53 protein-coding genes and 1 riboswitch (2 of these 54 cut by a window edge) are annotated in these 55,980 nt (G+C 66.8%); of the genes, 24 read left to right on the plus strand and 29 right to left on the minus strand.

What is annotated here, in order from left to right:
* A protein-coding gene (locus P0086_RS18390) for a urocanate hydratase (RefSeq protein WP_275788168.1) crosses the window boundary here: on the plus strand, window positions 1–27 show its 3' end. Its footprint begins 1,635 nt before the window's first position; 27 of the gene's 1,662 nt are visible here — the last part of the coding sequence; its start codon lies beyond the left edge, outside the window; its stop codon occupies window positions 25–27.
* Between the two features lie 45 nt (window positions 28–72).
* Here P0086_RS18390 and P0086_RS18395 read toward each other — a convergent pair whose 3' ends face one another.
* The gene (locus P0086_RS18395) at window positions 73–1,548 is read right to left on the minus strand and encodes a DUF1254 domain-containing protein (protein WP_275788170.1); all 1,476 of its coding nucleotides are present in this window, start codon (window positions 1,546–1,548) and stop codon (window positions 73–75) included.
* A gap of 212 nt (window positions 1,549–1,760) precedes the next feature.
* Here P0086_RS18395 and P0086_RS18400 point away from each other — a divergent pair, with 212 nt between their 5' ends.
* The 3 genes from P0086_RS18400 to P0086_RS18410 all read left to right on the plus strand — a co-directional run bounded on the left by P0086_RS18400 (window position 1,761) and on the right by P0086_RS18410 (window position 4,897).
* Window positions 1,761–2,471, plus strand: coding sequence for an LssY C-terminal domain-containing protein (locus tag P0086_RS18400; RefSeq protein WP_148179417.1), 711 nt, complete (start codon window positions 1,761–1,763; stop codon window positions 2,469–2,471).
* Window positions 2,472–2,756: 285 nt separating this feature from the next.
* Window positions 2,757–4,151, plus strand: a complete 1,395-nt coding sequence (locus tag P0086_RS18405; protein WP_275788317.1) for a selenium-binding family protein — start codon at window positions 2,757–2,759, stop codon at window positions 4,149–4,151.
* Window positions 4,152–4,267: 116 nt separating this feature from the next.
* Window positions 4,268–4,897, plus strand: a complete 630-nt coding sequence (locus tag P0086_RS18410; protein WP_275788172.1) for a hypothetical protein — start codon at window positions 4,268–4,270, stop codon at window positions 4,895–4,897.
* A gap of 284 nt (window positions 4,898–5,181) precedes the next feature.
* Here the strand turns inward: P0086_RS18410 and P0086_RS18415 are convergent, their stop codons facing one another.
* The 5 genes from P0086_RS18415 to P0086_RS18435 form a co-directional block, all read right to left on the minus strand.
* Window positions 5,182–5,943 (minus strand): SDR family oxidoreductase, encoded by a 762-nt coding sequence (locus tag P0086_RS18415; RefSeq protein ID WP_275788174.1) that lies wholly within the window; start codon window positions 5,941–5,943, stop codon window positions 5,182–5,184.
* 82 nt (window positions 5,944–6,025) lie between these two features.
* Window positions 6,026–6,844 carry an ABC transporter permease gene (locus P0086_RS18420; protein ID WP_275788176.1) on the minus strand — a complete coding sequence of 273 codons (819 nt, stop codon included), beginning with the start codon at window positions 6,842–6,844 and terminating at the stop codon, window positions 6,026–6,028.
* Entirely contained in the window at window positions 6,844–7,710 is an 867-nt protein-coding gene (locus P0086_RS18425) for an ABC transporter permease (protein ID WP_275788178.1), read from the minus strand. Before P0086_RS18425 ends, P0086_RS18420 begins: the two co-directional genes overlap by 1 nt.
* Before the next feature lie 476 nt (window positions 7,711–8,186).
* A complete protein-coding gene (locus tag P0086_RS18430) occupies window positions 8,187–9,350 on the minus strand; it encodes a spermidine/putrescine ABC transporter substrate-binding protein (RefSeq protein WP_148655230.1) in 1,164 nt (387 codons plus the stop codon).
* Between the two features lie 55 nt (window positions 9,351–9,405).
* Window positions 9,406–10,491, minus strand: coding sequence for an ABC transporter ATP-binding protein (locus tag P0086_RS18435; RefSeq protein WP_275788181.1), 1,086 nt, complete (start codon window positions 10,489–10,491; stop codon window positions 9,406–9,408).
* Between the two features lie 201 nt (window positions 10,492–10,692).
* Between P0086_RS18435 and P0086_RS18440 the strand changes: the two genes are divergently transcribed.
* Window positions 10,693–11,493 carry a LuxR C-terminal-related transcriptional regulator gene (locus P0086_RS18440; protein ID WP_112612037.1) on the plus strand — a complete coding sequence of 267 codons (801 nt, stop codon included), beginning with the start codon at window positions 10,693–10,695 and terminating at the stop codon, window positions 11,491–11,493.
* 179 nt (window positions 11,494–11,672) lie between these two features.
* Here the strand turns inward: P0086_RS18440 and P0086_RS18445 are convergent, their stop codons facing one another.
* From P0086_RS18445 to P0086_RS18470, 6 genes are all read right to left on the minus strand, one after another.
* Window positions 11,673–12,149 (minus strand): 6,7-dimethyl-8-ribityllumazine synthase, encoded by a 477-nt coding sequence (locus P0086_RS18445; protein WP_112597018.1) that lies wholly within the window; start codon window positions 12,147–12,149, stop codon window positions 11,673–11,675.
* Between the two features lie 92 nt (window positions 12,150–12,241).
* A riboswitch (FMN riboswitch) is annotated at window positions 12,242–12,417 on the minus strand.
* 101 nt (window positions 12,418–12,518) lie between these two features.
* On the minus strand, window positions 12,519–13,580 hold the full coding sequence (locus P0086_RS18450) for an ABC transporter ATP-binding protein (protein ID WP_112612039.1): 1,062 nt from the start codon (window positions 13,578–13,580) through the stop codon (window positions 12,519–12,521).
* 13 nt (window positions 13,581–13,593) lie between these two features.
* Window positions 13,594–14,382 carry an ABC transporter permease gene (locus tag P0086_RS18455; protein ID WP_112612040.1) on the minus strand — a complete coding sequence of 263 codons (789 nt, stop codon included), beginning with the start codon at window positions 14,380–14,382 and terminating at the stop codon, window positions 13,594–13,596.
* On the minus strand, window positions 14,379–15,248 hold the full coding sequence (locus P0086_RS18460; protein ID WP_112597014.1) for an ABC transporter permease subunit: 870 nt from the start codon (window positions 15,246–15,248) through the stop codon (window positions 14,379–14,381). Before P0086_RS18460 ends, P0086_RS18455 begins: the two co-directional genes overlap by 4 nt.
* A gap of 129 nt (window positions 15,249–15,377) precedes the next feature.
* Window positions 15,378–16,484 (minus strand): ABC transporter substrate-binding protein, encoded by a 1,107-nt coding sequence (locus tag P0086_RS18465; protein ID WP_148179424.1) that lies wholly within the window; start codon window positions 16,482–16,484, stop codon window positions 15,378–15,380.
* A gap of 123 nt (window positions 16,485–16,607) precedes the next feature.
* A complete protein-coding gene (locus tag P0086_RS18470; RefSeq protein WP_112597010.1) occupies window positions 16,608–17,486 on the minus strand; it encodes a MurR/RpiR family transcriptional regulator in 879 nt (292 codons plus the stop codon).
* A 172-nt stretch (window positions 17,487–17,658) separates the two neighbouring features.
* Between P0086_RS18470 and P0086_RS18475 the strand changes: the two genes are divergently transcribed.
* The 9 genes from P0086_RS18475 (at window position 17,659) to P0086_RS18515 (ending at window position 28,114) form a co-directional block, all read left to right on the plus strand.
* Complete coding sequence (locus P0086_RS18475; protein ID WP_275788188.1) at window positions 17,659–18,426, plus strand: N-formylglutamate amidohydrolase; 768 nt, start codon at window positions 17,659–17,661, stop codon at window positions 18,424–18,426.
* 144 nt (window positions 18,427–18,570) lie between these two features.
* Window positions 18,571–20,085 (plus strand): amino acid permease, encoded by a 1,515-nt coding sequence (locus tag P0086_RS18480; protein WP_112597006.1) that lies wholly within the window; start codon window positions 18,571–18,573, stop codon window positions 20,083–20,085.
* 68 nt (window positions 20,086–20,153) lie between these two features.
* On the plus strand, window positions 20,154–21,524 hold the full coding sequence (locus P0086_RS18485; protein ID WP_112597004.1) for a glutamine synthetase family protein: 1,371 nt from the start codon (window positions 20,154–20,156) through the stop codon (window positions 21,522–21,524).
* 36 nt (window positions 21,525–21,560) lie between these two features.
* Entirely contained in the window at window positions 21,561–21,773 is a 213-nt protein-coding gene (locus P0086_RS18490) for a type II toxin-antitoxin system VapC family toxin (protein ID WP_275788192.1), read from the plus strand.
* A 32-nt stretch (window positions 21,774–21,805) separates the two neighbouring features.
* Window positions 21,806–23,194, plus strand: coding sequence for an aldehyde dehydrogenase family protein (locus tag P0086_RS18495; RefSeq protein WP_112612882.1), 1,389 nt, complete (start codon window positions 21,806–21,808; stop codon window positions 23,192–23,194).
* Window positions 23,191–24,336 (plus strand): iron-containing alcohol dehydrogenase, encoded by a 1,146-nt coding sequence (locus P0086_RS18500; RefSeq protein ID WP_275788195.1) that lies wholly within the window; start codon window positions 23,191–23,193, stop codon window positions 24,334–24,336. The genes P0086_RS18495 and P0086_RS18500 overlap by 4 nt, the downstream gene beginning before the upstream one ends.
* A 245-nt stretch (window positions 24,337–24,581) precedes the next feature.
* Window positions 24,582–25,358: a ParA family protein gene (locus tag P0086_RS18505; protein ID WP_162702371.1), complete on the plus strand. Its 777-nt coding sequence runs from the start codon at window positions 24,582–24,584 to the stop codon at window positions 25,356–25,358.
* Window positions 25,359–25,536: 178 nt separating this feature from the next.
* Window positions 25,537–26,256, plus strand: coding sequence for a ParA family protein (locus P0086_RS18510; protein WP_112600145.1), 720 nt, complete (start codon window positions 25,537–25,539; stop codon window positions 26,254–26,256).
* A gap of 334 nt (window positions 26,257–26,590) precedes the next feature.
* The gene (locus tag P0086_RS18515) at window positions 26,591–28,114 is read left to right on the plus strand and encodes a globin-coupled sensor protein (RefSeq protein WP_275788198.1); all 1,524 of its coding nucleotides are present in this window, start codon (window positions 26,591–26,593) and stop codon (window positions 28,112–28,114) included.
* Between the two features lie 8 nt (window positions 28,115–28,122).
* Here P0086_RS18515 and P0086_RS18520 read toward each other — a convergent pair whose 3' ends face one another.
* Window positions 28,123–29,547, minus strand: a complete 1,425-nt coding sequence (locus P0086_RS18520) for an MFS transporter (RefSeq protein ID WP_275788200.1) — start codon at window positions 29,545–29,547, stop codon at window positions 28,123–28,125.
* 68 nt (window positions 29,548–29,615) lie between these two features.
* Between P0086_RS18520 and P0086_RS18525 the strand changes: the two genes are divergently transcribed.
* Window positions 29,616–30,068 carry a helix-turn-helix domain-containing protein gene (locus P0086_RS18525; RefSeq protein ID WP_275788203.1) on the plus strand — a complete coding sequence of 151 codons (453 nt, stop codon included), beginning with the start codon at window positions 29,616–29,618 and terminating at the stop codon, window positions 30,066–30,068.
* Window positions 30,069–30,167: 99 nt separating this feature from the next.
* Here the strand turns inward: P0086_RS18525 and P0086_RS18530 are convergent, their stop codons facing one another.
* The gene (locus P0086_RS18530; RefSeq protein ID WP_275788206.1) at window positions 30,168–31,604 is read right to left on the minus strand and encodes a L,D-transpeptidase; all 1,437 of its coding nucleotides are present in this window, start codon (window positions 31,602–31,604) and stop codon (window positions 30,168–30,170) included.
* Between the two features lie 313 nt (window positions 31,605–31,917).
* On the opposite strand from P0086_RS18530, the gene P0086_RS18535 reads away from it, so the two are divergent.
* From P0086_RS18535 to P0086_RS18545, 3 genes are all read left to right on the plus strand, one after another.
* A complete protein-coding gene (locus P0086_RS18535; protein WP_275788209.1) occupies window positions 31,918–32,772 on the plus strand; it encodes a DUF4432 family protein in 855 nt (284 codons plus the stop codon).
* An 80-nt stretch (window positions 32,773–32,852) separates the two neighbouring features.
* Window positions 32,853–33,191, plus strand: a complete 339-nt coding sequence (locus P0086_RS18540; RefSeq protein ID WP_148190173.1) for a TIGR01244 family sulfur transferase — start codon at window positions 32,853–32,855, stop codon at window positions 33,189–33,191.
* 9 nt (window positions 33,192–33,200) lie between these two features.
* Window positions 33,201–33,560, plus strand: a complete 360-nt coding sequence (locus tag P0086_RS18545) for a hypothetical protein (RefSeq protein ID WP_275788214.1) — start codon at window positions 33,201–33,203, stop codon at window positions 33,558–33,560.
* 24 nt (window positions 33,561–33,584) lie between these two features.
* Here P0086_RS18545 and P0086_RS18550 read toward each other — a convergent pair whose 3' ends face one another.
* The 4 genes from P0086_RS18550 to P0086_RS18565 all read right to left on the minus strand — a co-directional run bounded on the left by P0086_RS18550 (window position 33,585) and on the right by P0086_RS18565 (window position 38,536).
* A complete protein-coding gene (locus P0086_RS18550) occupies window positions 33,585–35,270 on the minus strand; it encodes a thiamine pyrophosphate-binding protein (protein ID WP_275788217.1) in 1,686 nt (561 codons plus the stop codon).
* Window positions 35,267–36,463, minus strand: coding sequence for a CaiB/BaiF CoA-transferase family protein (locus P0086_RS18555; RefSeq protein WP_112600153.1), 1,197 nt, complete (start codon window positions 36,461–36,463; stop codon window positions 35,267–35,269). The genes P0086_RS18550 and P0086_RS18555 overlap by 4 nt, the downstream gene beginning before the upstream one ends.
* 169 nt (window positions 36,464–36,632) lie before the next feature.
* Window positions 36,633–37,586, minus strand: a complete 954-nt coding sequence (locus P0086_RS18560) for a DMT family transporter (RefSeq protein WP_275788220.1) — start codon at window positions 37,584–37,586, stop codon at window positions 36,633–36,635.
* The gene (locus tag P0086_RS18565; protein ID WP_275788320.1) at window positions 37,583–38,536 is read right to left on the minus strand and encodes an alpha/beta hydrolase; all 954 of its coding nucleotides are present in this window, start codon (window positions 38,534–38,536) and stop codon (window positions 37,583–37,585) included. The genes P0086_RS18560 and P0086_RS18565 overlap by 4 nt, the downstream gene beginning before the upstream one ends.
* 193 nt (window positions 38,537–38,729) lie before the next feature.
* On the opposite strand from P0086_RS18565, the gene P0086_RS18570 reads away from it, so the two are divergent.
* The 5 genes from P0086_RS18570 to metF all read left to right on the plus strand — a co-directional run bounded on the left by P0086_RS18570 (window position 38,730) and on the right by metF (window position 43,544).
* Window positions 38,730–39,140, plus strand: a complete 411-nt coding sequence (locus tag P0086_RS18570; RefSeq protein ID WP_275788223.1) for a hypothetical protein — start codon at window positions 38,730–38,732, stop codon at window positions 39,138–39,140.
* Window positions 39,140–39,484 (plus strand): hypothetical protein, encoded by a 345-nt coding sequence (locus tag P0086_RS18575; protein ID WP_275788226.1) that lies wholly within the window; start codon window positions 39,140–39,142, stop codon window positions 39,482–39,484. The genes P0086_RS18570 and P0086_RS18575 overlap by 1 nt, the downstream gene beginning before the upstream one ends.
* A gap of 289 nt (window positions 39,485–39,773) precedes the next feature.
* Window positions 39,774–41,423, plus strand: a complete 1,650-nt coding sequence (gene ettA, locus P0086_RS18580) for an energy-dependent translational throttle protein EttA (protein WP_112600156.1) — start codon at window positions 39,774–39,776, stop codon at window positions 41,421–41,423.
* 188 nt (window positions 41,424–41,611) lie between these two features.
* The gene (locus P0086_RS18585; protein ID WP_112600169.1) at window positions 41,612–42,625 is read left to right on the plus strand and encodes a metalloregulator ArsR/SmtB family transcription factor; all 1,014 of its coding nucleotides are present in this window, start codon (window positions 41,612–41,614) and stop codon (window positions 42,623–42,625) included.
* Window position 42,626: 1 nt separating this feature from the next.
* Window positions 42,627–43,544: a methylenetetrahydrofolate reductase [NAD(P)H] gene (gene metF / locus P0086_RS18590; RefSeq protein WP_275788232.1), complete on the plus strand. Its 918-nt coding sequence runs from the start codon at window positions 42,627–42,629 to the stop codon at window positions 43,542–43,544.
* Between the two features lie 135 nt (window positions 43,545–43,679).
* On the opposite strand, the gene P0086_RS18595 is transcribed toward metF, so the two are convergent.
* The 7 genes from P0086_RS18595 to P0086_RS18625 form a co-directional block, all read right to left on the minus strand.
* On the minus strand, window positions 43,680–43,856 hold the full coding sequence (locus tag P0086_RS18595) for a hypothetical protein (protein ID WP_275788235.1): 177 nt from the start codon (window positions 43,854–43,856) through the stop codon (window positions 43,680–43,682).
* A 212-nt stretch (window positions 43,857–44,068) separates the two neighbouring features.
* Window positions 44,069–45,004, minus strand: coding sequence for a DMT family transporter (locus P0086_RS18600; protein WP_148179437.1), 936 nt, complete (start codon window positions 45,002–45,004; stop codon window positions 44,069–44,071).
* Window positions 45,005–45,370: 366 nt separating this feature from the next.
* The gene (locus P0086_RS18605; RefSeq protein ID WP_275788239.1) at window positions 45,371–46,633 is read right to left on the minus strand and encodes a lytic murein transglycosylase; all 1,263 of its coding nucleotides are present in this window, start codon (window positions 46,631–46,633) and stop codon (window positions 45,371–45,373) included.
* A 146-nt stretch (window positions 46,634–46,779) separates the two neighbouring features.
* On the minus strand, window positions 46,780–47,556 hold the full coding sequence (locus P0086_RS18610; RefSeq protein WP_275788242.1) for a GH25 family lysozyme: 777 nt from the start codon (window positions 47,554–47,556) through the stop codon (window positions 46,780–46,782).
* A gap of 159 nt (window positions 47,557–47,715) precedes the next feature.
* Window positions 47,716–48,372: an outer membrane protein gene (locus P0086_RS18615; protein ID WP_275788245.1), complete on the minus strand. Its 657-nt coding sequence runs from the start codon at window positions 48,370–48,372 to the stop codon at window positions 47,716–47,718.
* Between the two features lie 136 nt (window positions 48,373–48,508).
* Window positions 48,509–49,189 (minus strand): class I SAM-dependent methyltransferase, encoded by a 681-nt coding sequence (locus P0086_RS18620; protein ID WP_275788248.1) that lies wholly within the window; start codon window positions 49,187–49,189, stop codon window positions 48,509–48,511.
* Window positions 49,189–50,436, minus strand: a complete 1,248-nt coding sequence (locus P0086_RS18625) for a DUF3419 family protein (RefSeq protein WP_275788250.1) — start codon at window positions 50,434–50,436, stop codon at window positions 49,189–49,191. Before P0086_RS18625 ends, P0086_RS18620 begins: the two co-directional genes overlap by 1 nt.
* A gap of 208 nt (window positions 50,437–50,644) precedes the next feature.
* Between P0086_RS18625 and P0086_RS18630 the strand changes: the two genes are divergently transcribed.
* Window positions 50,645–52,027: a serine hydrolase gene (locus P0086_RS18630; RefSeq protein ID WP_275788252.1), complete on the plus strand. Its 1,383-nt coding sequence runs from the start codon at window positions 50,645–50,647 to the stop codon at window positions 52,025–52,027.
* Window positions 52,028–52,084: 57 nt separating this feature from the next.
* Here P0086_RS18630 and P0086_RS18635 read toward each other — a convergent pair whose 3' ends face one another.
* From P0086_RS18635 to P0086_RS18650, 4 genes are all read right to left on the minus strand, one after another.
* The gene (locus P0086_RS18635; protein ID WP_275788255.1) at window positions 52,085–53,020 is read right to left on the minus strand and encodes a lytic transglycosylase domain-containing protein; all 936 of its coding nucleotides are present in this window, start codon (window positions 53,018–53,020) and stop codon (window positions 52,085–52,087) included.
* 135 nt (window positions 53,021–53,155) lie between these two features.
* On the minus strand, window positions 53,156–53,791 hold the full coding sequence (locus P0086_RS18640; protein WP_112600166.1) for a LysE family translocator: 636 nt from the start codon (window positions 53,789–53,791) through the stop codon (window positions 53,156–53,158).
* A gap of 95 nt (window positions 53,792–53,886) precedes the next feature.
* Entirely contained in the window at window positions 53,887–55,101 is a 1,215-nt protein-coding gene (locus P0086_RS18645; protein ID WP_275788257.1) for a pyrophosphate--fructose-6-phosphate 1-phosphotransferase, read from the minus strand.
* Between the two features lie 165 nt (window positions 55,102–55,266).
* Window positions 55,267–55,980, minus strand: partial view of a DMT family transporter gene (locus tag P0086_RS18650; RefSeq protein ID WP_275788260.1) — the 3' portion only. It continues 156 nt past the right edge of the window; only the last 714 of its 870 coding nucleotides appear in the window; its start codon lies off the right edge, out of view; its stop codon occupies window positions 55,267–55,269.

Consider the following 55,980-nt stretch of genomic DNA (forward strand, 5'->3'; position numbering starts at 1 on the left):
GGGATCGGGCATGTGCCGGTGGGGTGAGCCCGGCAGGCTGTCGGCGCTCCGACACCCGGAGCTCGGGGACCGTCAGGGCACTTTCACCAAGTCGTCCGGCTTCCACGTCTGATCGTAGAACTCCGCACCTGTGCCGTACAGGCGCACGGTTGCGAGAAAATTGCGATCCGGAACGGTCTGGATGAAATTCGACCTGTCCACGTTGTCCGGCAGGTTCGGGCCGAAATAGAGGTCAATGGAGCCGTCCTCGTTCGTCGTCACCTTGTTGAAGCCATTGATGGACGGCAGCAATTGTTCCGTCTCCGGCATTGTCCCGTCGGTGATGTTATAGGCCGTCACGGCCCAGAAGAGCGCGGCGGGCGGGTTCGGGGGCAGGTGCAGCTTATAGCGTTTCGAGCCATCCAGGAATTCGCCGTCGCTGTCGCGCACCGTGAAGGGGTATTTGGAGCCGGCGCCGATCGTGTGCATGACCATGGCCGGTGCCGATGAATAGGCGATCTGGAAGAACGAGGCCCGCTGCAGGATGTCCAGATAGGTGGCCTGGTTCCACTCGGCGGTCCCGCCTGCCCACGTGTTCTCGTACTGGCGATCCTTGTAGTAGAGGTTGCGTTTGTCGGGGCGGCCGAGCTGGCGCGCTGCCATGATCATCTTCGGCGCGGTCGTGACCGCCTTGTGCAGAAGCTCTTTCTGCGTCTCGGTCGGTTCGAAGGGCTGGTTCTTGACGATGCCCACGGCGGCGAGCATCCCGCGCGTCACCGGATCGATCGCGGCGACGGGCTCGTAGTCCACATAGGCCTTCAGCTTGGTCCAATAGGTGCTGTCGGTCGGGTACATCATGTTGATGCGCTTGCCGCTGGCATTTGGGAAATCCATCGGCTTCGCATCCTTTTCGGGCGTCCAGAGCGGGTAGACCCGCGTCTGTTCGGCATTGGCGACCGCGGGCGCCGGATCGGGCCCGTTCGCGCCCTGCGTCATGATGGTGCGGAAGAACAGGAAGACGTTGTTGGTTGCCGACCTGAATGCGAAATAGCCGCCGGGGACCTCGCCGTCATAGTCGGGGGGCAGGAGCAGATAGAGACCGCCGCGGGCGCGATCCGGGCCGACCGCGCCAACGTCGGTGATCGTACGCTGCTGGAAATCGGTGAACATGCCGATGACGTTCGGCGGAGCGGCGACAACGAGCGGACCATCCTTCTTGAGGTCCAGATAGCTCATCGAATAGATCACATCGGCGTTCGGCGTGGGCACCCATGTGCGGCTGTCCATCCGGTCCTTCCAGATCGGAAGAACGTTGTAGCCGCTCCCGAACGCCGACTCCGATCCGTCACGCATGCCGATGGTGTTCAGGATGGGGATCGTCAGGATGTAGGACTGGACTGCACTCTGATAGAAAAGCTCATCGCGCAGCGCTTCAGCCTCGTCCTTCGGAAGCCATTTTCCATTGTCGATCTGCTCGACGAGCGGCGGGGCTTTCGCATCCTGGGCCTTGGTCGGGTTTTGAAGGAGGGCGCCCGCCGCCAACACGGAGGCGACCAGTGCAACATTCATGTGCCATTTCGCCATCGTCGGTCCCCCGGGAAATGCTGCTGCGCAAGTACCTAGGGGAGACTTGGAGAAAGTCACGTGCCGGCGCACGTCAAACTCCATTCATTTCCCGGGTTGCGGCGCTGTGCTAATCTCCACGGCCGCCTCATGCCCGCAGGGCGCACGGCGGTTGCCGCCCCTTCCGGTGCGCGGCGCGGGAGAGGGGGGCGGGGACGATGGTCCGGAGGAAATCGCATCTGGCGGTCGGCAGCATCACCGTGCTGCTCGGGCTCTATCTGTTCGTCGCCTATTTCGTGCTGCCGGAGATCTGGATCTTCCGCGATGCGAAGGAGGTCGGCAGTCTCGACAGCATGGTCACCGTCACACCCGACGACATTCCGGGCGATCCGATCAATGTCGGGCTGGTCGGCACGAAGGAAGAGGTGGTCCGCGCCTTCGCCGCCGCCCATTGGGACCCGGCCGACAGGATCACGCTGCGGTCCTCGATCGACATCGGCCTTTCCGTCGTGCTCGACCGGCCGGACCTCGACGCGCCGGTGAGCACGCTTCTGTTCGAGGGCCGCAAGCAGGATCTCGCCTTCGAAAAGCCGGTGGGGCACAGCGCCGACCAGCGCAACCACGTCCGCTTCTGGCAGACGGAGAAGACCGGCGAGGACGGGCGGCCGCTGTGGCTCGGATCGGCGAGCTTCGATCGTGGCGTCGGGCTCAGCCACGACACCGGTCAGATCACCCACCACATCGGCCCGGACGTCGATGCCGAGCGCAACCTCGTGATCGGCGACCTGCAGACCGCCGGGCAATTGACCTCCACCTACGAGATCGAAGGCGTCGGCGCGACCGAGGACGGCCGCAACGGCGGCGGGGATCGGTACTTCACCGACGGCAAGGCGGTCGTGGGCGTGCTGGTTGAGCCCGAGGGACAATAGGCGCCGTCACTGGCATCGCCCAGGGAGGGGCGGATCTCTCTTGCATCCGCCGGCGGCCAGGTGGCCAGATGGGGGCTGCACAAGGCGCGTCTTATCTGACAGAATTGCGCGCATGGGGAGGATAGCCCGGCCGGCCCCGCGTGCCCGCCGGCTGAACGCCGTCTCGCAGTCCCGTTGCAAGTGATCGATCCTGCCCCGCCCGCGGCGCCGAGACGGCCCCGGCATGCAACGTGCGAGCATCTGAAGTCGTCCAGCAACGCAGGAGCACTTCACATGGCAACTCATATGGGAACCTGGAAACCCGACCCGAGCTTCTATCCGTCGCCGCGCATGGCGATGAAGGCCGAACCGGAGACGCTGGCCTATGTCGCCGCCTTCGATCCGGCGCGCAAGGTGCCGGACCATCTCGCCGTCGTCGACGTCGATCCGAAATCCTCCACCTACGGGCAGATCGTGCACACACTCTCGATGCCGAACGTCGGGGACGAACTGCATCATTTCGGCTGGAACGCCTGCTCCTCGTGCCTGTGTCCGAATGCGCCGCATCCCCATGCCGAGCGGCGCTATCTGGTCGTGCCCGGCCTGAAATCCTCGCGCATCCACATCGTCGACACGAAACCGGACGCCCGGCGGCCGACGATCGCCAAGGTGGTGGAGCCGGCCGAGGTCGCCGAGCGGGCGGGCTATACCCGGCCGCACACCGTCCATTGCGGGCCGGAGGGGATCTATGTGGCAGCGCTCGGCAACGCCGAGGGCAAGGCGCCGGGCGGGGTGTTCCTGATGGACCACGAGACCTTCGACGTCCGCGGCCGCTGGGAGATGGACCGCGGGCCGCAGCAGCTCTCCTACGACGTCTGGTGGCATCTCGGCCACGACACGCTGGTGACCAGCGAATGGGGCACGCCCGATACCTTCGAGAACGGGCTCGTGCCGGAGATCCTGCTGGGGGCGAAATACGGCCGCCGCCTGCATTTCTGGGACCTGCACAAGCGCAAGCACCTGCAGACGATCGATTTCGGCGACAAGTACCAGCTCGTCTTCGAGCTCCGCCCCGCCCATGACCCGACGAAGGCCTACGGCTTCGTCAACACGGTGCTCTGCCTGGAGGACCTGTCCTCGGCGATCTGGGTCTGGCACCGCGACGGCGACAAATGGGCGGTGACGAAGGTGATCGACATCCCGGCCGAGCCCGCCGATCCGGACACGTTGCCGCCGATGCTGAAGGGTTTCGGGGCGGTGCCGCCGCTCGTCACCGACATCGACCTCTCCATGGACGACCGTTTCCTCTACGTCTCCTGCTGGGGGACCGGCGACCTCCTGCAGTTCGACGTCTCCGACCCGTTCAAGCCGAAGCAGACGGGGAAGGTGCGGATCGGCGGGATCGTCGCGCGCGCCAGCCATCCGGGGGCTAAGAACGGTACGCTCAACGGCGGGCCGCAGATGGTGGAGATCAGCCGCGACGGCAGGCGGGTCTATTTCACCAATTCGCTCTACGGGGTGATCGACGAGCAGTTCTACCCGGAAGGCATCGATGGCTGGATGGTGAAGCTCGATGCGAAACCTGACGGCGGGATCGCCTTCGACGAAAAATTCTTCGTCGAATGGCCGAAGTCGCACCGGCCGCACCAGGTCCGCCTGCAGGGCGGCGACTGCTCGTCGGATTCCTACTGCTATCCGTGAGCGGGCTGCGGCGACCGGCGGCGGCGCATCGCGCCGGTGCCGCTGCCCCTGAAGGGCGACGGGGTACCGACGAAGGAAGCCGATCCGGCGCCGGCTGATGAACCGACGAGGCGAACATGGACACGTTCTGGCCATGGCTGATGCTTGCCGGGCTCGGCGCCTTCCACGGGCTGAACCCGGCGATGGGCTGGCTGTTCGCCGTCGCGCTCGGCGTGCATCGCGGCAGCGGGGCGGCGGTGGCCAAGGCGGTGCCGGCGATCGCGATCGGGCATGCGGCCTCTGTCGCGGCGGTGGCCGGCGTACTGGTGACGGCCGGGCTGATGGTCGATCAGGGCCGGCTGCGGACGGCGACGGGGATGTTGCTGGTCGGCTGGGCGCTCTTGCACCTCCTCTACGGGCACAGGCGGCGCGTCCGCATCGGCATGACGACCGGGCTTGCCGGGCTGGCGGTGTGGTCGTTCCTGATGGCAACGGCACATGGCGCTGGTCTGATGGTGCTGCCGGCGCTGATGCCGCTCTGCGTTGCGAGCGGACCGCTCGCCGGCCTCGATGCCGGCGGCTCGGCGGCAACCGCGCTCGCCGCCGTCGGCGTGCATACGGCCGCGATGCTGGCGGCTACGGCCACCGCCGCCTTCGCCGTCTACCGCTTCGTCGGGCTCGGTATCCTGCGCAGCGGCTGGGTCAATGTCGATCTGGTGTGGACGCTGGTGCTGGTGGGGACGGGGGTGATGCTGATCGTGGGGTAGGATCCATTGCGCGGGATGGGGAAGGGCAATAGCAGATTGCCAGGCCCTGCGCCTGCCGGGCAGTTGGACGGCGGGTACCGCTGTCGAATGTCTCCGTCACCCCGGACTTGATCCGGGGTCCAGCGGCGTCGCGTCCGCGACGCGGAAAATGCTTTATCGCGCAAGGACTTGCGCGTGCTGGATGCCGGATCAAGTCCGGCATGACGGGGTAGGGGCGTTCCGGACGTCAAACTCAGCTCGCGGTTCGTCTTCTGTCTCGGCGTGCGGAGCGTAGGTGCCGCCCCTCACACCACCGTCTCGCCGCCGTCCACCACCAGCGCCTGGCCGGTCATGTAGCTGGAGCGGTCGGAGACGAGGAAGAGGATCGGTTCGGCGATTTCCGAGACGTCGGCCCAGCGGCCCATCGGCACCTTGTCGCGCACATAGGCCTCGATCGCCGCGCGGCCGCCCATCTGGCCGATGAAGGGGGCGTTGAAGGGGGTATCGACCCAGCCGGGGCAGAGCGCGTTGACGCGGATGCCGAAGCGGGCGTAGTCGCCGGCCATCTGCTTCGTCATCGCGATGACGGCGTGCTTGGTGGTCGTGTAGGCGATCATCTCGCGATCGTAGAGGATGCCGGACGACGAGGACGTGTTGAGGATCACGCCCTTACCCTGCCGTTTCATCGCCGGCACGACAAGGCGGGCGGCGATGAAATGGGCGCGCACGTTCAGGCCCCAGGAGCGGTCGAAGCCCTCGATCGAGACTTGCTCGAGGTCGCCTTCCACCTGCGCGCCGGCGTGGTTGTGGAGGATGTCGATGCGGCCGAGGCGGGCGAGGACACCCGCGACCATCGCCGCGACGGCCGCGTCGTCGGTGACGTCGAGCACGGCGGTCTCGGCGCGGCCGCCGGCAGAGGCGATGCGGGCCACGGTTTCCGCAGCCCCCGCCGCATCGCGGTCGACGACGACGACCATCGCCCCCTCGCGCGCCATGATCTCGGCGCCGGCGCGGCCGATGCCGGAGCCGCCACCGGTGACGATGGCGACCTGGTCCTTCAGGATCATCTGTTTCACTCCCCAGTGACTGCACTTTGAAACGATGCATGTCTTCGTCCCGAAACCGGTGACCGCTTCCGGGAGGCATGCACTAGTCGGTGCCTTTCGTTTTCCTCTCGCGCATCAGCACCCGTGCGGCGAGAATGAGGACGAGCGAGGCGACCAGCACCATGGTCGCGATCGCGTTGATCTCCGGCGTCACGCCGCGCCGGATCGAGGCGAAGACGTAGATCGGCAGCGTCGTCTTCGAGCCGGCGACGAAGAAGGCGACGATGAAATCGTCGAAGGAGAAGGTGAAGGCGAGCAGGAAGCCGGCCAGCACCGACGGCAGGATCTGCGGCAGCACGATCTGGTGGAAGGTGGTCCAGGGCGTGGCGTAGAGATCGGCGGAGGCCTCGATGATGTCGCGGCCGAGGCTTGCGATCCTGGCCTTCACGATCATCGTCACCAGCGCCATGGTGAAGAGGCCGTGGGCAGCGATGATCGAGCCGTAGCCGAGGCCGAACTGCGGCGGCTGCTCGCCCGGCCAGAGGCTCGCGATCGCCGGGTTGATCGCGCCGAAGACGGCGACGAGGGCGACGAGGGTGGCAATGCCGATGACGACGCCGGGAACGACGATCGCCGCCGCCATCAGGCCGTCGAAGACCGCGCGGGCGCGCGGGCCGAGCCGCTGCATGCCGAGTGCGGCCATGGTGCCGAAGACGGCGGCGAGGACGGCGCTGGTGAACGCGATGATCAGGCTGTTCTGCAGGGCGGTGACCAGGAAGGTGTTTCCGAGCGCACGGCCGTACCACTGCAGCGAGAAGCCGGTGAACTCGCTGGCGCTGCGGCCGGCGTTGAAGGAGAACAGCACCACCAGCGCGATCGGCGCGTAGAGGAAGAGGTAGACGGCGGTCATCAGGGCGCGCATCACACGAGATCCACCTGTCTGGAGCCGGAAATCTTCCAGGCGATCCGCATCGCCACCATCAGCACGACGACGACGACGAGCACCAGCGTGACGGCGATCGCCGAGCCGAACGGCCAGTTGCGCGACTGCAGGAACAGGTCGACCAGCGCATTGCCGATGAAGAACACCTTGCCGCCGCCGAGAAGCTGCGGGATCAGGTATTCGCCGAGCAGCAGGATGGTGACGAGCGCCACCCCGGTCATCACACCGGGCAGCGACAGCGGCAGGGTCACGGAGAAGAAGGTCGAGACCGGCTTCGCGCCGAGGTCGGCGGAGGCCTCCAGCAGGCGGCGATCGAGCTTTTCCAGGCTGACATAGATCGGCATGATCATCAGCGGCAGGTAGCCGTAGACGATGCCGAGCAGCACGGCGCCGGGCGTGTTCAGCATGCGCACGTCCTCGATGCCGATCATCGAGAGCAGGTTGGGGATGCCGCGCGAGCCGAGGATGTACATCCAGGCATAGGTGCGCACGAGCAGGCTGGTCCAGAAGGGGACGACCACGAGCGAGACCAGCATCAGCCGGTAGCGCGGGTCGGCCTTCACCGCCAGATAGTAGGCGGCCGGATAGGCGACCAGCAGGCAGACGAAGGCGCCGACGGGGGCGAGGATGAGCGTGTTCCAGTAGGCGGCGGCGCGGGCGGGCAGGTTGGCATACTGGGCGAGCGTGAAGGCCGGCTGGTAGCCGCCGGCCGGCGCCCGCTCGCCGATGGAGAACACCACCATGGCGACGAAGGGCAGGACGAGGAAGACGAACAGCCACAGGCCCGACGGCGCCAGGAGCGCGGTCGTGACCAGGGTGCGTTTCGTTTTCGGTGCCAGGGGCATCAGGGGTATCCGGGTTCGATAGGTGCCGCCCGTTGGGGGCGGCGGGGCGATGACACGGGCGGGGGCATCCGCCGGTGCGGTTCTTGTCGTGGCGGCGGGTTCCGCGCCCGGTGCGATCGGCACCGGTGGCCTGCGTTCGCATGCAGCGACCGCCGGCAGCATCGAAGGGGGCTGAACTGCCCCTCATCCGGCTGCCGCCACCTTCTCCCCGCAAGCGGGGAGAAGGGACAAGCCGCGCCGTCCTGCCTTGCTTCAGACGATCCGCTCGCAGGCAGTGCGGCATCGCTTGCTGCCGCCTCCGCCCGCGTGGGTGCGGGAGCGTTGCAAGCGTTCGCCGGAGCAGCAGGGCGAGGCTGCGGCAGGAGCAGGGCGGGCGCGGCGATCGTCCTTCGCCCCGCCTGCGGGGAGAAGGTGCCGGCAGGCGGATGAGGGGCCGGCCGGCATTGCGGCCGCCAAGCCGCGCCGCAGTCTGCCCCTTACGCCGACTTGAACCGCGCCATCAGCTCCGCGCGCGCCGGGTCGGTGAGCGTCACGGCGGCGCCGAATTCCAGCGGCGTCAGCGAAGCCTCGTCCGGATAGACGATCTTGTTCGACGTGATCTCCGGCGGCAGGAGCGCCAGGACGCGGCTGTCGGTGGTCGGCGCGCCGTTGGCGATGTGCTCCTTCACCGCGACCGCCGGATCCATCAGGAAGTTCAGGAGCGCATAGCCGGCCGGCTTATTGGCCGCGCTCTTCGGGATCGCGTAGAAGTCCGACCAGATCTCGCCGCCGTCCTTGCCGAGCACGAAGTGGATCTCCGGCATGTCGCGGTTGAGCTGGGCGCCGTCGTTGGTCCAGCACATGGTCATCCAGGCGTCGGTGGCGCGCATCGAGGGCTGGTAGTCGCTGTTGATGGCGTAGAGGTGCGGCTTGACCTTGATCAGCAGTTCCTCGGCCTTGGCGAGTTCCTCCGGCTTGATCGAATTGAAGGAATAGCCGAGCGCCACCAGTGCGTTGCCGATGGTGGTCAGCTGGTAGTCGTGCACCATGGCGCGGCCGTCGGCCTCACCCATGGCGACGTCGAAGAAGTCCTTCCAGCTGGTGATCGGCGACTTGATCTTGTCGGCGTTGAAGGCGATGCCGGTCGTGCCCCAGTTCTTCGGCAGCGCATAGACGGTGCCGTCGACCGTTCCTTCCGCGGTGAAGCGGGTGTTCTGGGTCTTCGGGTCGAAGTTCGGCACCTTTGCGAGATCGAGCGGGTCGATCAGGCCGAGCTTGGCATAGGTGGAGATCGTGTAGTTGGTCGGCACGAACAGGTCCCAGCCGGTGCCGCCGGCCTGGAGCTTGGCCAGCATCTCCTCGTTGGAGCCGAAGACGTTGACCTCGACGGCGACGCCGGTCTTTTCGGTGAAGGCCTCGAAGGTCGCCGGGTCGTGGTAGTTCGGCCAGGTGGCGAGCGACATGGTCGAGCCGAGGTCCTGGGCGTAGGCGGGCGAACCGAAGACGCCGGGCTGGCGGCCGCCGACCACGGCTGCGGCGAGGCCGAGGCCGGTGACGCCCAGGAAGTGCCTGCGGGTGACCGAACCGCGCTTGACGCGCATCAGCTCGTCCATCAGGCGACTGGCCGTGATCGGGGCATTCTGTCTGTACCATTTCGTCATGACGCTGTTCCCTTCTTCAATTGATGACGCGCCTGTTCCCCTCAGGCTGGTTCATTCACGCCGGAAAGATGTGCGCTTCGCCGGGATCGAAGTTCATCGCGACCGTCTCGCCCGGCTCGACGAGGTCGCTCTCTGCAGTGCCGTGCCGCTCGGCGGTGACGAGGAGATCGCCGAGGCCGGGAACGGAAATCGAATATTCGGCCGAGGAGCCGAGGAAGATGCGGTGGGTGACCGTGCCCTCGAGGAGGGCGCCGTTGGCGGCGGCGGGACGCGCCAGGCGGATGACCTCGGGCCGCAGCGCCACCGTCGCCGCGCCGGCGCTCATCGCGCGCGCCCTGGCCGTCGTCAGCGTCCGGCCGTTTCCGAGCGTCACGCTGCCGCTCGCCGGATCCACGGTCGCCGGCAGCCGGTTGGTCTTGCCGACGAAATCGGCGACGAAGAGATCGGCCGGATGGTCGTAGATCTCCTTCGGCGAGGCGAGCTGGCGGATCCGTCCGGCATTCATGACGCAGACGAGGTCGCTCATCGACAGCGCCTCCTCCTGGTCGTGGGTGACGAGGACGAAGGTGATGCCGAGCTCGCGCTGCAGACTCTGCAGCTCGAACTGCATGGCGGTGCGGAGCTTCTTGTCGAGGGCGGCGAGCGGTTCGTCGAGCAGCAGCACCTGCGGCTTGTTGACGAGGGCGCGGGCGAGCGCCACGCGCTGCTGCTGGCCGCCGGACATCTCGTGGATGCGGCGCCTGGCAAAGCCGCCGAGGCGGACCATCTCCAGCGCCTCGCCGACGCGGCGGGAAATCTCGGCGGCGGGCAGGCGCGGGCGGAGCTGCTTCAGCCCGTAGGCGACGTTGTTCTCGACGTCGAAATGCGGAAACAGCGCATATTGCTGGAACACCATGTTCACCGGGCGGCGGTAGGCCGGTACGCCGTTCATCGGGCTGCCGCCGACGAAGACCTCGCCCTCGCTCGGATGCTCGAAGCCGCCGATCATCCTGAGGCAGGTGGTCTTGCCGCAGCCGGAGGGGCCGAGCAGCGCCACGAAGGCGCCCTTGGGCACGGCGAGGTTGATGTCCGCGACAGCGGTGACGGCGCCATAGCGCTTGCTCACCGAACGGAACTCGATGTCGTTTGCAGCCGATGTCACGTCTGTTCCCCGCGGTCTGTTTACCTGCCGGCGATCATGCGCCGTCTTTGCCGCTGTATGAAGCCAATGCTAGTCAGGAAGCGGGGCGGAGGTATATACCCCGCAAGAGGTATTTTTTCCATTTTGCCGCTGTGGGAGGAGTATATCCGGCCGCCGCGGCAGCGGGCGGCCGGCTGAAGGCTGGGAGGAGCCGGAGGGATCATGCGGGTCGATTTTGCAGCGCTTTTCCAGGCCGTCGCCGCCTGTCTCGGACGCGAGGGCCTGCCGGACGGCGAGGCGGGGACGCTGTTTCGGAAGGCGATGCGGGCGCTGGTGCCGTTCGACGACGTCGTCATCTTCGCCTATCGCGGCGGAGAACGGCCGATCGACCTCTACAGCACCTTCGGGGCCGAGGACCACGAGATCTTCGTCAGTCTCTACCAGGCCGGACCCTTCCTGCTCGATCCGTTCTACCACGCGGCCCGCGCCGGCCGGTCCGGCGTCTTCCGCATGCGCGAACTGGCACCGGACCGGTTCTTCTCCAGCGAATACTACCGCAGCTACTACTCACAGACGAAGCTCGCCGAAGAGATCGGTTTCTTCGTCGCCTGCCCGGAGGGGGTGACGATCGTGCTGTCCTTGATGCGGCGGGAGAAGAGCGGGGCCTTCACCGCCGGAGAGTTTGCGCTTCTCGGCGATGCGGCGCCCTTCGTGCTCGGCTTTGCGGCGCGCGCCTGGCCGGATCTGCCGCGCCGCTTCGACGCGCTTTCCCGCGGCGGGCGCAAGCGCCGGCACGAACCCGCCAACGCCGCCGACCGGGTCTGGCGCAAGCTCAACCTGACCGACCGGGAGGCGGCGATCGTCGAGCTCGTGCTGCAGGGCTACTCCTCGGAATCGATCGGGCTGACGCTGGAGATCTCGACGGGGACGGTGAAGGTTCACCGCAGGAACGTCTACCGCAAGCTCGGCATATCCTCGCAGATGCAGCTGCTCTCGGTCTATATGAAGAACCTGCAGCCGTAGCGGCGGCGACGCCGGGTGGAGGCGCGCCCGCCTCGCTCGTGTCATCGCCCTGGTCCGGCCGGGCGGCACGCGGGCGAAGAAAGGAACGAAAGCCCGGCAGCGATGCCGGGCTTCCTCTGTCGTTTCAACGATTTATGGCGTCAAGTTGCCGGATTGAATCCGGTCGTTGAGGCGGAGATTCAAGCAGCGGTCGTCAGCGCGACCTGCGCCCTGGCCGCGATGATCTGCGAGGCCGCATGCGCCGCCTCCTGCCCCTTGATGACGAAATGGTCGCGGAAGAAGGCGATGTGCGCCTCGCTCTCCTGGAAATTGTGCGGCGTCAGCACGGCCGAGAGCACCGGCACGTCGGTGTCGAGCCCGACCTTCACCAGGGCATCGACGACGGTGCCGGCGACGAAGTCGTGGCGGTAGATGCCGCCGTCGACGACGAAGGCGACGCCGAGGATCGCCGCGTAGCGTCCGGTGCGGGCCAGCGTCTTGGCATGCAGCGGGATCTCGAGTGCGCCCGGCACGTCGATGATGTCGACGTCCTGCGCGCGACCGCCGAGCGCGGCCCATTCGGCCACGAAGCTGTCGACGCAGCGATCGACGATGCCGGCGTGCCAGCGGGCCCTGATGACGGCGATCCTTGCGGAGGGATGGGTGGTAGCGTTCATTTCAGTCTAGGCCTTTCAAGGGTTGAGCCATTTTTCAATGATCCCCTTGGGCGAACACGCAGGTCTGCCGTCCCGTCGCCGGGCTCAGTCCTGCTTGCTCTCTTTCATCCGGACTATCGACCGTCGGCTCCGGCATCGCACCGGATCTGCTGACCCTTCGCCGGGCGGCGAAGGCGCTCGCGGGCTCCGGGCGCCGTCCGGGTCAGTGACACCCGGAAACCTGCCCGATACCGCCGGTGGGGAATTCCGCCCCGCCCTGAGAACATGACAACGATATTGCAACGCAGCAGGCGGCGCAAATGCTGTTCGCGACGAAATCGGGCGGGGAGAGAAACATTTTTCCGATGCAATGCGCCCCGGAGCGATGCATCAGTCGCGGATCACCAGAAGGTCGGAGGCGACGAACCGCAGCGTCACCGTCTCGCCGGCGGACGGCGGCACCAGGCCGGGGCTGTTGAACATGTCGAAGGAGATGATGCTCGGGCCGACGCGCATGCGGGTGCGGATCACGGAGCCCAGGAAATTGCTGCTGACGACCTCGCCGGTCAGCGCCGTGTCGCCCTTGGCGCCCTCGGCGATCGAGCCCGCCTCCGGGCGCAGCGCCAGCGAGATGGTGTCGCCGGCCTTCACGGGGCCGAGCGGCTCGCGCAGCGTCACGCCCTGGTCGCCGATCGAGATCCGGTTGACGGCGGGATCGACCACCTTCGCCTCGATCAGGTTGAGGGTGCCGACGAAGGAGGCGACGAAACGGGTGGCGGGACGGTTGTAGATCTCCGCGGGCGTACCGATCTGGTCGGCGCAGCCGGCGTTCATCACCACGATGCGGTCGGAAATCGACAGTGCCTCTTCCTGGTCGTGGGTGACGAAGACGGTGGTGATGCCGAGCTGCTGCTGGATCATGCGGATTTCCTCGCGCAGCGAGACTCGGATCTTGGCGTCGAGCGCCGACAGCGGCTCGTCGAGCAGCAGTACCTGCGGCTTGGGCGCCAGCGCGCGGGCGAGCGCCACGCGCTGCTGCTGGCCGCCGGACATCTGGTAGGGGAAGCGGTCGGCGAGGTGTTCCAGCTTGATCAGGCCGAGCATTTCCCTGACGCGGGCGTCGATCTCCTCCTTCGGACGGCCGGCGACCTTCAGGCCGAAGGCGACGTTGTCGAAGACGTTCATGTTGGGAAAGAGCGCATAGGCCTGGAACACCATGCCGATGTTGCGCTGGTTCGGCTTCAATCCGGCCTGGTTCTTGCCGGCGACCGTGATGGTGCCGCCGCTCGGCGTCTCGAAGCCGGCGATCATGCGCAGCACGGTGGTCTTGCCGCAGCCCGACGGGCCGAGGAAGGAGACGAACTCGCCCTTCTCGATCTCCATGTTGAAATCGCTCACGACCTGCACCGGGCCGAAGGACTTCTGGATATGGCTGAGTGAAAGAAACGACATATGAATAAAGTCCTCAGGCCTTGACCGGCGCGGTCTTCTGGAAGCGGGAAACGAGTTGCAGGAGGCCCATGCTGAGCCAAGTGATGGCAAAGGCAATGATCGCGAGCGCGGAGGGCTCGTAGGCCTTGTTGGCGCCGACGAGCTGGAGATAGGGACCGAAGGCCGGCCGGTTGAGCAGCGAGGCCATGGTGAACTCGCCCATCACGATCGCAAAGGTGATGAAGGCACCGGACAGGACACCGCTCATCACGTTCGGGAAGATGCAGCGAAACAGGATCGTCGGCCATTTGGCGCCGAGGCTCTCGGCGGCCTCGGTCAGCGTGCCGACGTCGATCATCCGCATGGCCGTGTCGACCGCCCGGTACATGTAGGGCAGGGACAGCGTCATGTAGGAGAACACCAGCAGCATGTTGGTGCCGGAGGTCGAGTTCGTCAGCGGCAGGAAGGAGGAGGAGTTGTAGAGCCTGAGATAGCCGAAGACGATGACGATCGCCGGGATGACGAGCGGCAGGAGGGTGATGAACTCGACGACGGGGCGCATCCGCGGCAGGCGCAGGCGCACCCAATAGGCCGTCGGGACCACCAGCAGCATGCCGAAGACGATGGTGAACAGCGCCATCAGCATGGAGAAGCCGAAGGTGGTGCGGAACTGGATGTCGGAGAAGACCGACTGGTAGGCGTCGAAGGAGTATTCGCCGCGGCGCATGCGCAGCGAGAACTCGAAGGTGCCGATCAGCGGCACGATGAAATAGATGACGCCGATGAGGATGGCGAGCCAGGCGAGGATGCGGGTCGACTTCATTTCTGCCACCGTTCGGCGCGCGAGCGCAGCCAGATGTAGAGGACGTTGGACAGCCCGGTGATGACGATCATGCCGAGCGCCAGCGCATAGCCGAGATTGGGATTGTGCAGCACGTCGCCGCGGATCTGCGCATAGAGCAGGATCGGCACGATGTTGAGCGAGGAGCCGGTCAGCGCGTAGGCCGTGGCGATCGCGCCGAAGGCGTTGGCAAAGAGCAGCAGCGTCGTGCCGAGCAGGCTCGGCCAGAGGATCGGCAGGGCGATCATCCGCCAGTACTGCCAGGTGGTGGCGCCGAGGATCTCGGAGGCCTCCCGCCATTCCCGCTTCATGCCGTCCAGCGCCGGCGTCAGGATCAGCACCATCAGCGGGATCTGGAAGAACATGTAGGTGATCGTCAGGCCGAAGAACGACAGCAGGTTGAAGCCGGTCGAATAGAGGTTGAAGCCGATCATGTCGCGCAGCAGCACGGTGACGAGCCCGGTGCGGCCGAGGGTGGCGATGAAGGCGAAGGCGAGCGGAACGCCGGCGAAATTGGAGGCGACCCCGGAAAAGGTGAGAAGGCCCGAGCGGATGGACCGGGGAAGGCCGCCCATGACGATCGCCCAGGCGAGGAAGAAGCCGATCACCGCGCCGCCGAGGGAGGAGGCCAGCGAGACCTTGATGCTGATCCAGTAGGCGCTGAGGATGCTGGGTGAAAACAGGTCGGCGATGTTCTTGAAGGTGAAGTCGCCCTCCGGCGTGACGAAGGCGCCGGTCACCAGATAGAGCGTCGGCAGGATCAGGAACAACAGCGCGAAGATCATGAACGGCGCGATGCCGAGCCAATCGATGACGGTGCGTCGGTCTATCAGGGCAGAATGGCTCATGGAGCGGCAATCGTCCGGAAAATGGCGAGAAACTAAGACTTTAGACGGAAATGCGGCGGACGCAATCCGCGTGCGGACACTTGAAAGAGAGCCCTCCCGCCAGGGCGGCGGGAGGGCATGGGGCTGACATTACTGGACGTTGGCGCCGACGACGCTGTCCCACTTGCCGGTGATGACTTCCTTGCCGGCGGCCTGTTCCTCGAGCGTCGGGAAGACGGCCTTTTCATAGGCAGCGGCCGGCGGCAGCTTGTCGAGCATCTCCTGCGGAACCTTGCCGTTCTTGACGAGGTCGTTGAAGCGGATCGGGTGGCAGTAGCCCTTCAGGTAGCCGATCTGGCCTTCGTCGGAATAGAGGTATTCCATCCAGAGCTTGGCAGCGTTCGGGTGCGGTGCGAAGGCGGAGATCGCCTGGACGTAGACGCCGGCGACGACGCCGGTTTCCGGTACGACGACTTCGAGCGGCGGGTTGCCGGCGAGCGTGTCGCGCCAGGCGAGACCGTTATAGTCCCAGGCGATCACGATAGGGGTCGAGCCCTGGGCCAGCGAGGCGGACTTGCCGATGACCGGAACGAAGTTGCCGGCCTTGTTGATCTCGGCGAAGTGCGCAAGGCCTGCTTCGCCGGCCTTGGCGGCGTCCTTCTCACCCTTGGCGAGGCCGGCGGCATAAGCTGCCTGGACGGCCTGGTTGGAGGTGCGCGGATCGCCGGCGAGGGCGACGGCGTTGGCGTAGTCGGCCTTGGTCAGGTCGGCCCAGTCCTTCGGCACTTCCTTGACGATGTCGGTGTTCACGATGAAGGAGAGAACGCCGTAGTAGTCGCCGTACCAGAAGCCGTCGGCATCCTTGGCGCTGTCGGGAATGGAATCCCAGGTCTCGACCTTGTAGGGCTGGATCAGGCCTTCGGCCTTGGAGGACGGGCCGAACGACAGGCCGACGTCGATCACGTCGGGGGCCTGGTCACCGGTGTTGCCCTTGTTGGCCTTGATGGCTTCGATCTCGTCGCCCGAGCCGGCGTCCGGGTTCAGTTCGTTGACCGTGATTTCCGGATACTTGGCCTTGAAGCCGGCAATGATGTCGCCATAGCCGCACCAGCTGTGGGGCAGGGCGATCGTGGTCAGCTTGCCTTCCTTCTTGGCGGCTTCGACGAGTTCGGCACTCGGCTCGGCGGCGGCGACCGCCGTGGTGGCCACGAAAATGGCCGTGGTGAGCGAAAGCAGTCGGCGGGTGCGTGACATCACGGGTTTCTCCTTTGGTGTGTCAGTCAGCTTCGGCGAAGCTGATACTGGTGCGGCATGAAGCTTATGTGACAGTTTTTAAATGCTTTTCCCGATTCCTCGGGCTTTGGTCGAATCGATTAAGGCCTAGCGCGGCTTCCGGAACAGCCGGCTTGCCTCGAACAGTTCCTCGAGCGACTTCATCCGGTCGCGCGTCTCGCTCCAGTTGGCGCTCTGGACGGCCTCGATCAGCGCTTCGACGACGAACAGCGTGACGACGGAGGAGTCCCAGGCGGACGGCGCCTCGATCTGAATGCGGAAGGTGTGGGCGGCGAACTTGGCGATCGGCGACGCCCAGGGATCGGTGAACAGCACGATCTCCACGCCGCGGGCGCGGGCGACGCGGGCGAAGGTCTCCATCTCCTGCTCGTAGCGCCGGATGTCGAAGACGACGATGACGTCGCCCGCCTTCATGTTCAGGACGTATTGCGGCCAGGAACTGGGATTGGAGGCGAGCTGCGTGACGTTCGGCCGGATGACCTGCAGGTGGGTGAACAGGTAGTCCGCGAGCGCCTTGGTGATCCGGCCGCCGACGATGTAGACGTTGCGCTTGCGGTTGGCGATCAGCGCGGCGGCGCCGTCGAAGTCGCCGATCTCGATCTGGGAGAGGGTCTGGCGCAGGTTGGCGGTGACGGCATCGGCGAAGCGGTTGAGCACATGCGTGCCCGGTGCGTTCGCAGCCCAGCGGTCATGCTTGGCGATGGGGTTGGAGAGCGTCGCCTCCAGTTCGTGATGCAGATGCGCCTGGAAATCCGGAAAGCCCCGATAGCCGAGCTTCTGGACCATGCGCGCGACGGTCGGCGTCGACACGCCGGCATTCTCGGCCACCGTCGTGATGCTGCCGAGGCCGGATACGGGATAGTTGTCGAGCAGTGATGTCGCCAGCTGCTTTTCGGCGCGCGTCAATGCGTCGAAATGTGCGTTGATCACGTCCGATACCGTCGTGGTCGCCTGATTCAACGTCAATTCATTCCCCTGTCTGCCGCTCTCTGTCGGCCTTCGGAAAATTAAACATCGGTGTCACATTTCGTGTCAAACGATTTTTTGAAGAGATCGTTTCATGCCCTGTTGACAGATGACGAGAGGTGAAGAATTCTCTTCATCAAGCAAGAACTGGCCGACCGGGAGCAGCGGCTGCATGGGTATTCTCAGCGAACAGGAAGGCGATCCGGTCGCCGTCGAGAATGCAGCGGGCCGCAGCCGCATCCTCCTGGTGTGCGAGCACGCCTCGCGCGTGCTGCCGGAGCGGCTGGGTACGCTCGGGCTCTCGGCGGAAGCCTTGGAAAGCCATATCGCCTGGGATCCCGGCGCCCTGGCGGTCTCGAGGATGATGGCCAAAAGCCTCGATGCGACGCTGATCTACCAGCGCTTCTCGCGGCTCGCCTACGATTGCAACCGTCCGCCCGAATCGCCCGGCGCGATGCCGGAGACGAGCGAGATCTATCCCGTTCCCGGCAATGCCGACCTGTCCGAGGCGGCGCGGCTGGAGCGGGCCGAAGGCCTCTACTTTCCCTTTCGCGACCGGATCGCGAGCCTGGTCCGGCAGCGAATCGCCGAGGGGCGGGCGCCGATCCTCGTCACGATCCACAGCTTCACGCCGGTCTATTTCGGGCGGGAGCGCCCGGTCGAAATCGGTATCCTGCACGATGCGGACAGCCGGCTGGCCGACCTCATGCTCGAATCCGCCGGCCGCAGCGCGCTTTACACCACGCGCCGCAACGAGCCCTATGGACCGGAGGACGGAGTCACGCATACGTTGCAGGTGCACGGGTTGGCCAACGGCCTGCTCAACGTGATGATCGAGGTCAGGAACGACCTCATCAGGGACGATACCAGCCAAGGGGTCATGGCTGACTATCTGACGGGGCTGCTGCTCGAGAGCGTGCCGCCGTCACAAGCATACTGAAAGACCCAGGGGAGCGGCTCGCCCGCGGCATGCGCTTCGGTACACGGAAAAATCCGGACCGATGCGAACGAACGGCACTCAGGCGCACCCGGCAGGACATCAGGCCTGCTGCGGGTGCGAACCTACTCGACAGGAGAGAGGCAAATGGAAAATCCTTCAGCGGGCGTCAGCTACAAGAAAGCTGACGCTTCCTATTTCGAGAAGCGCGGGCTTTCGCGCTATGCGGGCGTCTGGTCGCTCTGGGCGCTCGGCGTCGGCGCGGTCATCTCCGGGCACTTTTCCGGCTGGAACTTCGGCTTCGCCACCGGCGGCTGGGGCGGCATGCTCGTCGCCGGCATCATCATCGCCATCATGTATCTGGGGCTGACCTTCTCCATCGCGGAGATGAGCCCGGCGCTGCCGCACACCGGCGCCGCCTACTCGTTTGCACGCACGGCGATGGGCCCCTGGGGCGGCTTCATCACCGGGCTTTGCGAAAACGTCGAATACGTGCTGACGCCGGCGGTGGTGGTGACCTTCATCACCGCCTATGTCAACTCGATCCTCGGGCTGGACCCGGCCTATTCACCCTTCGTGTGGATCGTGTTCTACCTGATCTTCCTCGGCCTCAACATCTTCGGGCTGGAGCTGTCGTTCAAGGTGACGCTGATCATCACGATCATTTCGCTCGGCGTTCTCGCCTTCTTCTGGGCCAGCGCCATCCCGAACATGGATTTCTCGCGCTGGGCGCTGAACATCGGCGTCGGTCCGGACGGAGCTGCGGTCGAACTGCCGGAAGGCAACGGCGAATGGTTCCCCTTCGGCTTCTCGGGCGTGCTGGCGACGCTGCCGTTTGCCGTCTGGCTGTTCCTCGCCATCGAGCAGCTGCCGCTCGCGGCCGAGGAATCGGTCGATCCCAAGCGCGACATGCCCAAGGGCATCATTCTCGGCATGGTCACGCTGATGATCTCCGCCTTCATGATCGTCCTGCTCAACCCGTCGCTGCCGGGCGTGGGCGCCTTCCAGCTCGGCTCGTCGCTCGAACCGCTGCTGGACGGCTTCAAGGCGATCTACGGCGACAGCGGCGTCGTGATCCTCGGCCTCGTCGCGCTGACCGGCCTGATCGCGAGCTTCCACACGATCCTCTACGCCCAGGGCCGGCAGATCTACTCGCTTTCGCGGGCGGGCTACTTCCCGACGGCGCTGTCGATCACCCACCAGACCTACAAGACGCCGTATATCGCCATGATCACCGGCGCCGTCGTCGGCCTGGCGGTGATGATGATCATCTGGTTCGCCCTGGGCGCGGAGCAGGGCGGCAGCATCATCGGCAGCGTGCTTTTGAACATGGCCGTGTTCGGTGCGATGTTCTCCTACATCATGCAGGCGATCTCGTTCATCATGCTGCGCAAGAAGCTGCCGAACATCGAGCGTCCCTTCCGCTCGCCCTTCGGCATTCCCGGCGCGGTGCTGACGGTGATCATCGCCGTCGTCACGCTGCTCTACCAGATCCAGGACCCGAACTTCACCAAGGGTGTGCTCTGGGTGGCGATCTGGTTCGCCGTGGCCATCGCCTACTTCGCCTTCGTCGGCCGCCACAGGCTGATCCTGTCGCCCGAAGAGGAATTCGCGATGGAGCATCGGGAAAAGGCGGCCGCGTCGCTGGCCGCCAGCGGCTGACGACTTGAGTGCGCGGCCCGGCCTGTTGCCGGGCCGCATTTCCTCGTTTTCGGGATCGGATCTAGCGGATGAGTGCGAGCTACACGTTTGAAGAATTGAAGAAGGATGTCGCCGAGGGCCGCATCGACACCGTCCTGGCCTGCCAGGTCGACATGCAGGGCCGCCTCATGGGCAAGCGGTTCCATGCCCGGTACTTCGTCGACGGCGCCTATGAGGAGACCCACAGCTGCAACTACCTGCTGGCGACCGACATGGAGATGGAAACCGTTTCCGGCTACCGCTCGACCAGCTGGGCGGCGGGTTACGGCGACTACACGATGAAGCCGGACCTTTCGACGCTGCGCAGGGTGCCCTGGCTGGAGGGGACGGCGCTGGTGCTCTGCGACGTGCTCGACCACCACACCCACAAGGAAGTGCCGCACTCGCCGCGCGCGATCCTGAAGAAGCAGGTCAAGCGGCTGGAGGCGATGGGGCTCAAGGCGTTCATGGCGAGCGAGCTGGAGTTCTTCCTGTTCGACCAGAGCTATGACGATGCACGCGAGAGCGGCTATCGCGACCTGAGACTGGTCAGCGGCTACAACCAGGACTACCACATCTTCCAGACGTCCAAGGAAGAGGACGTGATGCGGGCGATCCGCAACGGCCTGCAGGGCGCCGGCATTCCGGTGGAGAACTCCAAGGGCGAGGCGTCTGCGGGCCAGGAGGAGATCAACGTGCGCTATGCCGACGCGCTTTCCATGGCGGACCGGCACGTGATCATCAAGAACGCCTGCAAGGAGATCGCCTGGCAGCGCGGCAAGGCGATCACCTTCCTGGCCAAGTGGCATTATTCGGCCGCAGGATCCTCGTCGCACTTGCACCAGTCGCTCTGGAGCCTCGACGGCAAGACGTCGATGTTCCACGATGCCGAGGCGAAGTACGGCATGTCGGAGATGATGCGCAACTACGTCGCCGGCCTTTTGAACCATGCGAGCGAAATCACCTATTTCCTCGCGCCCTACATCAATTCCTACAAGCGCTTCATGGCCGGCACCTTCGCGCCGACCAAGGCGGTGTGGAGCAAGGACAACCGAACGGCCGGCTACCGCCTGTGCGGCGAGGGGACGAAGGCGATCCGCATCGAATGCCGGGTGGGCGGCTCCGACCTCAACCCCTACCTCGCCATGGCGGCGCTGCTGGCGGCCGGCATCGCCGGGATCGAGGGCAATCTGGAGCTCGAGGCGCCGTTCGTCGGCGACGCCTATGGCGGCCAGGGCATTCGCGAGATACCCAAGACGCTGCGGGAGGCAACCGCGTTCATGACCAACTCGAAGATGCTGCGCGACGCGTTCGGCGAGGATGTCATCGACCACTACACGCGCGCTGCGGAGTGGGAGCAGGAGGAATACGACCGCCGGGTGACGGACTGGGAGGTGGCAAGAGGCTTCGAACGGGCGTGACGTTTGTTGATGCTGCGTCTACATGGTGAGATCAGAGTGCCTGGTGCAACAGGGTGCATCGGCCTGACGAAGCCGCCTCTACCCTGGTTTCGCTTCGCCGCGTCCTTCCTGCCGGGGCTGCTGCACGGTGATGCGGCGGACCGCATCCTGGTCGCGATGGCCCGCGAGCACGATTTGACGATCATCACCCGCGACCGCGCCATCCTGGCCTATGGTGCGGCGGGACATGTAAAGGTTCTGGCCTGCTAGGCGAAGGCGCCCGGAGGCCCAAGGAGAAGGCAATGACACACGTGATCAAATGCATTTCACCCGTCGACGGCTCGGTCTATGCCGAGCGGCCGGCGATGCCGCTCGAGGCGGCGAAGGACGTCGTCGCACGGGCGCGCAAGGCGCAGAAGGCGTGGGCGCGGCGGCCGCTGGAGGATCGCGTCCAGCTGGTGCTGAAGGGCGTCGCCCGGCTGAACGAGATGGCCGACGAGGTGGTGCCGGAGCTCGCCTGGCAGATGGGCCGGCCGGTCCGCTACGGCGGCGAGTTCAAGGGGTTCAACGAGCGCTCCAACTACGTCGCCGAAATCGCCGGCTCGTCGCTGGCGCCGCTCGTGATCGAGGACAGCGAGCGCTTCGAGCGCCGCATCGAGCGCGAGCCGCATGGCGTCGTCTTCGTCATCGCGCCGTGGAACTATCCCTATATGACCGCGATCAACACGGTCGCGCCGGCACTGATGGCGGGCAACACCGTTATCATCAAGCATGCCGCGCAGACGCTGCTGGTCGGCGAGCGGATGGTGCGCGCCTTCGTCGAGGCGGGCGTGCCGGAGGACGTGTTCCAGAACATCTTCCTCGACCATGACACCACCTCGGCGCTGATCGGGCTGAAGAGCTTCGATTTCATCAATTTCACCGGCTCCGTCGAGGGCGGGCGGGCGATCGAACGTGCGGCCGCCGGCACGTTCACGCCACTCGGGCTCGAACTCGGCGGCAAGGATCCGGGCTATGTGATGGAGGACGCCGACCTCGACGCCGCCGTCGATACGCTGATGGACGGCGCCACCTACAATTCCGGCCAGTGCTGCTGCGGCATCGAGCGGATCTACGTCAACGAGAAGCTCTACGACGCCTTCGTCGAGAAGTCGGTGGCCTGGGTTTCCAACTACAAGCTCGGCAACCCGCTCGACCAGGAGACGACGCTCGGGCCGATGGCCAACAAGCGCTTCGCCGCGACCGTGCGCGCGCAGGTGGCCGACGCCGTTTCCCGCGGCGCCAGGGCGCTGATCGACCCGAAGCTGTTTCCGGCCGATGACGGCGGCGCCTATCTCGCGCCGCAGCTGCTCGTCGACGTCGACCACTCGATGGAGTTCATGAAGGAGGAGACCTTCGGACCGGCGGTCGGCATCATGAAGGTGAAGAGCGACGAGGAAGCGCTCGCCCTCATGAACGACTGCAAATACGGCCTGACCGTCTCGCTGTGGACGAAGGATGCCGAGCGGGCGGCCCGGATCGGCCGGGAGCTCGAGACCGGCACCGTGTTCATGAACCGCGCCGACTATCTCGATCCGGCGCTCTGCTGGACGGGCGTGAAGGAGACGGGCCGCGGCGGTTCGCTCTCCGTCATCGGCTTCCACAACCTCACCCGCCCGAAGTCCTACCACCTCAGGAAAGCACTCGCATGACCATCACCGCCAACTGGAGCTACCCGACCGCCATCAAGTTCGGGGCAGGGCGCATCAAGGAACTCGCCGATCACTGCAAGGCGGTCGGCATGAAGAAGCCGCTGCTCGTCACCGACCGTGGCCTCGCCCCGATGGCGATCACGCAGAACGCGCTCGCGATCCTGGAGGCCGCCGGCCTCGGCCGGGCGATCTTCGCCGACGTCGATCCCAATCCGAACGACGCCAATCTCGAGGCCGGCGTGAAGGCCTTCAAGGACGGCGGCCATGACGGCGTCGTCGCCTTCGGCGGCGGCTCGGGCCTGGACCTCGGCAAGGCGATCGCCTTCATGGTCGGGCAGACGCGGCCGGTCTGGGACTTCGAGGACATCGGCGACTGGTGGACGCGCGCCTCCGTCGAGGGCATCGCCCCGATCGTCGCGGTGCCGACGACGGCCGGCACCGGCTCCGAAGTCGGCCGCGCCTCGGTCATCACCAATTCGCAGACGCACACGAAGAAGGTGATCTTCCATCCGAAATTCCTGCCGGCGGTGACGATCTGCGATCCGGAACTGACGGTGGGCATGCCGAAGGTGATCACCGCGGGCACCGGCATGGACGCCTTCGCCCATTGCCTGGAAGCCTATTGCTCGCCCTTCTATCACCCGATGAGCCAGGGGATCGCGCTGGAGGGCATGCGCCTCGTCAAGGAATACCTGCCGCGCGCCTACAGGGACGGCGCCGACATCGAGGCGCGGGCCAACATGATGTCGGCCGCCGCCATGGGTGCGGTCGCCTTCCAGAAGGGGCTCGGCGCGATCCATTCGCTGTCGCATCCGGTGGGCGCGATCTACAACACCCACCACGGCATGACCAATGCCGTGGTGATGCCGCCGGTGCTGCGCTTCAACCGGCCGGCGATCGAGGACAAGATCGCCGCCGCCGCCGCCTATCTCGGTATTTCCGGCGGCTTCGACGGCTTCTACGACTATGTGCTGGAGCTGCGCAGCGAGCTCGGCGTGCCGGACAAGCTCGCAGCACTCGGCGTCGGAACCGACCGGATCGACGAGATGGCGGCGATGGCGATCGTCGACCCGACCGCCGGCGGCAACCCGGTGGAACTGACGCTCACGTCCGCAAAAACGCTGTTCGCCGCCTGCATCTGAGGCCGGTTCATCGCGCATTTTCTGCCCTGCCGAACCCGGCGCCCCCAGCGCCGGGTTTTTCTTTGCTCTGCCCGCGACGGCTGAAATTCGCCCGGGCTTCGCGCGGGCCATTGTCACGCACCTGTCACAATTCGTAGCGTTTCGGCTGGAATCAGTGTGATTCCTTAACTTTCTTCATGAAAGCTCGTGATTTCGTGAGGAGCCGCTGCAGTCCTGGCGGGCTGCATGCCGCATGTGGGAGACCGATGGCTGTCATAGCAGTTGCGAACGCGAAGGGCGGATCCGGCAAGACGACGACGGTGGCACTGCTGGCCACCGAGTTGGCCCGGTCGGGCGCCGAGGTCGTGGTTCTCGACTGCGATCCGCTCGGCCTCGCGGCGGACTGGGCGAGCCGGTGCGGTCCGGACAGCCGCATCACTGCCGTCACCGACATCACGCCCGGCACGCTGGCCGATCACCTGCGGCGTCTGAACAGGCCGGACCGTCATATCATCGCGGACCTTTCCGCTGCGCGCGACACGCTCATGGCGATGGCGCTCGGCCTTTGCGACCTCGCCCTCATTCCGGTGCAGGGCAGCGCCCTCGATGCCAGGGGCGCCATCCAGGTGCTGGAGCTGATCCAGTGCATCGAGGCGAATGCGCGCGCCCACATCAACCGGGCGATCGTGCTGTCGCGCGTCAATCCGCTGGTGGCGACACGGTCGCTGCGCACCGTGCGCGACCTGCTGCTCCTGCGCGGAATGGCGATGATCGAGACGCCGGTGGTCGAGCGTGGCGCCTTTCGCGAGATGTTCGAACGGTCGGGAACCCTTTACACGCTGGATGCCGGCCAGGTGCGCAATCTCGACCGGGCGCAGGCGAACATGCAGGCCCTTGCGCGCGACGTCATGGCGCGCATCGAGCGGGGCGGGCGCGATGCGCATGGCCCGTTTGCGCAGTTGTGCTACCAGCACGGCATCGCCACGGACGAACCGTGTGCGAACGACGACGAGCCGTCACGCCAGCGCGTCAAGGGCGCCTGACCGGCCTTTTACGATCGACCATGCAGCCTTCGGCCGCCATCGCATTCGCAGCGATGGCGGGGTGCGCGTTTGCAATTCGTTAACCATGTTCTGAAAGGTTGGTTAACAGGCGCCATTCCCGCTTCGCGCCCGTAAAGAGCGATGAGGGGCTCGTGTTGCCGATCATGAGGAATTTGAAATGCCAGTCATAACATTCGCCAATGCCAAGGGCGGAGCGGGCAAGACCACCGCAGCGCTGATCCTCGCGACCGAGCTGGCAGCCCAGGGCTATCGCATCACCATTCTCGACGCCGATCCCCAGCGCTGGATCACCAGCTGGCACGAGCTCTCCGGCGTCCAGCGCAATCTCTCCGTCATCTCGGAAGTCTCGATGGGGTCGCTGCAGTCGCACATCCGCGAGAACCGCGACCAGACGGACTATTTCATCATCGATCTGGCCGGCGCGCGCGACGCGCTGGTGGCGACCGCGATCGGCCTGTCCGACCATGTGATGATCCCGATCCAGGGCTGCGCGATGGATGCGCGCGGCGGGGCGCAGATCCTCGAACTCCTGCAGCAGCTCGACACCCGCGCCGGCGTGCGCATCGCCCATTCGGTCGTGCTGACCCGGATGAGCACGGTGGTGACCACCCGCGCCATGACGGCCATCAAGCAGCTTCTTTCCGAGCGCGGCGTCGCCGTTCTCGATACGCCGATCGCCGAACGTGTCGCCTTCCGCGACATCTTCGATTGCGGGGGCACCCTGCGGACGATGGATCCGCAGCGCATCTCCAACCTCGACAAGGCGCGCGAGAACGCCCGGCTCTTCGCCGAGGAGGTCCTTCGCCGCGTGCCGGTCCGCCGCGGCGCGCTTGCGGCATGTCGCAGCGCTCTCGAGACCAGGGTGCGCGCCGCCTGACCTGTCCGAGGCCCGCGCCTCCGGGATATTGCGGCCCTCGCTGCCTGTGCGGCGGGGGCGAGCCCGGCTTTGCGACCGCATTGAAACGTCCGGGCGCGTCGGCGCCCGTCCGCGCCGGGCGCTACCGGAAATTGGCATTTCATAACAAAGCCTTTACCAAAAGTGGCGTTAGATGACGGACCCATTCGAGGCGCCGGCTTATGGCCGGTGCCTGCGCCATGAACAGGCGCAAAGACCGGCGCGACTGCTCGGAACGCACCCCACAGAGCGACGCGCGACCGTTCTCGAAGATGGCCTCTTCCCCGCATAGACCCCCAATCGCATGGAATTTCCGATGAGCGCTGCCCCCACGACCTCGAGCAACAACGCCGATCTTGCCCGCCGCCTCGACTATCTCGGGCTCGACGCCAAGGCCTTGCGGGACCTGCGCTCGCTCAAGCCGTTTCTGGAGCAGGAACTCGCGCCGGCGCTGGACCGGTTCTACGGCGTGGTGCGCAACAGCCCGGAGGTCAGCCATCTCTTTTCCAGCGATGCCCACATGGCCGGCGCGAAGAACGCGCAGCTCGGCCACTGGGCCAACATCTGGAACGGCGACTTTGCGGCAGACTATGCCGACAAGGTGCGCGCGATCGGAAAGGTTCATGCGCGCATCGGGCTGGAACCGCGCTGGTACATCGGCGGCTATGCGCTGATCGTCGAGCACCTGCTGGCCGCGGCGCTGAAGGAGATGTGGCCGAAGCCGGGCCTGTTATCCCGCTCCGAGTTCGGCGCCGAGGAGGTGGCGGGCAAGCTCGCCAGCCTGATCAAGGCCGTCTTCCTAGACATGGACCTGTCGATCTCCGTCTACATGGACGCGTCCGACACCACCAAGCAGCAGACGGTCCAGGCGCGCACCGTCGCGGCCGAGCGCGCGATCGTCGGCAGCAACTTCGGCGCGGCGCTGAAGCGGATCTCCGACGGCGACTTGACGGTGCGGATCGAGGGCGAGTTGCCGGAGGCCTATGAGGCGCTGCGTCATGACTTCAACCATGCGGTCTCCGCCCTGTCGCAGGCGATCGGCGGCATCCATACGGGCGTGGGCTCGATCAACGTCAGCGTCCAGGAGATCGCCGCGGCCTCGGAGGATCTCGCCCGGCGCACCGAGCGGCAGGCGGCCAACCTGGAAGAGACGGCGGCCGCCGTCGAAGAGGTGACGACGACGGTGCGCCAGACGGCCAAGAGCGCCGACGACGCCAACCAGCTCGTGACCGCGGCGCGCGGAAACGCCGAACGCAGCGGCGAGGTGGTCGCGCAGGCGATTGCCGCGATGGAGGATATCCAGCAGTCGTCGGCCAGCATCGCCAGCATCATCGAGGTCATCGACGAGATCGCCTTCCAGACGAACCTTCTGGCGTTGAATGCCGGCATCGAGGCGGCGCGGGCCGGCGAGGCCGGCCGGGGCTTCGCCGTCGTCGCCTCGGAAGTGCGGGCGCTGGCGCAACGCTGCGCCGATGCCGCCAAGGACATCCAGAACCTGATCGCCAAGTCGCACGGCCAGGTGGAGGACGGCGTCCGCTCGGTCAACGAGGTCGCCCAGTCGCTGCGCCAGATCGTGGCGCAGGTGGTCGAGGTGAGCTCGGTCTTCTCGGCGATCCGCGCCAGCACGGCCGAGCAGGCGACCGGCCTGCAGGCGGTCAACCAGGCGATCGGCGCGATGGACCAGATCACCCAGCAGAATGCCTCGATGGTCGAGCAGGCCAATGCCGCAAGCCAGGCCCTGTCCAAGGACGCCGCCTCGATCGCGGAACGGCTGAGCGCGTTCCGCACCAGTGGGCAGGCCGCGGCGGCGCCGGCGGCCGGCTACGTCCGCGCGGCCTGAAAGACCGGCTACGCCGCCTCGACACTTTCCTGCGCGGCAGGACGGCCGAAGAACGCCAGGGCAAGGGCCATGAGGCTCAGGCCGGCGGCAAAGAGGAACGTCGTCGTGAAGGCGCCGGCGACGGTCGCCGGAGCGGTGGCGGCGAGGTCCTTCGGCCCGAGCGCGGTGGCAAACAGCGTTGCCATCACCGAGGCGCCGCTCATGAAGCCGAGGTTGCGCGACAGCCCGAGCAGGCCGGACAGGAGCCCGCGTTGCTCGTTCCGGGCGGCGGCCATGACGGACGTGTTGTTCGCGGCGAGGAACAGCTGGAATCCCGGTGTCAGGACGATCAGCGAGGCGACGTAGCCGGCGACGCCGACGAGGCGCGGCAGGAACGCCAGGCAGACGAGGCCGAGGATCATCTCGACCAGGCCGGCGGCAAGGACCGGGCGGGTGCCAAAACGGTCCGTGACCCGTCCGGCGACGATGCCGGAGACGGCCGCGGTCACCGGCCCGACCGCCATGACGAGACCGACCAGGGCCTCGTCCAGCCCGAGGCCGAAAGCCAGATAGAACGGGCCCACGACCAGGGTGGACATCATGACGGTGGCGACCAGAAGGCTGGTTGCGAGTGCGGTCGCGGTCGCCCGGTCGCGGAGGATCGAGACCGGCACCAGCGGGACAGCCGAACGGGCCTCGACGATGACGAAGAGCGCCAGGGCAAGGGCTGCGGCGGGCAGGAGCAGGGTCGTCCCCGGCATCGGGCCCGCCTTTCCGCCGGCGGTCGCGAGCGCATAGAGGATCAAAGTGGCGGCCAGCAGGGCGGCGCCCGGCCAGTCCATCCGGGCGTCCATCCGGGCGTCCGGGCGGGGCGCTGCGGCGGCGGTCCTCGGGATGGTGACGATCGCCACACCGAGCGCCAGAACGCCGGCGGCGGCGAGGGCTGCGAAGGCTGCGCGCCAGGACAGGCCGGAGACGAGCATGCCGCCCACCGACGGCCCGAGCGCGGTTCCGATCGCCGACATCGTGCCGAGCAGCCCCATCGCCGAGCCGGTGCGTTCCTTGGGAACGGTTTCGCGGATCAGCGAGACGGGCAGTGCCATCAGGATGGCGCCGCCCATGCCCTGGACGGCGCGTCCGGCGATCAGGATCGCAAGCGTCGGGGCCGCGGCACACAGGACGGAGGCTGCGGTGAAGACGACGAGGCCCGCGACCAATACGCGGCGGTGGCCGAAAAGGTCGCCGAACCGTCCGGCCAGCACGATCGCGACCGTGGCGGAGACGAGATAGGCGAGGACGACCCAGCGGGCGTCGGAAACGGAGGCGGAAAAGTCTCGGGCGAGCGCCGGGAGCGCCACCGTGGCGATGCTGACGCCGAGCGACGACAGCAGCATCGAGCCGGCAAGGGCGGTCAGCGCAGGCGGAGAGGTCTTCATTCGATCGATGAGTTTCATGGCAGTTCCTCTTGTTGAAGTGTCAGGATGAGGCTAGTCTGCCACTTCAAGTCAACTTGAGGTCAAGCATGAAATTTCTCGACATCGGCGTGCTATCGGAACGAAGCGGCGTGCCGCCGTCGACGCTGCGCTACTACGAGGAGGTCGGCCTGATCGCCTCGGTCGGCCGCCACGGGCTGCGGCGCCAGTACGGGCCGGAGACGCTGACCCAGCTTGCGCTGATATCGCTCGGCAAGACGGCCGGTTTCAGCCTCGACGAGATCAGGGGAATGTTCGGCCGCGACGGCGTGCCGGATGTGCCGCGCGCCATGATGCACGCCCGCGCCGATGCGCTCGAGCTGCAGATCCGAAGGCTGGTCACGCTCAGGAACGCGCTGCGCCATGTGGCCGAATGCCCGGCCGAAAGCCATATGGATTGCCCCAAGTTCCAGAGGCTGGTCCGTGTTGCCTCGCATGCGCAGCGCAGCGGCGCGCAGCCACCGGCTTCCGTTGCGACCGGGGGCAGGAAGCCGCGCCGTTGATGTGCGCGAGCCGCCGTCCACTGCGGAAGCGGCACGCCTCCGTGCATCGATGATGTCGGGAAACGGGCCCGCCACGCACGGCGGCCGGGCGATCCGCGATCAGTCGACGAACTCGACCGTGACGCCCTTCGAGGTCATCTTGGCGAGCTCGGTGGCGTCCCAGTTGGTCAGGCGGATGCAGCCGTGGCTCTGGGTCTTGCCGATCTTCGAGGGATCCGGGGTGCCGTGGATGCCGTAGGTGGGCTTCGACAGCGCGATCCAGATCGTGCCGACCGGGCCGTTCGGGCCCGGCTGCAGGGTCAGCACCTTGTCGTTGGCGCCCTGCTGGAAATTGATCTTCGGATTGTAGGTGTAGTTCGGGTTGAACGCGATCCGCTCCACCGTCACCGTGCCTGACGGGGACGGGGTGTCGGACGAGCCGATGCTCGCCGGATAGGCCGCGACGAGGGCGCCCGCGTCGTCATAGGCCAGCACCTGCTTGCGGCCCTTGTCGGCGATGATCCTTGCGACCTTGGCCTTCTTCGGCTCGCCGACATTGATCACCTTGATGATCGTGCCGGGGATGGTGAAGTCCACGCCGGGGTTCATCTCCTTCAGGTAGTTCTCGTCCATGTGGAAGCGCTCGGCCAGCGCCTCGGTCGTGGACGTGTAGGAGAGGGCGGGGAGGGCGGCCTTGTGGGCGTAGTCCTCTGGGATCGACGCCACGTAGGGCCCGGCCGCGTCGGCTGCGGTGATCTCGTAGGTGGTGAACGGCATGCCGCCGTTCAGGTGCAGCCGCTCGACGATGGAATCGGTGTCGTTGGGGTCGAGCGTCTCGCCGTTGGCGAGCTGCCAGGCCTCGATCGCCTTGACGACGTTTGAGCCCTTCTTGCCGTCGATCACGCCCGGCGAGAAACCCTCCCGGTCGAGGAAGACCTGCAGCGCCGTCACTTCGGCCGACGACTTCTTGCCGATCGCCGTCGCCTGGGGGAACTGCGGGCCCGGCACGAATGCGTCCTGGCCGTCGAGCGGTGCCTCGGGAAGGGCGGCCATGTCGTCCGTGCCGTAGCCCTGGCCAAAGCCCTGCGGCGGCTGATCCGGATAGGCTTCGCCCGGCATCGGCTGGGGCAGGTCGGAGCGGTCGACCGCGCCAGGAGCATTGTCCCGGTAGTCGGGCACCGAGCCGGTGGTCAGGTCGTCGCCGTAGCCGGCGCCCTGGCCGGGGGCGGGCGGGAAATAGTCGGGCGAGGTTTCCGGATAGCCCTCAACCTGCCGATAGCGGTTGCGGCGCATGTCGCGCCGGTCGTAGCCGGAGAATTCGCGCTGGACCTGCATTTCCGTCGCGACGAGGTTTCCCCAGGCGTCGACATAGACGCGGCGGCCCTGGCGATCGCGCGCCGCGCGCACGCTGCCGTCGGCGGGAATATAGTCGAGGAAGGCTCCGTCCGGCGTCACCAGCACCGTCCGCTCGTCCCGGTCGCCATAGAACGTCTGCGCACTGGCGGGCGCGGCGGCCAGGATTGCCGCCAGGGTGAGCAGGGAAATGCTTGTTTTCAAAACGGAATTCACGGGGTTAACCTGTCCTCTAAGCTATGTCCGGGACGTGGCACTCAATTTCGACGTTAATATGGAAAATGGAAAACGATGGTTAATGGACGGCTAACGATCGCATTTTCCGTTCTCCACGGCCAGCGCGCGACGTCCCGCGCGCCTTGCCGATCCATGGCATAACGCCCGGCGATTTCTCCGGTTCCGCAACCTTTGCAAGCAGTTATCCTTGTCCTGACGGCGCGGCCGGCGGCCGATAATCCGGTATCGGAATCGGCGGGCCTGGGCTAGCATCGCACGAAAGACGATTCCGGGAGAAGACATGACCCTCGCCCTGACTGCCGAGAACGGAGCGCACAGCTTCGATCTGGCGCTTGATTCGCAGTCCGCGCTCGATCTCAGAGACGCGATCTTTTTCGGCATAAACCTGGCGCCGGGTTCGGCGATCCCCTCGGACGGCGATCCGCGCATCGACAGGGCGCTGCCCGGCTTCATGTTCTCCTGCGGCCCGGACCATATCCGCCATCCCGAACCGGTCGAAGGGGCTGCGGACGGCAGGCACTACCCGCTGCACGGCTCGCTGTCGTCCCATCCCGCCAAGGACATCCTCTTCGAGGAGGACGAGGGCGAGGTCGTCTGCCAGGCGCGCGTCCCGGTCTCGCTCGCCAACGGCGAGACGGCGGAACTGCGGCGTCTCTGGCGCGCCGATCGCTCGACCGGCCACATCACGCTCGACGACGTCGTGACCAATACCGGCAGCCGCCCGTGGCCGCCGGTTGCGATGTATCACATCAATTTCAACACGCGGCTGTTCGACCAGAACACCCGGCTTTCCGGCGCGATGCTGGAGGATGGCGGCCTGCCCTGGCGCTTCGGCGAGGGCGACATGAAGATCTTCTGCGTTTCTGCCCGGGAGACGGCGCAGCACGGCTGGGCGGACGTCGCGATCGGGCCGATCGCGGCTCTCGGCGGGCGTAGCCTGCACGTGCGCTTCCGAACCGACACGCTGGCCTACCTGCAGGTCTGGCGCAATCAGTCGCCCGGCTGCCATGTGATGGGCATCGAGCCGGTCTCGCACCGGCTGGCCGGCCGGGCGGAACTGATCGCGTCCGGCGAGATGCAGGATTTCTCCCCCGGCGAGAGCGTCAGCTACGGCCTGTCCTTCGAGCTTCGGTAGGGCGTCCGCCTTCCGACGATTGACGCCCGGCGCCGCGCAGCCTACATCGAAGCCACCAGATTTCACGAAGGGTTCGCATCATGGATATCCGCGCGATCAACGACGAATACTCGGTCTCCGGCCAGATCGCCGTCGAGGAGTTGGACGAGATCAAGGCCATGGGCTTCAAGTCGATCGTCTGCCACCGGCCGGACCACGAGAGTCCGGACCAGCCGGAATTTTCCGCGATCGCCGCGCGTGCAAAGGAACTCGGGCTGGAGATCAGGCACATCCCGGTCGGCCCGATGGGGGTGACCGCCGATGCCGTCACCGCCATGGTCGATGCGCTCGACGACCTGCCGCGGCCGATGCTCGGCTACTGCCGCTCCGGCGCCCGCTCGACCAATATCTACGGCCAGACGCAGCATCTGCGGGGCTAATTGACTGCGATGGCGTTGAAGATCGGTGTCTCTATCTATCTTGCGAGCCTTGTCTTTGCATCGACCGTGCTTGCGGAGGAGATGCCTCCCATCCCCGCGGATGCACGCATGGGAGTGGCTTCCACGAGCCTCACCATCGCGACCATCTGCGACCTGCGCTACAAGCGGCCGCGAATGGTGCGTGACGCCAAGGCGCTCTTCCTGAAATTCGCGAAGGGGCAATTCGAAAATCCTCGCGCGGCTGCCGATCGCGCCTTCGCGGCAGTTCGAGGTAGCGTCACGCACAAGCAGGCTCAAGCGGCGAATGAACATACCGTCGGCAAGTGCGATCAACTGGCGAGAATGCTGAAGCGGGAACTTGCGCGCTGACCGGTTTCCTCTCCCTCCGCGTCCCTATTTCCTCTCCCTGATCTGCGTCAGCGTCCGCGCGGGCGTGATCGCTTCCGGGTCGAGTTGCACTTCGATGATCGCCGGCTTGCCGCTCGCGCGCGCCCGCAGATAGGCGGGCGCGAAGGCCTCGGTCGTGGTCACCGTCTCGCCGTGGCCGCCGTAGGAGACGGCGAGCGCTGCGAAATCGGGGTTCGTCAGGCCGGTGGCGCTGACGCGGCCGGGATATTCCCGCTCCTGATGCATGCGGATCGTGCCGTACATGCCGTTGTTGACCACGATCGCGATGATCGGCAGGCCGTAGCGCACGGCGGTGGCGAATTCCTGCCCGTGCATCAGGAAGCAGCCGTCGCCGGCAAAGCAGACGACCTCACGTTGGGGAAACAGCTTTTTCGCCGCCACCGCCGCCGGCAGGCCGTAGCCCATCGAGCCGGAGGTGGGGGCGGCCTGCGTTGCGAAGCGGCGGAAGCGGTGGAAGCGGTGCAGCCAGGTCGCATAGTTGCCGGCGCCGTTGGTGAAGATCGCATCCTGCGGGACGTTCTCCTCGATCCAGGCCATGATCGGGCCCATGTGGACGTCGCCGGGGCCGGCGGCCGGCGGCGTCGACCAGGCGCGATAGGCCGCGTGCATGGCCTTCGTCCGCTCCGCCCAGCGGGGCGGGACGAGCGGCGAGAGACCGGCGAGGGCCGCGACGAAATCCGCCGGGGCGGCACAGATCGCAAGGTCCGGCCGATAGACGCGGCCGAGTTCGGACGGATCGGGGTGGACGTGCACCAGCGTCTGCTGCGGGTAGGGGACGTCCATCAGCGTGTAGCCGGAGGAGGGCATTTCCGAATAGCGGCCGCCCAGCATCAGCACGAGGTCGGCCTCGCGGATTTCCTTGGCCAGCGCCGGATTGATGCCGATGCCGGAATCGCCGGCATAGTTCGGATGCAAATGATCGAATAGCATCTGCCGGCGGAAGGAGCAGGCGACGGGCAGCGCGAAGCGCTCGGCGAAGGCGGTGAACGCCGCGACGCTCTCTTCGTCCCAGCGCGTGCCGCCGAGGATCGCGACCGGCCGCTCGGCCTTTTCCAGAAGGTCCCTGAATTTTGCGAGCTGGGCCGGGCCGGGATGGGCCTCGACGGGGACGTAGGGCCGGGCGGATACCGCCTCCACCGTATCGGTCAGCATGTCCTCCGGCAGCGCCACCACGACCGGGCCGGGCCGTCCCGAAGTCGCGACCGCAAAGGCGCGGGTGACGAATTCGGGGATGCGGCGGGCATCGTCGATCTCGGCCACCCATTTGGCGACCTCGGTGAAGGCGCGGCGGTACTCGATCTCCTGGAAGGCCTCGCGCTCGCGGGCGTCGCGCTGGACCTGGCCGATGAAGAGGATCATCGGCACCGAATCCTGCCGGGCGATGTGCAGGCCCGCCGAGGCGTTGGTGGCGCCGGGGCCGCGGGTGACCATGCAGATGCCCGGCTCGCCGGTCAGCCGGCCCCAGCAGTCGGCCATCATCGCCGCGCCGCCTTCCTGGCGGCAGACGAGAACGTCGATGTCGGTGTCGTGCAGCGCATCGAGCACGGCGAGGAAGCTCTCCCCCGGCACGCAGGAGAGGCGCTTCACGCCGTTTGCGACGAGCGCGTCGACGATCAGCTGGCCGCCGGTGCGGCCGGCCTGCGTTGCAGGATTGCTGGCGTGCTCGGTCATGCAGATTTCCTCTTTGCTTCAAGGCTTTCCAGTTCGGCCAGGATCTCGTCGGTGTGCTCGCCGAGCCGCGGGCTCGGGCGCTCGTAGGCGAGCGGCGTCTGCGAAAAGACGACCGGCATGCGCACGGTGGGGATGGCATTGCCGTCGCGGTCGGCAAGGTCGAGGCGCAGGCCCCGGGCCTTCACCTGCGGATCGTCGAAGGTCTCGGCGATCGAGTTGATCGGGCCGGCCGGCACGCCGTTGTCCTCGCAGGCCTTCAGAAGCGCTGTCTTCTGCCACTGCCGGCTGCGCTCAAGGATCAGCGGGCGCAGTTCGTCGCGGTGGCGGACGCGGGCGCGGTTGGTGGCAAAGCGCTCGTCGGCGGCAAGCCCGTCGAGCCCGAGGATCGCGCAGAGGCGCTGGAACTGGCCGTCATTGCCGACGGCGAGGATCATGTGGCCGTCGGCGGTCTTGATCACCTCGTAGGGGGTGATGTTCGGATGGGCGTTGCCGAGGCGGGTCGGGGCGGTGCCGGAGACGAGGTAGTTCATGTTCTGGTTGGCCATGACGGCGGTCTGCACGTCGAGCAGCGCCATGTCGATCTGTTGGCCGCGGCCGGTGCGCAGCGCATGGATGAGGGCGGCCTGGATGGCGGTGACCGCATAGATGCCGGTGAAGATGTCGGCGATCGCGACGCCCGCCTTCATCGGCTCGCCGTCGGGCGAACCGGTCACCGACATGAAGCCGGACATGCCCTGGACGATGTAGTCGTAGCCGGCGCGGGCGGCATAGGGCCCGTCCTGGCCGAAGCCGGTGATCGAGCAATAGACGAGCTTCGGGTTCTCGGCGGCGAGGCTCTCGTAGTCGAGGCCGTATTTCTTCAATCCTCCGACCTTGAAGTTCTCGATGACGACATCGGCCGTCTGCACGAGGCGGCGGACGACGGCACGGCCTTCCTCGGTGCGGAAGTCGACGGTGATCGAGCGCTTGTTGCGGTTGGTCGAATGATAGTAGGCGGCAGAGAGGTTCTCGCCGTCCTTGCCGGTGACGAAGGGCGGGCCCCAACCGCGGGTTTCGTCGCCGCCGTCGGGGTTTTCGACCTTGATCACGTCGGCGCCGAGATCGGCCAGCATCTGGCCGGCCCAGGGGCCGGCGAGCACGCGCGCAAGTTCGATGACGCGGATGCCGGAGAGCGGCAGGTTCTTCTCGTCCATCGGTATCCTCCTTGCCGTCGCCGGTGTTCCATTCGGAATCTGCTTGCGACGCAGGGATCTGGATAACAAAATCGCCGGGCCGGAGATAGCATCAACGCCGCATGGGTTGATGATCCCGGGGACTTACCCCTTGGCTTTGCGCAATTTTTCCGGCGCTGAGACCCGGGTGTCAGGCGAGCGGCGGCATCGGCGGCAGCGTGGCGCGCTTGCGCAACTGGTGCTCGCGCCAGATCACGTAGAGGCCGGAGCCGATGATGATCGATATGCCGAGCCATTTCAGCGCATCCGGCAGGTCGCCGAACACCCACCAGCCGAGCGCCGTCGCCGAGACGATCTCGAGATACTGCAGCGGCGCCAGCACCGAGGCCGGCGCATTGCGGTAGGCATAGGCGCCGAAGATGCCGGAGATGGTCGCGGCGATGCCGGCGCCGACGATATAGAGCGCCGCGTCGCCCTCGGGTAGGATCGGCGTGAAGGCCGGCAGGCCGAGCGAACCGCCGACGAGAAGGGCGAGGCCGGCGAAGCCTGCGCCCCAGAGGCCGGTGTGGAGCTGCATCGACCAGGGATCCTCGCTCTGGGCGGCAAGCCGGGTGATCAGCAGGTAGACGGCGAGCGCGAAGGCCGACACCACCGGCAAGAGCGCGACGGGGCCGACCTCCTGCAGGCTCGGCTGGATGACCAGCAGCGCGCCGAGGAAGCCCACGGCGCAGGCCGTGTAACGCCGCCAGCCGATCGTTTCCTTCAGGAAGATCGCGCCGAGGATGGTCAGGATGACCGGCTCGACGAAGAAGATCGCCAGCGCGTCTGCAACCTCCATGACGGCGAGCGCGGTGACGAAGCTGATCATCACCACCGCCGTCATCAGGCCGCGCAGCGCATGCAGCGCCACCTTCCGGCGCGTCAGGTCGAACAGCGTGCCGCGCCAGAGCACCACCGGCACCAGCGTCAGCGTCTGGAACAGGAAGCGGCAGAGCGTGATCACGGTGGCGGGAACGTCGACCACGGCGAGCTTGGAGAAGATGTCGATCACCGGCGCGATCAGCACAGAGACGACCATCAGCGTCAGGCCCAGGCCGATCTCGTTGCGGGGGGCGGTCTTCGCCGATGCCGGATTGATGGTCATGTCGTTTCGTACCGGTTCTGGCGCGTGACCCTCTGGCACCAGCGGCAGAAGTCGTCGACGGGCCGCTGGCGCAGGTCTTGCCGCTCCAGCAGGGTTTCATGGCGCAGACCGCGATAGACGACGTCGGTCACGTCGGCAAGGCCCCTCTTTCGGAGACGCTTGCCCATCCAGGTGACGGCGCGGCCGAAATCCGTCGCCGGGTCCTCGTCGCCGCCGACGAGATGGATGGGCAGCGCCCGCGGCAGGCGATCGATCCGCGGGTGCGAGGCGGCCTCGAAGGTCATGGCGAAGATGTCGCGCCAGAGCGAGACGCTGGCGTCGAAGCCGCAAAGCGGGTCCTCGACGTAGTGCGCGACCTCGGCCTCGTCGTGCGACAGCCAGTCGAACTCTGTCCGTCGGTCGGCAACCGCCTTCGCCCAGGCCGAGAAGGTCAGTCTCGGCAGCAGTCCGCTCGGCACGTCGGACCCCTTCAGCATGCGCTCGGCGCGCAGGATCACCTGGGCGGCGCGGCCGGCGAGGCCCACGTGGAAGTTGGAATTCCAGACCGCCAGCGCGTCGATCTTGTCGGGATGGGTCTCGGCGAAGGCGAGCGCGAGCAGCCCGCCCATGGAATGGCCGAACTGGACGACCGGAAGCCCGGGATGGCGGCCGACCGCCATCTGGCGCACGGCCAGCATGTCTTCCACGGCAACCCGGTGGCCGTCGCGCTCGGCGAAGCGGCCGAGCGGCGCGTCGGGCGCGCTTGTGCGGCCATGGCCGCGATGATCATGGGCATAGACGTGGAAACCGTCCGCGGCGAGGCGGTCGGCAAAGGCGCCATAGCGCCCCGCATGCTCGGCAAGGCCGTGGCTGACCAGCACGATGCCCCTGGGGGCACCCGTGGCGGCCGCATGGCGCAAGGCGAGGCGGGCACCGGTCGGGCTCGGCAGCGGCGGGATCTCGGAAAACATCTTCGGCGGGTGGCCTTCGGCGGATCGGACGTCTGCGGTCATCAAACCGATTTTCCCAGGAATGGCAATCACTTCGCCGCGCCGGCCCGGCTTCTCGAGCGTTTTCGGATGGCGAGGCGAAATTCCCGGTTGCATTTTTCGCGCATATGTTGATTAATGTTTATGGTTTGTTCTGGTTTTGGGGAGTGTCGCCATGATGTCGAGACTTGCATGCCTTCTTGTCGCCTTCGCCTTCCTTGCGGGTGCTTCGGCGTCCCCGCTGCTGGCCGCGCCGCTGCCGGCGCAGCCGGACAGGCCGGCCGGCGGCGAAGGGACGACGCGCCATGTGCTGGCGCTGACCTGGCAGCCGGGGTTCTGCCTGACCAGGCCCGCGCTCGCCGAGTGCGCGGAGGCAGGGCGGCAAACGGCGCCGGGCGGGCTGGCCCTGCACGGCCTGTGGCAGGTGCGCAAGAGCTACTGCGGCATCGATGCGGCTTTGAAGCGGCGCGACCGCACCGGGCGTTGGAGCGACCTGCCGGAGCTCGTGCTCGCGGAGCGGACGGCGAAGCGGCTCGCCGCGGCCATGCCCGGACGGCTTCCGGCCTCGATCGCCACCAGTGGCTGATGAACGGAACCTGCCACGCCGCGACCGCGGAGGACTACTATGGCCGTTCGCTCGATCTGCTGGACACGGTCAACGGCTCGGCGGTCGGCGCCTTCTTCGAGGCGCATGCGGGCGAGACGGTGACGATGACCGCCGTGGCCGCGGCCTTCGACGCCGCCTTCGGCAGCGGCGCCGGCGAGCGCGTGCGCCTGCGATGCCGCGCCGTGGACGGCCGGACGGTGGTCACCGGCCTGACGATCGGGCTTGCTTCCGCCGAGGGAGACCTGCGGACGTCGATCCAGGGGGCGGCCGTCACCAAATCGGAGTGCGCGGCTGGACTGCTGGCGTCCGCGGTGTCCGACTGATCCGGCGGACCGGCGAAAGGCGGCGGTCACCGCCGCCTACGCACGGGACTCTCTGCTTCGTTTCTGGCTTTGCGCCGGAACCTGCGCCTTGGCTGGGCATGCCGTGTAGGTCGGCCGGGCGCCTTGGCGTAGGCGGGCGTGCATCGGTCATGCTTTGCGGCCCGACAGGGAGGAAGGGCGGCTGCGCAAAGAGGGGCAAATCGCGATCCCGGTGCGGTCGCCGCATTGCCGCTGGGCGTGAATTCCCCTACATAGCGGCAAATTTCTTCCGATGCGGAGCACACGCGGTATGGCACGTCAGTTCATCTATCACATGGCCGGGCTCAACAAGGCCTATGGCAACAAGAAGGTCCTGGAGAACATCCACCTGTCCTTCTATCCGGATGCCAAGATCGGTATCCTCGGGCCGAACGGCGCCGGCAAGTCGACCGTTCTGCGGATCATGGCGGGCCTCGACAAGGAATTTACCGGCGAAGCCTGGGTGGCGGAGGGGGCGACCGTCGGCTACCTGCCGCAGGAGCCGCAGCTCGACGCGTCGAAGACCGTGCTCGAGAACGTCATGGAAGGCGTCGCCGGCAAGAAGGCGATCCTCGACCGCTACAACGAGCTGATGATGAACTATTCGGACGAAACGGCCGAAGAGGGCGCCAAGCTGCAGGACATCATCGACAGCCAGAACCTCTGGGACCTGGAGAGCCAGGTGGAGATGGCGATGGACGCGCTGCGCTGCCCGCCGGGCGATGCCGACGTCACCAACCTGTCGGGCGGCGAGAAGCGCCGCGTGGCGCTCTGCAAGCTGCTCCTGTCGCAGCCGGACCTCCTGCTCCTCGACGAGCCGACCAACCACCTCGACGCCGAGACGATCGCCTGGCTGGAAAAGCACCTGCGCGAATATCCGGGCGCCGTCCTGATGATCACCCACGACCGCTACTTCCTCGATCACGTCACCGGCTGGATCCTGGAGCTCGACCGCGGCCGCGGCATTCCCTACGAGGGCAACTACTCGGCCTATCTGCAGGCGAAGGCCAAGCGCATGCAGCAGGAAGGCCGCGAGGAGGCCGCACGGCAGAAGGCGCTCTCGCGCGAGCAGGAATGGATGGCGTCCAGCCCGAAGGCGCGGCAGGCCAAGTCGAAGGCGCGTATCCGGGCCTATGACGAACTGGTCAAGGCGGCGGCCGATCGTCGTCCCGGCGACGCCCAGATCGTCATCCCCGTCGGCGAGCGCCTCGGCCAGGTGGTGATCGAGGCGGAGAACCTCACCAAGTCCTACGGCGACCGCGTGCTGATCGAGAACCTGACCTTCAAGCTGCCGCCCGGCGGCATCGTCGGCGTCATCGGCCCGAACGGCGCCGGCAAGACGACCCTGTTCCGGATGATCACCGGCCAGGAGAAGCCCGACAGCGGCGATATCCGCGTCGGCGAGACGGTCGATCTCGGCTATGTCGACCAGAGCCGCGACGCGCTCGACGGCAACAAGACCGTCTGGGAGGAGATCTCCGGCGGCAACGACGTGATCAAGCTCGGCAAGCACGAGGTCAATTCGCGCGCCTATTGCGGCGCCTTCAACTTCAAGGGCGGCGACCAGCAGCAGAAGGTCGGCACGCTGTCCGGCGGCCAGCGCAACCGCGTGCACCTCGCCAAGATGCTGAAGGCCGGCGGCAACGTCATCCTGCTCGACGAACCGACCAACGACCTCGACACCGAGACGCTGGCGGCGCTGGAGGATGCGCTCGAGAGCTTCGCCGGCTGCGCCGTCATCATCAGCCACGACCGCATGTTTCTCGACCGGCTGGCGACCCATATCCTGGCCTTCGAGGGCGACAGCCACGTGGAATGGTTCGAGGGCAACTTCGAGGACTACGAGCAGGACAAGATCCGCCGCCTCGGCCCGGATTCGGTCAATCCGAAGCGGGTGACCTACAAGCGCCTGACGCGCTGACACGTCGCGCGCCACCGCCTGTCAACGGGCGCAGCATGCCGGCCGCATGCTGCGCCCGATCCGTTTTGGGCGAGCATGTCGGAAGCCAATCGGTGGAGGGGCGAGCCTTTCGCGAAGATTACGACTTGCGCTCAGCTAAATCATGACATAAACATATCTTTATGTCTTGATTGGCGGTGGGGCGCGGCGTGGCAAAGCTCGGCTTGGACGACATTGTAGAGGTTTTGAAGACGGCTGGCGAATCGACCCGGCTGCGACTGCTGGCGCTGCTCGCCCGCGGCGACCTGACTGTGACCGACCTCACCGACATCCTCGGCCAGTCGCAGCCGCGCATTTCCCGCCATCTGAAGCTTCTGGCGGAGGCGGCGCTGATCGAACGCTACCAGGAAGGCGCCTGGGCCTATTTCCGGCTCGCCCATGACGGGGCGGCGGTGTCGCTGGCGCGCCTGCTTCTGGACCAGACGGACGCGGCGGATCCGGTGTTCAGGCGCGACGCCGAGCGGCTGGACGTGCTGAAGCGGGCGCGGGCGGAGAAGGCGCAGGCCTATTTCAGCCGCAACGCCGCCGAGTGGGACGAACTGCGGCGGCTGCATGTCAGCGAGGCCGACGTCGAGGCGGCGCTTTTGAAGCTCATCGGCGAAGAGCCGGTCGAGGCGTTTCTCGATCTCGGCACCGGCACCGGCCGCATCCTGCAGCTGTTCGAGGGCCTCTACCGGCGCGGCGTCGGCGTCGATGCCAGCCGCGACATGCTGGCGGTGGCGCGCGCCAATCTCGATCGCGCCGGCATCACCAAGGCCTCCATCCGCCACGGCGACATCTTCAACCTGCCGCTCGAGCGCGACGAGTTCGACGTGGTGACGATCCACCAGGTGCTGCACTTCCTCGACGAGCCGAGCTCGGCGATCGCCGAGGCCGCGCGGATGCTGAAGCCGGCCGGACGGCTGGTGATCATCGACCTTGCGCCGCACGGGCTGGAGCATCTGCGCGACGAGCACGCGCATCTGCGGCTCGGCTTTTCGCACCAGGCCATGGAGGAATGGCTGGAACAGGCGGGGCTGTCGCCGGAGCAGACCATCGACCTCACCCCGGCAGGCGCCGGAGCCGACGCGCTGACGGTCACGATCTGGCTGGCGCGCGACCGGCGTGCCGCGCCCGCGGCCGAGAACGCCGAACCCCTCATCGCCATCGGCCGGAGACATTGACATGACGATTGCCAGGAACGCCGGCCGCAGCAGGGGCCCGAAGCTCTCCTTCGAGTTCTTTCCGCCGCGGAGCGAGGAGGCCAAGCAGCAGCTCGGCGAGACGATCGACACGCTTGCGGCCTATCGGCCCGATTTCGTCTCGGTGACCTATGGCGCCGGCGGCTCCACCCGCGGGCCGACGCTTGCCACCATATCGCGGATCCTTAGCGACACCGCGCTGCCGGCGGCCGCGCACCTGACCTGCGTCGGCGCCACGAAGGCGGAGGTGAGGGCGGTGGTCGACGAGTTCCGCGCGGCGGGCGTCCGCCACTTCGTGGCCCTGCGCGGCGATCCGGCCGGCGGCATCGGCGCGGCCTACGAGCCGACGCCCGGCGGCTATGCCAATGCCGCCGAGCTGGTGGCGGGCCTGAAGGCGATCGCCGACTTCGAGATCTCCGTCTCCGCCTATCCGGAAAAACATCCCGAGAGCCACGATGTCGCAGCCGACATCGACATGCTCAAGCGCAAAGTGGATGCCGGCGCCACCCGCGCGCTGACCCAGTTCTTCTTCGACAACGATCTCTATGCGCGCTACCGCGATCGCGTGCGGGCGGCGGGGATCGAAATCCCGATCGTCCCCGGCATCCTTCCCGTCCACAATCTCGGGCAGGTGCAGAAGTTCGCCGGGCTCTGCGGGGCCAGCGTGCCGCAGTGGCTGGCCGATCGCCTCGAGCCGCTCGCCGACCGCGCCGAGGAACGGGCGGCCGTTGCGGTCGAACTCGCCGCACGGCAGGTGGACGGCCTGATCGCGCTCGGCGTCGACGAATTTCATTTCTATACGATGAACCGCTCCGCACTCGTCGCCTCGGTTCTCGACCGTGTCGGCCTGCGGCCGGAACAGGACGTCGAGCGGGCCAGGGCCGAAGGGGCGGCGGCCTGACCACCGGCTTCGGCCGGGCGGCGTGCCGCGCCGCCGGCTTCGGCTCCTTGGGCAAAGAAAAAACGCATGGCGCTGTGGGCCATGCGTTTCTTGAACTAGTCTCTGCGTTTTTGGTCCTTGTGGACTACGCTGCCGTCAGATGAAAATCATGCTGGCGACGAAGAGGAACGCTGCACTGATCATCAGAACATTCAAGGAATGTGTGATACCCATCGGCTTACCTCCCTTGCGTTGCGGGCTGATAATAGGTCCGAAAAATCCGTTTTGAAAAGTTGTTTGTGTGTTGCATTGCGGCATCACATTGCGCGTCACGGGTTTTCCACAATTCTAAACGGCTGATCTCAAATGCACTTTCGGCCCTTATGGGCCTTCACGAAATCTTCACCTCGGTTAACGGCGGTGATCACGATTTCGTAGCAGAAAACGGCCAGGCCTAGAATCAGTTCCAATCCGGGACGGGCTGGCGGCCATGATTTTCCGGTGTGGCCGCAGGCCCCTCGCGCGCGGTCGCGGGAGCCCCTCCGCTAGGCCGCTCTCTTTCCCAAGAGGCGTCCGTCGAGGATGACGAGGCCGAGGAGGACGAGCAGCATGCCGGCGGCCACCGGCAGCGAGATGCTTTCGCCGAGGAAGACGACGCCGGCGAGGATGGCGCTCGGGGGCACCAGCAGGGTGACGAGCGAGGTGTTGGTGGCGCCGGCCGCCGCCATGATCCGGAAGAACAGGATGTAGGCATAGGCGGTGGACAGCAGTGCCAGCGCCAGGACGGCGAGCACGGCGCCGAGCGGCGGCATCGGCAGCGACCAGGGCTGGTCGACGAGCGCGGCGAGCGGCAGGAGAACGACGGTGGAGGCCGTCAGTTGCCCGGTTGCCGTCACCGGCGCGGCAACGCCGCGGAAGCGCTTGCCATAGGTCGCCGACAGCCCGTAGCTGGCCGCGGCCGCGACCGGGAGAAGCAGCGCCCAGAGGGGCGGGCCGTCGCTGCCGCCGGCAAAGGGCGCCAGCGCCCGCGGCCCCACCAGGACGGCGGTGCCGAGCAGGCCGACCAGGCAGCCGGCGATCTTTGCCGCCGACAGCTTTTCGTCCTCGGTCAGCCAGTTGGCGATCAAAACGGTGAAGATGGGCGTCGTGGCGTTCAGGATCGCCGCCAGCCCGGCGCCGATCTCGGTCTGGCCCGTGAAGATCAGGATGTGCGGGATGACGTTGTTCAAGAGCCCCATGACGAGGAACTCCCGCCAGCGCAGCCAGAGCGTCGGATAGAGGCCGTGGCGGCCGCGCAGGTAGAGGTGAAGGGCAAGGGCCGCGATCGCGACCCGCAGGAGAACGAGGGTGACCGGCGGGATGTGCTGGACGGCGACGCGGGCGAAGAAGAACGATCCGCCCCAGATCAGCCCGAGGCACACGAGCATGGCCCAGGTCCTTGCCGACATCGTCTGCGGATAGACCGCGGCTGCCTGGTTCATGGTGTTCGTCCTCCCCGGAATGCTTCGGTGTCGAACCTAACGTCACAGAGACGGCCTGCCCACCCGATTCGCTCATCGTTGCCGGCGAAGGACGGCGATGCAATCTCGAATTGTCGTGCCGGATGGGGGCTCTAAGGCGGTCGGACGCGAACGCGTTCGAAGCGCCAGGCGTATCGATCGACCGCAGGTACGGCGCTCGCCCGTGCAGGCTGTCATCAACCGTATCGGCCCATGCGGCCTGCGGCGGTACGGAGGGTCATGGCGGTGGACGACCGGAGCAGATCGACGCCTGCCGCGCCTTTGCGACTAGGCGGCGCGTGCAGGCGGCGGTGCCGGGGCGACCGTTGCGCCCCGGGCCGGCCGGATTTAGAGCGCGCCGAGCAGGGCCGGGGTGGCCCAGCCGTCGGCGGGCAAGCCGAGGCGCAGCTGTTCCTTCTGGATCGCCGCCCGCGTGCCGGAGCCGAGAATGCCGTCGATCTTGCCGACGTCGTGGCCCAGTTCGGCAAGGCGCGTCTGCAGCGCCTTCATGCCGCCGTCGTCGAGGCCCGTCTCCGGCTCGCCCTTCTCATAGGGCGGTGCGCCGGCAAGGCGGGTGGCGAAATAGGCGGCGGACGTCGTGTAGATGAACGACTGGTTCCATTCCAGGTAGATGTTGAAGTTCGGGTAGGTGATGAAGGCGGGGCCCTTGCGGCCCTGCGGCAGCACCAGCGAGGCGGCGAGGCCGGAGAACGCGGTATTGCCGTCGCGCGGCGTCACGCCGAGGGCGAACCAGTCGCCGGCGGTCATGCCGGACTGCAGGCCGGTCTTCTCGAAGGGCATAGTATCCGGCACGGACACTTCCTGGATCCACGGCTGGCCCCTTGTGAAGCCGAGATGCTGGATGAACTTCGCCGCCGTCAGGATCGCGTCCGGCGCGCTGCTCTTGACGTTGACATGGCCGTCGCCGTCGCCGTCGACGCCGAAGGCGATGATGTCCTCGGGCAGCATCTGCACCTGGCCGATCTCGCCGGCCCAGGCGCCGGTCGTCGTCGAAGGATCGAGGTCGCCGTGCTGGACCATCTGGATCGCGGCGATCAGCTGCGGGCGAAACAGTTCCGGGCGGCGGCAGTCGTGCGAGAGGGTGACGAGCGCGTTGCGCGTGTTGAAATCACCCTGGACGGCGCCGAAATCGGTTTCCATCGCCCAGAATGCGGTAATGACCGGGCCGGGCACGCCGAATTCCTGTTCGGCCCGCTGGAAGACGTCGGAAAGCTCCTGCAGCTTCTTGCGGCCGATGTCGAGGCGCGACTGGCTGACGGTGCGGCGGGAGAATTCGAGGAAGGTCTGGCGGAAGACGCCCTGGGCGCGGTCGCGGGAGAGCACCTTCTGGTCGATGGCGGCGCCCGCGAGCGCCCTGTCGATGGCCTCGCCGGGGATCTGCTTCGCGGCTGCCTCCGCCCGCACGCCGTCGAGGAAGGCGGCAAGCTCGCCGCCGCAGGCGACAGCCGGGGTGCCTGCCGGGGCATCTGACGGGGCTTGCGATTGGGTCTGCGCGGCGGGCTGGACCGGGGCCGGTGCCTGTTGCGCGAACGCTGTGCCTGAGAGGAGAAGCGCTGCCAGGGCGCCCAGCGGCAGGAAACGCGGTTGCATATGCGGGGATCCTTTCATTCGGTTGTCCCCGCTTCTCAAATTAATGTGACGGAAGCAAGAAGCAAAAGTGCGCTGCGACGCCCGCGTGCATCAATCTGCCGTGAGCCGGGCGACGGGCCGCATCGTCCCGGTCGATGGTCCCTGCCTCAGCGCGAGACCTGGGCCACCCAGCTCTTCCAGTTCTGGTGCGAGCCGGCGAAGACGTTGATGTCGGTGTCGCCCTTGATCCCGGGCACGATGCCGGTGCTGGTGTACTGCCAGAAATGCCACTTGCGGCCGTAGACGTTTTCGGGGTGATCGGCGACCGCCCGCAGCCACAGCGGATACTTGCCGAAGGCGCCGACCATGTTCTCGCGGTGGAAGTCGACGGTGGTGTAGATGATCGGCCGCTTGCCATAGTGCGCCTCCAGCCGGTCGAGGAAGCGCTGCAGCTGGGCACGGACGTCCGCCGGCGGCGGGCGCTTGCGGCAGGTGGGCGACATCGGGTTCCATTCGGCGTCGAGCACCGGCGGCAGCATCACCGCGGCCTTCGGCACGTTGCGGATGAACCAGTCGGCCTGTTCGTCCGGCGTCGAGCAGAAATAGTAGAAGTGATAGGGCGCGTGCGCGATCCCGGCGGCGCGGGCGCCGCGCCAGTAGGCGTCGAAGGTCTGGTCGACGCGGTCCTTGCCCTCGGTCGCCTTGATGAAGACGAAGGAGACGCCCGACCCCTTCACCGTCGGCCAGTCGATATTGCCGTTCCATTTGGACACGTCGATGCCGTGGACCTCATGGCTGTGCGGGGTGCGGTAGCCGAAATCCTGCGGGTCGCTGTCCTTGAAGCGCGGCTTGATCGGCGCCGTCGAGACGAAGTCATAGTCGGTCGTGGAGCACGATGCCGCAAGAAGGGCAAGGGGCAGGAGAGCCAGAAGTAGCCAACGCATGGGTGTCCCGTATTTGGCGCGCCCCCCTCGGACGCGGCACAGATGCGCGGCGATAGTGCCTCACCGGGCGGATTCGGTAAAGGGCGGAACGCGGCCTGCGCCGCACATCGGGGATGTGCGGCGCAGGCGAGAGATGTCCCGTCGGGGCAGGGTGAAAGGTCAGAACTTCCAGCCGACGCCGAGCATCAGGTCGTTGCGCTTCAGATCGGTGTTCACGCCCATCAGGTCGGCATCGCCGTAATCGGTGTAGCGATACTCGGCCCGGCCGATGAAGTTGTCGGTGAAGGCATGCTCGAAGCCGGCGCCGATCGTCCAGCCGTTGAAGGTCTTGCTGTCGCTGTCGCCGGTGTCGCGGTCGCGCAGTTTGGCATTGGTGAAGGCGTAGCCGCCGGTGGCGTAGATCAGCGAGCGGTCCAGAGCATAGCCCATGCGCGCGCGCAGCGAGCCGCCCCAGTCGGTCTTCAGTTCCATCGGAATGCCGCCGAGGTCGAACTTGTCCTCGTTCCAGTCGTACTTCACGTCGCCTTCCACGCCGAAGACGAAGTTGCCGGTCTGGTAGTTGTAGCCGCTGTAGCCGCCGAGCGCCCAGCCGTCGAGGCCGGGGCTCTCGGTGATGCCGGCGTCGTCGACGTCCGCATCGCCCCAGCCGTAGCCGGTCATCGCGCCGACGTAGAAGCCGTTCCAGTCGTAGATGCCGGAGACCTCCTCGATGACCGGCGCGACGGGAGCTTCTGCCGGGGCCATGTCGGCGGCAAGCGCGCCGGTCGCAGAGGCTGCGATCGCAAGCGCGGCAGCGCCGCTCAAGAGTAGTTTCATGGTTGTCTTCCTTCTGCTTCGATCGTGCCGACGCGACCCCTTGGGCGTCGACACGGGTACAACCCCTCAGCGCCCAAGAGGTTTCACAGAAAGAAGAGCAAAATCGGGCGGATGCCCGGCCCCCCGCAGAGGCCGGTTATCCGGGCATTCTGGCGATCGAGAGCCAGGCGTAGCCGCCATAGGGCCGCTCGGAGGTCACAATTGCGCCACGCGCAGCAGCCGATTTCTCGATCACGTCGATCATGTCGGGGCGCGGGGTGACGTGGAAGCGGGCCAGCCAGCCCTGCAGCAGCCGGCGGAAGGCGAAAGGCAACCGCTCCTGCTGGCCGAAGTCGACGATGTGCAGCGATCCGCCGGGGTTGAGGGCGTCGAAGGCGCGCTCGACCGCCTCCCTCCAGGCCGGGATCATCGACAGCGCGTAGGAGATGACGACCCGGTCGAACCCGGCCTCGCCGAATTCGGCGGCGCGGAAGGTGGTGGCGTCGGCCGCGCGCAGGACCGGGCGCGGGCGGCTCGCGGCCGCGAACTTCCTCTCCGCCGTCTCCAGCATCGCCCGGGAAATGTCGAAGCCGTAGAAGCGGGCCTCGGGGTAGCGCCGCGCCATCCAGGCGAGGTTGCGGCCGGTGCCGCAGCCGACCTCCAGCACAGACTGCCCGGCCTGCACGCCGAGCCCGTCCATCAGCCGGTCGCGGCCGAACAGGTAGTACTTCCGCGTCAGGTCGTAGACGTGGCGCTGGTAGCGGTACTGGCGATCCATCCTTTCGGCATGCGTCGCCTCGGACGGTGCGGCGGCCGGAGCAAGCTGTTCGCTCGTCATCAGGGCTTCTTCCGGTAGATGTGGAAGCCGCCGTAGATGGCCGAGCGGTCCTTCATGCCGAGATCGAGCGAGCGTTCGCGCTCGTAGGTCCACAGGTCGAGCAGGCGGGGCGACACCTTGCCCTCGAGAATGCTCTTCTCGGCGGCGGTGCGGAAGATGACGACGGCATCGGGGGCGGCGGTGCGGGTGACCTCGGTCCAGAGCGCGTTCAGCTGGTCCTCGTTCATCCAGTCCTGCGCGTCGAGCAGGACATAGCGATCCACCGATGCGGCGGGCTTGCCGGCGAGGAGCTCGGTGAAGCTCGCATGGTGGACGCGGACGCGGGCGGCATTGTCGCGGATGGCGCTGAAGTTCTCCGCCCGCAGGTAGTCGGGCAGGGTGCCCTCGTAGCGCGAGGGGTAGCGCCGGCCGAAGGCCTGCCAGGCGAAGTAGTTGTCCTTCAGCGGGAAATGGCAGGCGAGCTTCTCCAGGCGCTGGCGCAGCACCGGGGCGAGCGAGCGGCCGTCGTTGACGCTGGCGAGCTCGTCGAACTGCTGCGGCGGAATGCCGAGGCCGAACAGCGAGGCTTTGCGCGAGGTCATCCAGCGGATCAGCGGCCGGTCGAACAGCGGGGCGATGCGGTTGTCGAAGAACTGCCGCTGCTCGCGCAGCGACCGGCACTTGACGAAGTCGCGCGGATCGAGCCCGTGCAGCCTCGCCACGACATGGCCGAGCAGGATGAAGCGGCCGAGCAGGCCGGTACGATAGATGTTGCGGTTGAAGACGCCGATGCGCCGGCGGCCGCGCAGGTCGCGGCCGTTCCAGTAGTCGCGGGTCGCATCGTCGAGGCGCGGCTCGAGGAAGAGGTGATAGGCCTCGCGGTTGGAGGCCATGTTGTCGCCGCCGAGGAAGCGCGCGACGTCGGCATGGGAGGGCATGTGGCGGAAAGCGGCGAGCTTCAGCCGGTTCAGGGCGATGTGGTGCGGGTTGAGATCGACGACATCGATGCTCTCGGGCGAGCGCGTGAGATAGGCCAGCATGTTGCAGCCGCCCGAGCCGATGGTGACGATCCGGTGGCCGGCGGCGAGGTCCATGGCCTCGATGTCGACGGCGGGGTCCTCCCAGATCTGCGGATAGACGAGACCGGTGAAGAGGAGGCCGAACAGGCGCTCCGACAATCCGTCGAGGGAGAGGGCGCGATGCTGCAGCAGCGCCGACTTCAGTCTCTCGTTGCGTCCGTAGCCTGCATTCCTGGCGAGTTCGCTCATGATACCGTTCCGTCCTGTGGGCGTCCGGGGGAGATAGCTGCGTCGCGCAACAGTTTGATGAACGGATCTGTGCATTGTCATCCAGCCGTCACGGGAGGGATTGCCGTCGGTATTCCATGACAAATCGATGACGCTGAAAGGCCTTTTCATGCCCGCCGATTCCTGATTGTCTGCGGCCGAACGAAGGGGCGCCGACCGGGAGTGATGGATGGGACGGTATTTGCGGATCGTTGCCGGGACGGTGCTCGGGAGCGCATTCGTCCTTGCAGTGGCCAGCAGCTGGCTGATCGTCAGTCCCCCCGAACTGCTGAAGGTCGGATCCGGATACGCCGCCAAGATCGTCTGCTCCAACGTCTTCCTGGCCGGGCGCGACCCGCAGGACGTGCTGGCGACCGACGTGCAGGCGCCGGGCCATCCGCTGCTGCGGCTGATGCGGCAGTCGGTGGACATGGAGGACAGGACGGTGACGGCGTCGCTGCTCGGGGTGTTCGCGCCGGGCCATGCGGTCTATCGCGAGGGCTTCGGCTGCGCCGGCGTTCCGGACGGCGACTATGTCGCCGCGCAGCAGGCGGTCGCCGACGTGCCGCTGCCGGCCGTTGCCGCGCCGTCGCCGGGAACACCCTGGCCGGTGGGCGATGCGATCAGCGCCGATCCCCGCCTCGATGCCGTGCTCGACGACCCGGCCCTGCTCGGACCCGGCATGCGCGGCGTCGCCGTCATCCATGGCGGCCGGCTCGTCGGCGAGCGCTACGGCGAAGGGTTCACGGCCAGGACGCCGCTGCTCGGCTGGTCCGTCACCAAGACGGTCAATGCCGCCCTGCTCGGACGGCTGATGCTGGATCACCGGCTGTCGCCGACGCAGGCCCATCTCTTTGCCGAGTGGAACGGCGACGCGCGGGCGAACATCACGGTCGCCGACCTTCTGGCGATGCAGAGCGGCCTCGAATTCAACGAGGACTATGGTGACGTCACCGACGTGACGCGGATGCTGTTTCTGGAGCCGAACATGGCGCGGTTTGCGGCCTCGTTTCCGCTGGCGTCCAATCCGGGGGAGAAGTTCAGCTATTCGAGCGGGACCGCGATGCTGCTGTCGCATGTGTTCATGAATGCGCTCGGGGACCGCTGGCGCGCGCTCGCCTATCCGGCGACGGCGCTGTTTGCGCCGCTCGGCATGGCGAGCGCGGTGATGGAAACCGACGAGACCGGTGTCTTCGTCGGTTCGTCCTACATGTATGCCACCGCGCGCGACTGGGCGCGCTTTGCGCAGCTGATCCTCAACGACGGGATCTGGAACGGCGCGCGGCTTCTGCCGGAGGGCTATGTGCGGGCGATGGGAACGCCGTCGCCGGCCTCCGGCGGTGCCTATGGCGAGATGCAGACCTGGATCGACGGGCCGGGGCAGGAGCCCGACTCGCGCTTCGGCCTGCCGGACGACACCTTCTGGATGCTCGGCCATGACGGCCAGTCGATCGCCGTCATCCCGTCGCGCAACATCGCGGTCGTCCGGATGGGGCTGACGCCGGCGCGGCTCGGATACCGGCCGCAGACGCTGGTGGCGCGGGTCGTGGCCGCGCTCGAAGCGGCGGACTGAGCCTGCCGATGCCCGTGACTGTCAGGTAGAAGCGATCCGGAAAAAGCTGCCGCCGGCCTATTTCAGGCCGGTTTCCTCCAGCAGGCCCTTGCGCTTGGCGGTGTAGTAGTAGCCGCTCGCATAGAGGCGGACGGCGCCGTCGTGCTGGTTGTCGGCCACCATCAGCGCGCCGCGGAGATACTTGGCACCGTACTTGATGTTGGTCTCGGCGTCGAAGAGGCCGTCGGCCGTGCCCTCGTAGCCCATGCCCTTGGCGGTGTTGTAGCGGATCTGCATCAGGCCGTAATTGCCGGAATTGTAGGCCTTCGGGTTGTAGCGGCTCTCGCGCTTGATCACGCGGTGCAGGAGCGCCTCGGGGATTTCGTAGATCGCGGCATATTTGGTGATCAGCGCATCGATCGGGGTGCCGGACTTCTGGAAGGTCTGGTTGTCGGTGGCGATCGCGGGGCGGGCGGGACTTGCGGCGAAGGCGGTCGCCTGGAGGGTCGGCTTGGCGATGGGGATGATCTGGTGGGAGGCGACGAGCTGCTCGAGGCCTTCCGGTTCGCCGGTGTCGAAGCCCGGCTCCATCACCGCCGCCTCGAAGGAGGCCGGCATGAACTTGCTGCCGGCGGCGTTTGCGGTCGCAGGGGCCGGCTGAGGTGCCGCCTGCGGCGCCGGAACGGCGGCGGCACTTGCCTGAACGTCGGCCGGCGCCTGCGGCGCTGCGGCGGCGATCGCCATCTCGGCATTCGTCTCGCGCGTCGATTCCACCACGGCGGCCAGAGCCTGCGCGCTGCCGTTTTCTGCCGCCGCCGGGTCGACGATCGGCGCGGGCAGGGCGTAGGCAGTCATTTCCGTGCCGGGCTTGGCGATCGGCATCACCGTGCGGACCGCCGCCATTTCTTCCGCCGGCGTTTCGATCACGCTGGCGCAGCCGCCCACCGCAAGCATGGCGAGGGCGCAACCTGATGCGAGAAAATGCCTGGAGCTGGTCGGAAATCGTGTCGTCATCAGTCGCTCTCGTGTTGCCTGGAGGCCCTGAAACGACAGCGTTCCGGGCGCGGCTGCAAATCAACGGCGCTTCGACCGTGCTTCGTCCATTAACCTATCGCTCCGGTTCCGGCAAGCCGCAGCCGGCGGGCCGCGTCACGCGGTCGCCCGGCGCAGGCCCGCGGTCAGCACGCCGGCGCCGATCAGGAGCGATCCGCCGACCCGGTTGACGGCCCGCTGGACCGCCGGCTTTCGGATGGTGCCGCGGGCGGCCGACGCCATTAGCGCATAGGTCGTGGCGTTCAGCGTCGCCAGCACCAGGAAGGTGATCTCGAAGATCACCATCTGCGGCAGGATCGGCCGTGACAGGTCCAGGAACTGCGGCAGGAAGGCGACGAAGAAGACGATGCTCTTGGGGTTCAGCGCCGTCACCACATAGGCATGGGCGAAGATGCGCAACGGCCGCTCCCGAGGTGCTGCCCCGGCCGGAAGGCCGTCGGCGCCGGCGACCGGCGCGCGCCAGAGCTTGATGCCGAGCCAGACGAGATAGGCCGCCCCCACCCATTTCAGCACGGTGAAGATCGCAGCCGAGGTCGCCAGCAGCGCCCCGAGGCCGAGCATGGAGGCGGTCATGGCGGTGAAGTCGCCGAGCGCCACGCCGGCGACGGTCGCCCCGGTCGTCCGCCGGCCGTGACCGAGCGCATAGGAGATGACGAGCAGGATGGTCGGGCCGGGAATGGCCAGCATGATGGCGGAAGCGGCGGCGAAGGCCAGCCAGTGTTCGAACGACATGAAAAACTCCCCCGAAACGATCGTTGCGGGGGAGCAAGCCACGGGGACGAACCCCCGTCAACAGGTTTTGCAGCGGGGCCGGGGCCGGTCGGGAATCAGCCGGCCGGTTTCCACTTCTGGCCGATCGCGTCCATCACCTCGCCGAACCACTTGGTGCCGGTGTCGAAGTGCTTGCCGCCCTTGATGCGCGGGAACTCGATCGTGCGCAGCTTGCCGCCCTGCGCCTCGTCGTGGCCGGTGACGCCGGAGACCTTGTTGAGCGCGCTTTCCACGGCGAGGTCGACCATGCCCTGGATCAGCCGCAGGTCGTCGCCGTTCGCCGGCGCCGAGCGGGCATAGTAGCCCGACTTCTGCACCATGGCGCGCTCGGCGCCGAGGAGGGCTGCGAACTGCTTGGAGAACCAGTTGCCGACGTTGATCGTGTCGATCTTCACATGGCCGAAGGCGTCGCGCTTGATGGTCTCGCCGGCGGCTTCGCGCTCGGCGACGATCGCATCGAGGCAGGCGCCCTCGGAAACGAACAGCGTGACGAAGCCGCGCTTCTCCATCACCGTCCGCAGCCGGGCGGCCTCGGCCTCGAGGTCGAAGGCGAGCTCGGGCAGGTAGAGGCCGTCGATGCTCTTCAGGTCGGCGTTCATCATGAAGCCTTCGACATATTCGTTGGCGGCGGTCTTCTGCATGTAGGCGCGGGCGGTCGCAGCCGTCAGCCAGCCGCAGTGGCGACCCATCACCTCGTGCACGACGAGCGTCTTCGGGGCAGCACTCTGCTCGTTGGAGACGTTGTCGAAGAAGCCGGCGCCGACTTCGGCGGCCGTCCAGGCGCCGAGCGACTGGCGGATCGGCACGACGTCGTTGTCGACCGTCTTCGGCAAGCCGACGACGGTGAGGTTGTAGCCGTTGGCGCCGAGATAGGCGGCGAGGTCCGCGGCCGTCGTGTTGGTGTCGTCACCGCCGATCGTGTGCAGGATGGTCACGCCGTCCTTGGCAAGCCGCTCGGCTGCGACGCGCAACGGGTTTTCGCCTTCCCTGACGAGACCGCGCTTGACGCAATCGGCGGCGTTGGTGAGCTTGACGCGGCTGTTGCCGATCGGCGAGCCGCCGTAGCGGTGAAGCAGGTGCGCCTTGGCGCGCATGTCCCTGGTGATGTCGATGCGGTCTGCCAGGAGCAGGCCCTGGTAGCCGGAACGATAGGCGACGAGTTCGATGTCGGGTGCCACGTCCGAATAGCGTTCGATGAGCCCGCCCACTGCGGAAGAGAGGCAGGGCGCAAGGCCCCCTGCGGTGAGCATCGCGACTTTCTGCTTGGTCATATTACCTCCTCGCCGAGCGACCCGGTCATTCGGCGGATGTCTAGCCCAGATTCCACAGCAGGGGAATCACAGATCGGCTTTTATCCGCCACGGATGACGAAATGATGCGCCCGGCGCAGCGCAAGGAGGACGGGGGCAGGGGCAGGGCGGGGGGCAGGGCAGGGATCAGGCGCGGCTGCCTGCGGGGATGGCGCGGACGATCCGGGCCTTGCGGCCGAGCCAGACGACGAAGGCGACGGCGAGGGCGAAGCCGAGCGTCTCGGGGCCGATGGCCTCGCCGAGAAGGACCGCGGAAACCGCCAGCGTCACGAAGGTCTGGAACAGCTGGATCTGCGCGACCCTTGCGATGCCGCCGAGCGCCAGGCCGGCGTTCCAGAAGATGAAGCCGCCGAACATCGACATCAGCCCGAGATAGAGGAGGGCGGTGTATTCGGCGGCGCCGGGGCCATGGATGCCGCTGCCGGCGAACAGGATCGTGCCGGCAAAAGTCAGCGGCGCGCAGAGCGCCAGAGCCCAGCCGATCACCTCCCAGCCCGGCATAACACGGGCGAGCTTGCCGGAGAGCACGTACGAGAAGGATGCCGACAGGGCGGCCAGCATCAGCCAGAAATCGCCGGGGCCGAGATGGAAGGCGCTTTCGCGCAGCGAAAAGGCGACGATGAGCAGGGAGCCGGCGAAGCCGCAGAGCCAGAACAGCGGCCCCGGACGCTCGCCGTCGACGAGGGCGGCGAAGATCGACGTCAGCAGCGGCAGGAGGCCGAGCACGACGCCGCCATGGCTTGCCGGAATCGTCTGCATCGCGATCGAGGAGAAGATCGGAAAGCCGAAGACGGCGCCGAGGCCGACGCCGACGAGGGCGGGCAGGTGGGCGCGCGGAAA

The organism is Mycoplana sp. MJR14 (assembly GCF_029210525.1).
Classification (GTDB): Bacteria; Pseudomonadota; Alphaproteobacteria; order Rhizobiales; family Rhizobiaceae; genus Mycoplana.

Bases quoted from the DNA above. Each gene is read 5' to 3' on its own strand.
- P0086_RS18395 (WP_275788170.1), bottom strand. From the start codon at position 1,548: ATGAATGTTGCACTGGTCGCCTCCGTGTTGGCGGCGGGCGCCCTCCTT.
- P0086_RS18400 (WP_148179417.1), top strand. From the start codon at position 1,761: ATGGTCCGGAGGAAATCGCATCTGGCGGTCGGCAGCATCACCGTGCTG.
- P0086_RS18405 (WP_275788317.1), top strand. From the start codon at position 2,757: ATGGGAACCTGGAAACCCGACCCGAGCTTCTATCCGTCGCCGCGCATG.
- P0086_RS18410 (WP_275788172.1), top strand. From the start codon at position 4,268: ATGGACACGTTCTGGCCATGGCTGATGCTTGCCGGGCTCGGCGCCTTC.
- P0086_RS18415 (WP_275788174.1), bottom strand. From the start codon at position 5,943: ATGATCCTGAAGGACCAGGTCGCCATCGTCACCGGTGGCGGCTCCGGC.
- P0086_RS18420 (WP_275788176.1), bottom strand. From the start codon at position 6,844: ATGCGCGCCCTGATGACCGCCGTCTACCTCTTCCTCTACGCGCCGATC.
- P0086_RS18425 (WP_275788178.1), bottom strand. From the start codon at position 7,710: ATGCCCCTGGCACCGAAAACGAAACGCACCCTGGTCACGACCGCGCTC.
- P0086_RS18430 (WP_148655230.1), bottom strand. From the start codon at position 9,350: ATGACGAAATGGTACAGACAGAATGCCCCGATCACGGCCAGTCGCCTG.
- P0086_RS18440 (WP_112612037.1), top strand. From the start codon at position 10,693: ATGCGGGTCGATTTTGCAGCGCTTTTCCAGGCCGTCGCCGCCTGTCTC.
- P0086_RS18445 (WP_112597018.1), bottom strand. From the start codon at position 12,149: ATGAACGCTACCACCCATCCCTCCGCAAGGATCGCCGTCATCAGGGCC.
- P0086_RS18450 (WP_112612039.1), bottom strand. From the start codon at position 13,580: ATGTCGTTTCTTTCACTCAGCCATATCCAGAAGTCCTTCGGCCCGGTG.
- P0086_RS18455 (WP_112612040.1), bottom strand. From the start codon at position 14,382: ATGAAGTCGACCCGCATCCTCGCCTGGCTCGCCATCCTCATCGGCGTC.
- P0086_RS18460 (WP_112597014.1), bottom strand. From the start codon at position 15,248: ATGAGCCATTCTGCCCTGATAGACCGACGCACCGTCATCGATTGGCTC.
- P0086_RS18475 (WP_275788188.1), top strand. From the start codon at position 17,659: ATGGGTATTCTCAGCGAACAGGAAGGCGATCCGGTCGCCGTCGAGAAT.
- P0086_RS18480 (WP_112597006.1), top strand. From the start codon at position 18,571: ATGGAAAATCCTTCAGCGGGCGTCAGCTACAAGAAAGCTGACGCTTCC.
- P0086_RS18485 (WP_112597004.1), top strand. From the start codon at position 20,154: ATGAGTGCGAGCTACACGTTTGAAGAATTGAAGAAGGATGTCGCCGAG.
- P0086_RS18495 (WP_112612882.1), top strand. From the start codon at position 21,806: ATGACACACGTGATCAAATGCATTTCACCCGTCGACGGCTCGGTCTAT.
- P0086_RS18500 (WP_275788195.1), top strand. From the start codon at position 23,191: ATGACCATCACCGCCAACTGGAGCTACCCGACCGCCATCAAGTTCGGG.
- P0086_RS18505 (WP_162702371.1), top strand. From the start codon at position 24,582: ATGGCTGTCATAGCAGTTGCGAACGCGAAGGGCGGATCCGGCAAGACG.
- P0086_RS18510 (WP_112600145.1), top strand. From the start codon at position 25,537: ATGCCAGTCATAACATTCGCCAATGCCAAGGGCGGAGCGGGCAAGACC.
- P0086_RS18515 (WP_275788198.1), top strand. From the start codon at position 26,591: ATGAGCGCTGCCCCCACGACCTCGAGCAACAACGCCGATCTTGCCCGC.
- P0086_RS18520 (WP_275788200.1), bottom strand. From the start codon at position 29,547: ATGAAACTCATCGATCGAATGAAGACCTCTCCGCCTGCGCTGACCGCC.
- P0086_RS18525 (WP_275788203.1), top strand. From the start codon at position 29,616: ATGAAATTTCTCGACATCGGCGTGCTATCGGAACGAAGCGGCGTGCCG.
- P0086_RS18535 (WP_275788209.1), top strand. From the start codon at position 31,918: ATGACCCTCGCCCTGACTGCCGAGAACGGAGCGCACAGCTTCGATCTG.
- P0086_RS18540 (WP_148190173.1), top strand. From the start codon at position 32,853: ATGGATATCCGCGCGATCAACGACGAATACTCGGTCTCCGGCCAGATC.
- P0086_RS18545 (WP_275788214.1), top strand. From the start codon at position 33,201: ATGGCGTTGAAGATCGGTGTCTCTATCTATCTTGCGAGCCTTGTCTTT.
- P0086_RS18550 (WP_275788217.1), bottom strand. From the start codon at position 35,270: ATGACCGAGCACGCCAGCAATCCTGCAACGCAGGCCGGCCGCACCGGC.
- P0086_RS18555 (WP_112600153.1), bottom strand. From the start codon at position 36,463: ATGGACGAGAAGAACCTGCCGCTCTCCGGCATCCGCGTCATCGAACTT.
- P0086_RS18560 (WP_275788220.1), bottom strand. From the start codon at position 37,586: ATGACCATCAATCCGGCATCGGCGAAGACCGCCCCCCGCAACGAGATC.
- P0086_RS18565 (WP_275788320.1), bottom strand. From the start codon at position 38,536: ATGTTTTCCGAGATCCCGCCGCTGCCGAGCCCGACCGGTGCCCGCCTC.
- P0086_RS18570 (WP_275788223.1), top strand. From the start codon at position 38,730: ATGATGTCGAGACTTGCATGCCTTCTTGTCGCCTTCGCCTTCCTTGCG.
- P0086_RS18575 (WP_275788226.1), top strand. From the start codon at position 39,140: ATGAACGGAACCTGCCACGCCGCGACCGCGGAGGACTACTATGGCCGT.
- ettA (WP_112600156.1), top strand. From the start codon at position 39,774: ATGGCACGTCAGTTCATCTATCACATGGCCGGGCTCAACAAGGCCTAT.
- metF (WP_275788232.1), top strand. From the start codon at position 42,627: ATGACGATTGCCAGGAACGCCGGCCGCAGCAGGGGCCCGAAGCTCTCC.
- P0086_RS18600 (WP_148179437.1), bottom strand. From the start codon at position 45,004: ATGAACCAGGCAGCCGCGGTCTATCCGCAGACGATGTCGGCAAGGACC.
- P0086_RS18605 (WP_275788239.1), bottom strand. From the start codon at position 46,633: ATGCAACCGCGTTTCCTGCCGCTGGGCGCCCTGGCAGCGCTTCTCCTC.
- P0086_RS18610 (WP_275788242.1), bottom strand. From the start codon at position 47,556: ATGCGTTGGCTACTTCTGGCTCTCCTGCCCCTTGCCCTTCTTGCGGCA.
- P0086_RS18615 (WP_275788245.1), bottom strand. From the start codon at position 48,372: ATGAAACTACTCTTGAGCGGCGCTGCCGCGCTTGCGATCGCAGCCTCT.
- P0086_RS18620 (WP_275788248.1), bottom strand. From the start codon at position 49,189: ATGACGAGCGAACAGCTTGCTCCGGCCGCCGCACCGTCCGAGGCGACG.
- P0086_RS18625 (WP_275788250.1), bottom strand. From the start codon at position 50,436: ATGAGCGAACTCGCCAGGAATGCAGGCTACGGACGCAACGAGAGACTG.
- P0086_RS18630 (WP_275788252.1), top strand. From the start codon at position 50,645: ATGGGACGGTATTTGCGGATCGTTGCCGGGACGGTGCTCGGGAGCGCA.
- P0086_RS18635 (WP_275788255.1), bottom strand. From the start codon at position 53,020: ATGACGACACGATTTCCGACCAGCTCCAGGCATTTTCTCGCATCAGGT.
- P0086_RS18640 (WP_112600166.1), bottom strand. From the start codon at position 53,791: ATGTCGTTCGAACACTGGCTGGCCTTCGCCGCCGCTTCCGCCATCATG.
- P0086_RS18645 (WP_275788257.1), bottom strand. From the start codon at position 55,101: ATGACCAAGCAGAAAGTCGCGATGCTCACCGCAGGGGGCCTTGCGCCC.